We start from the raw sequence: 57,671 nt of genomic DNA on the forward strand, positions 1-57,671 counted from the left end.
CCTCTTTATAATTTATATCGCACCTGAATCCTTCAAAGTGCGACCGCGCAGCAGTTATATCAGGCCTGCCATGCCCTTACAACACCCGTTAATGATGGCAAGCCTAATTCAGCATCTAAGTTAGCGATACAAAAAAAGGCTGGCAAGCCCGAAATGGCCTGCCAGCCCTGTTTTTATTAGCGCTCTTTGCGCGAGGTCACTATTTTGCGGTTACAACTTGTATTCCAGAGGGTTCATTTTGCAGCGCAAGCGCCAGAACTTCCTCAATACGTTTCACCGGGTGAATATCAAGATCGGCAATAACGTTGTCCGGAATCTCTTCCAGGTCACGTTTATTTTCGTCAGGAATTAACACGGTTTTGATCCCGCCACGGTGTGCAGCCAGCAGTTTTTCTTTCAAACCACCGATAGGCAGCACCTGACCACGCAGGGTGATCTCACCGGTCATTGCCACATCAGCGCGAACCGGGTTACCGGTCAGACAGGACACCAGGGCTGTACACATCGCAATACCAGCACTCGGACCGTCTTTCGGCGTCGCGCCTTCTGGTACGTGAACGTGGATATCGCGTTTCTCGTAAAAGTCCGGATTAATACCCAGTTTTTCCGCACGCGCACGCACCACAGTCAACGCAGCCTGAATGGACTCCTGCATGACTTCGCCCAGAGAACCCGTATAGGTGAGTTTCCCTTTACCCGGTACACAGGCCGTTTCGATGGTCAGCAGATCACCGCCCACTTCAGTCCACGCCAGACCCGTCACCTGACCCACGCGATTTTCGCTGTCCGCGCGACCATAGTCGAAGCGCTGTACGCCGAGGTAATCGTGCAGATTATCGCCATTGATCTCAATATGTTTCAGTAACTTATCCAGCAGTAACTGCTTAACGGCTTTACGGCACAATTTGGAGATTTCACGCTCCAGGCTACGCACGCCTGCTTCACGGGTGTAATAACGAATAATGCCAATAATGGCGCTATCGTCGACCGTCAGCTCGCCTTTTTTCAGTGCGTTACGTTCAATTTGCTTCGGCAGCAGGTGACGCTTCGCAATGTTCAGCTTCTCGTCTTCGGTATAACCGGACAGACGGATCACTTCCATACGATCCAGCAGAGGTGCCGGAATGTTCATGGAGTTAGAGGTCGCGACAAACATCACGTCACTGAGATCGTAGTCCACTTCCAGGTAGTGATCGCTGAACGCCACGTTCTGCTCAGGATCCAGCACCTCAAGCAGTGCGGAAGCAGGATCGCCACGCATGTCAGACGACATTTTGTCGATCTCATCAAGCAGGAACAGCGGGTTTTTAACCCCCACTTTCGCCATTTTCTGGATCAGTTTACCCGGCATAGAACCGATGTACGTACGACGGTGACCACGAATTTCAGCTTCATCACGCACGCCGCCCAGCGCCATACGGATGTATTTGCGACCGGTCGCTTTCGCAATAGACTGACCCAGAGAGGTTTTACCTACCCCCGGCGGTCCAACCAGACACAGGATTGGCCCCTTGATTTTGTTCACACGGCTCTGTACCGCGAGGTATTCAAGGATGCGGTCTTTCACTCGCTCCAGACCGTAATGATCGGTGTCGAGGATTTCTTGCGCCTGACGCAGATCTTTTTTGACCTTGCTACGCGCATTCCACGGTACCTGCACCATCCAGTCGATGTAACCGCGCACCACGGTCGCTTCTGCCGACATCGGAGACATCATTTTCAGCTTCTGCAATTCTGCTTCCGCTTTCTCTTTTGCCTCTTTCGGCATTTTCGCCGCGTCGATTTTGCGTTTCAGCGCTTCGTTTTCATCCGGCGCGTCGTCCATTTCGCCGAGTTCTTTCTGAATGGCTTTCATTTGCTCGTTCAGATAGTACTCGCGCTGGGATTTCTCCATCTGCTTTTTCACACGGTTGCGAATACGCTTCTCAACCTGCAGCAGATCGATTTCGGACTCCATCATCGCCATCAGATATTCCAGACGTTCGTTGACGTCGGACATTTCCAGCACAGATTGCTTGTCTGCCAGTTTAAGCGGCATGTGCGCAGCGATGGTGTCGGCCAGGCGGGCAGGATCGTCAATGCTATTGAGCGATGTCAGCACTTCTGGCGGAATTTTTTTGTTCAGCTTGATGTAGCCTTCGAACTGGCTAATCGCGGTGCGTACCAGCACTTCCTGCTCGCGCTCGTCAATGGCTGGCGACTCGAGGTACTCTGCCTTCGCAGAGAAATGCTCGCCATTGTCCGACAGGGCAGAAATACGCGCACGCTGTAACCCCTCGACCAGAACCTTTACGGTACCGTCAGGGAGTTTCAACATTTGCAAAATAGAGGCCACGGTCCCGACGGTGAAAAGATCGTTTACACCCGGCTCATCCGTTGATGCTTCTTTCTGGGCGACCAGCATGATTTTTTTATCATGGTCCATGGCCGCTTCCAGACAACGGATAGATTTTTCCCGCCCTACAAATAAGGGTATGACCATGTGCGGATAAACCACCACATCGCGCAACGGCAATACGGGGATTTCAATGCGTTCAGAACGCTCAGGATTCATAGAGCTCTCTCTTAGTTTAGTGTCCGCCAGGTAATCTGGTTATGTGACTGTGTTTCACACGACCATTAACATGTAAGCAGTATATGGGGATGTTTCCCACACATTCAACGGCGTGTTTACAGGAAAAATAAAAGGGGGGATAAAATCCCCCCTTTTTGATTAACTGATTGTATGAAATGGCTAATTATTCGCCAGATGCTTGCTGCGCTTCTGGCTTACCATAAATCAGCAACGGCTTGCTCTGGCCGCCGATGACGGACTCATCGATCACCACTTTTTCAACATCTTCCATTGAAGGCAGATCGTACATTGTGTCGAGCAGAGCGGCTTCTACGATAGAACGCAGACCACGCGCCCCCGTTTTACGCGCCATCGCTTTACGGGCAATAGCGTCCAGCGCTTCATCACGGAACTCTAAATCCACGCCTTCGAGATTAAACAGCGCCTGATACTGCTTGGTCAGCGCGTTTTTCGGCTCTTTCAGAATTTGGATCAGCGCTTCTTCGCTCAGTTCGTTCAGCGTTGCGACCACCGGCAAACGACCAATGAACTCAGGGATCAGACCGAATTTGATCAGATCTTCTGGCTCAACCTGCGACAGCAGTTCACCTTCGCTGGCTTTATCAGACTTCGCTTTCACCGTCGCGCCAAAACCAATGCCCGACCCGGTTTCTACGCGATGGGAGATAACTTTATCCAGCCCCGCAAACGCACCACCGCAGATAAACAGAATCTTAGAGGTATCAACCTGCAAGAATTCCTGCTGCGGATGTTTACGACCGCCCTGCGGCGGAACTGCGGCAACCGTCCCTTCGATCAGTTTCAACAGTGCCTGCTGTACGCCTTCACCGGAAACATCACGGGTAATAGACGGGTTGTCTGATTTACGGGAAATCTTGTCGATTTCATCGATGTAGACAATACCGCGCTGTGCTTTCTGCACGTCGTAGTCGCATTTCTGCAACAGCTTCTGAATGATGTTCTCAACATCCTCACCCACATAACCCGCTTCGGTCAGGGTGGTGGCGTCGGCCATGGTGAACGGTACGTCCAACAGGCGCGCCAGCGTTTCGGCCAGCAACGTTTTCCCGGAACCCGTTGGACCAATCAGCAGAATGTTACTTTTGCCCAACTCGATGCCATTGCTGGTATCGCCGTTGCGCAGACGTTTGTAATGGTTGTATACCGCGACCGCCAACACTTTTTTCGCCTGCTCCTGGCCGATAACATAATCGTCCAGGTGATTGCGAATTTCATGCGGCGTCGGCAGCGCACTACGCTCACGGTGCGGTGCCACTTCCTTAATCTCTTCGCGAATGATGTCATTACATAAATCAACACATTCGTCGCAGATATACACGGATGGACCGGCGATCAGCTTACGCACTTCATGCTGGCTTTTGCCGCAAAAAGAGCAGTACAACAATTTGCCCGAGCCATCTTTGCGTTTATCTGTCATGAGTCAAAACCTCTTCTTTGTTCTTTGTGCCGCACACGACGACGCAAATGCCATTCTCAGGCGCAAGTCGCTTGTCTGCGTTGTGCCGCCCTTAGATATTATAGCGGCACACTTGCGCCCTGGGCATCAATTACGATGGGTCAAAATCGAGTCGACTAATCCATACTCCACCGCTTCAGAAGCGGAGAGGAAGCGATCACGCTCAGTATCACGTTCAATCTGCTCAAGAGATTGACCCGTATGGTGCGCCATAAGTTCATTCATGCGCCCTTTCACTTTCAGAATTTCACGGGCATGAATTTCAATATCCGTCGCCTGGCCCTGGTAACCGCCCAGAGGCTGGTGGATCATGACGCGAGAATTCGGCAGGCAGAAACGTTTACCTTTTGCGCCTGCAGTCAGCAAGAATGCCCCCATTGAGGCCGCCTGGCCCATACAAATGGTGCTGACGTCCGGCTTGATGAACTGCATGGTGTCATAGATAGACATCCCTGCGGTAATCACCCCGCCAGGGGAGTTGATGTACAGATAGATATCTTTTTCCGGGTTTTCTGCTTCCAGGAACAGCATCTGCGCCACAATCAGGTTAGCCATGTGGTCTTCAACCTGGCCGGTCAGAAAAATGACACGTTCCTTGAGTAGACGAGAATAGATATCAAAAGAGCGCTCACCACGTGAAGTCTGTTCAATGACCATCGGCACCAGCGCCATATGGGGTGCAAAGTTATCTCGTTCGCCGCTGTATGACATTTCCGTCTCCTGGATAAAAAATGAAAAAACCTGCTGTACCGATTGTAACCTTATGGACGGATTATCAGCTAGTCCCTCTGTTATGGGTACGGCATCGCCATAATTCAAGCATAACAATCTTTTGTTGTAACGCTAACACTGAAACGCTGTTTTCGCACTCTTCCCATGCAAAATGCGTGACAAAAAAAAACCCGCCACCGGGCGGTGACGGGCTTTTGTGCGAATTTCGTGCTACTTAAGCAACGAATTACGCCTGCTGGTTCATCAGCTCGTTGAAGGAAGTGGCTTTTTCAGTCACTTTCGCTTTCGCCAGAACGGCTTCAACAGCTTGTTCTTCCAGAGCGACGTTACGCATGTTGTCCATCAGCTCTTTGTTTTTGCTGTAGAACTCAACAACTTCTGTCGGATCTTCGTAAGCAGAAGCCATCTCTTCGATCAGGCCTTTAACACGCTCTTCGTCAGCTTTCAGCTCGTTGGTACGAATCACTTCGCCCAGCAGCAGGCCAACAACAACGCGGCGCTTAGCCTGTTCTTCGAACAGTTCACGCGGCAGTTCCAGAGCTTGTTTCTCGTTGCCACCGAAACGCTGAGCAGCCTGACGACGCAGAACGTCGATTTCGCTGTCGATCAGTGCAGCAGGAACGTCGATGTCATTCGCTTTTACCAGACCTTCGATAGCCTGAGATTTAACACGGTTACGTACCGCTCCTTTCAGCTCGCGATCCATGTTTTTACGAACTTCAGCACGCAGACCTTCTACGGAACCATCTTCAACGCCGAAACGTTTGATGAATTCTGCAGTCAGTTCCGGCAGCTCACGCTCTTCAACTTTTTTCAGGTTGATAACGAATTTAGCCGCTTTACCTTTCAGGTTTTCAGCGTGGTATTCTTCCGGGAAGGTCACGTCGATGGTGAACTCTTCGCCCGCTTTGTGACCTTTGATACCGTCTTCGAAGCCCGGGATCATACGACCCTGGCCCATTGCCAGTACGAAGTCAGTCGCTTTGCCGCCTTCGAATTCTTCACCGTCTACAGAACCGGTGAAATCGACAGTAACACGGTCTTCTGCATCAACAGCGCCGTCTTTATCTTTCCAGGTCGCTTGCTGCTTACGCAGAGTATCCAGCATCACGTCAACGTCAGCGTCAGTCACTTCAACAACCGGTTTTTCAACTTCGATTGCGTCCAGACCTGTCAGCTCAACTTCCGGATAGACTTCAAATTCTACCGCGTAGGTGAAGTCTTCACCCAGCTTGTATTCGCCCGGAACATAGTTCGGAGCACCAGCCGGGTTGATTTTTTCTTTGATGATCGCGTCAACGAAGTGACGGCTCATCAGATCACCCAGAACGTCCTGGCGAACAGAAGCGCCATAACGCTGAGCAACAACATTCATCGGTACTTTGCCCTTACGGAAGCCGTCAATACGTACTTTCTTCGCAACGTTGACCAGCTCGCTTTTCACAGCGGTCTCGATGCTGTCAGCAGCGATTGTAATCGTTACACGGCGGCCAAGGCCTTGAGTGGTTTCAACTGAAACTTGCATCTTGTTACCTCAAAAAATCACAGTGCTCGGTCAACTCTACTCCGCAAGCACAGGTTGTTAGCTTAGCGGAACTGGGATGTTCTCTTAATCAATCACATTCCCTGTCGTCAGAATCATCCCGAAGACATTCCGAAAAATAAGACGCCGCATTATAGCGGCATCACTTTTATGAGTCGAGAACGGTTATCGCGCGTTGCTGCGGCTTTTTTCACAATTCCCGGCTAATTTTTGTCTGAATACTGTACTGCCCGTTCAAAATTCAGACAAAACAAAACGGCCCGCAGGCCGTTTTCACATAATCTGTAGCAACATACTGGAAAAGCGTCAGTTGTTGCAAATGCGTTTTTCTACGCGATGCTTCCCGCTCCACGACAAGGAGGCGACGCGAATATCGTATCCTGCAATCCTTCCCACTCCTTAATGGTGTAGGTATGCAGAGCCAGCGCATGTACGGTTGTGGAGAGTTCCGCCGTTAACGTACCGTAAATCATCCGATGACGATTAAGAAAACGTTCGCCAATGAAGCGATCGCTGACCAGCACAACTTTAAAATGGCTTTCAGAGCCTGCCGGAACATTGTGACGATAGCTTTCATCCACAACTTCAAGGAACACGGGTTGGAACGTTGTCCTTAATTTTTCTTCTATTTGCTCACGTATCATCATGAAATATCTCCTCCGACAACGCTGAGATGTCACCCATCCCTTTAAATACTAGCCGCTTTTACCGCTTCCATTACACTCTTACAACAAAAATTTAGCGTTCGTCTGATTTTCTCATTCAAACGTATGAAGTTTACTGACTTATCTGCCCAATCGAGGGCCAAAAACCGGGGTATTGTGCCCCGAGGGTCAGAAAACCGACAACGCAATGAATTTACATGCGTTGAGCTCTTCCCCTCGCCGTTGGCGATGTTATGATGGCGTGAATTTTTTCTATCACGCTTAATTTCTATTACGCTTAAGAGTCACTGAGAGTTCGAACATGTTAAAAAAAATCCTCTTTCCGTTAGTTGCTCTGGTTATGCTGGCAGGATGCGCAACACCGCCAACAACGATTGATGTCTCTCCCAAAATTTCCCTGCCACAGCAGGACCCGAGTCTGATGGGAGTTACCGTCAGCATTAACGGTGCCGATCAGCGTCCGGATCAGGCGCTGGCAAAAGTGACCCGCGACAACCAAATGGTTACCCTGACCGCGTCTCGCGATCTGCGTTTCTTGCTGCAAGAAGTTCTGGAAAAACAGATGACTGCGCGTGGCTACATGGTGGGACCGAACGGTCCGGTTAACCTGCAAATCATTGTTAGCCAACTGTACGCCGATGTGTCTCAGGGCAGCGTCCGCTACAACATCGCGACCAAAGCTGACATCGCTATCATCGCGACCGCAGCAAACGGGAACAAGATGACCAAAAACTACCGTGCCAGCTACTCTGTCGAAGGCGCACTGCAGGCCTCTAACAAAAATATCGCTGACGCGGTTAACAGCGTGCTGACCGACACCATCGCTGATATGTCTCAGGACACCAGCGTTCACGATTTCATTAAGCAGAACGCACGTTAATTTCTGCCCTCAGGCCCGGCATACGCCGGGCCCGTAGAAGCCCATGTCCAGTCACTATTTACGTATATTTCAGCAACCGCGTTCCGCTATCCTGTTGATTCTGGGGTTCGCTTCCGGTTTACCTCTCGCGCTGACGTCAGGCACACTTCAGGCCTGGATGACCGTTGAGAACATCGATCTTAAAACCATTGGTTTCTTTTCCTTAGTGGGACAGGCCTACGTTTTTAAGTTTCTCTGGTCGCCCATCATGGACCGCTACACGCCGCCTTTTTTAGGTCGTCGTCGCGGCTGGCTGCTAACCACACAGTTTCTGTTGCTGATTTCAATTGCGGCAATGGGTTTCCTGGAACCCGGAACGCAATTGCGCTGGATGGCCGCACTGGCGGTCGTTATCGCCTTCTGCTCGGCGTCGCAGGATATTGTTTTTGATGCCTGGAAGACCGATGTGTTACCCGCCGAGGAGCGTGGGACTGGCGCAGCGATCAGCGTGTTAGGTTATCGCCTGGGAATGTTGGTTTCCGGTGGACTGGCCCTCTGGATGGCAGACCGCTGGCTCGGCTGGCAAGGCATGTACTGGCTGATGGCGGCCTTACTGCTCCCCTGCATTATTGCCACACTGCTCGCCCCTGAACCCGCCGATAGCATCCCGGTACCCAAAACGCTGGAACAGGCGGTCGCTGCGCCATTGCGCGACTTTTTTGGTCGCAACAACGCCTGGCTGATTTTGCTGCTCATCGTGCTGTATAAACTGGGTGACGCCTTCGCCATGAGCCTGACCACCACCTTTTTGATTCGCGGCGTCGGTTTTGACGCCGGTGAAGTTGGCGTGGTAAATAAAACGCTGGGATTGCTGGCTACCATTGTCGGTGCGCTTTACGGCGGAGTTCTGATGCAGCGTCTTTCGCTGTTCCGCGCGTTATTGATCTTCGGCATGCTTCAGGGCGCTTCAAACGCCGGGTATTGGTTACTGTCTGTCACCGATAAGCACATGTTCAGCATGGGCGCGGCCGTGTTTTTCGAAAACCTGTGCGGCGGTATGGGGACGGCGGCATTTGTCGCGCTGCTCATGACCCTGTGCAACAAATCATTTTCCGCTACTCAATTTGCCCTTCTCTCCGCGCTCTCTGCGGTAGGCCGCGTCTATGTCGGCCCCGTCGCGGGCTGGTTTGTAGAGGCCCACGGCTGGCCAACGTTCTATCTCTTTTCCGTCGTCGCCGCCGTTCCGGGGCTTCTGCTGCTTCTGGTTTGTCGTCAAACGCTGGAACACAGTTGGGAAAGCGAAGGCTTTATTCCACGAACGGAATTTCGCAGAGCCTATAGTCTGGCCTTGCTCACGCTGACAACAGGCTGTTGCTTGCTGGTTGTGTGGCTGCTGTTGCTGACAATGAATGCTGCAGATTACACCAATTTCTCGTTCCTGCCTGCGATGCTGGAAACAGGCGTTGTGATCGCCGTGTGCGGCATTGTGTTCGGCGGATTGCTCGATTATCTGGCGCTACGGAAAACACGCTTGCTGTAAAGAAAATGTTATTTGCCGTTGTAATAACATGCCGTAATTATAACGGTCAAATAACCACCAGTTGATAAAAATTATATTTGTTCTTTTGTGCTCAATAGAATTTGGAAATTATTGACAATTTCACCGCCCCCTATTTTCCTTACACGATTCAGCCGATGAGTATTTAATTTTCCGTTTTTTAATTGTCCAGTTATTGATAATAGATTGTTAATTAATTGTTTTATTTTCACATTGGTTATACCAATTGCCCTCCCTGACTCATCGGATCACCCACTTTCGTTATAACGTCATGTTGCAACAGGTTCTTAAAGTCAATTCAACACCCCGTGCAACATATGTGACACGTGCGGCAGAACCCGGTAACACAGATCCATTGATGTTTACAGTAATGTAACCTTCCCGTAAAATGCCCACACACTTTAAACGCCACCCGGTCCCGTGGAATTGAGGTCGTTAAATGAGACTCAGGAAATACAATAAAAGTTTGGGATGGTTGTCATTAATTGCAGGCACTGCATTACTCAGTGGCTGTAATTCTGCGCTGCTTGACCCTAAAGGACAGATTGGACTGGAACAACGTTCATTGATACTGACGGCATTTGGCCTGATGTTGATTGTCGTTATTCCCGCCATCTTGATGGCTGTTGGTTTCGCCTGGAAGTACCGTGCGAGCAATAAAGATGCGAAGTACAGCCCGAACTGGTCACACTCCAATAAAGTGGAAGCTGTGGTCTGGACGGTGCCTATCTTAATCATCATCTTCCTTGCCGTACTGACCTGGAAAACCACTCACGCTCTTGAGCCAAGCAAACCGCTGGCGCATGACGAGAAGCCGATTACCATTGAAGTGGTTTCCATGGACTGGAAATGGTTCTTCATCTACCCGGAACAGGGCATTGCAACCGTAAATGAAATCGCCTTCCCGGCGAACACTCCGGTTGAGTTCAAAGTGACCTCCAACTCCGTGATGAACTCCTTCTTTATCCCGCGTCTGGGTAGCCAGATCTATGCCATGGCCGGTATGCAAACGCGTTTGCATCTGATCGCCAACGAAGTCGGTACTTATGATGGTATCTCCGCAAGCTACAGCGGACCAGGCTTCTCCGGCATGAAGTTCAAGGCTATCGCAACAAAGGACCGCGCCGAATTCGATCAATGGGTTGCTAAAGCGAAACAGTCTTCGAACACCATGAATGACATGGCAGCGTTCGATAAAGTGGCTGCACCAAGCGAATACAACCAGGTGGAATATTTCTCCACTGTGAAACCGGATTTGTTTAAAGACGTTATTAACAAATTCATGGCTCACGGTAAGAGTATGGACATGACCCACCCTTCAGCCGAGCACAGCTCACATGAAGGAATGGAAGGCATGGACATGAGCCACGCGGAATCCGCCCATTCAGGGGGGTGAGGAAGATACGATGTTAGGAAAATTAACACTGGATGCAGTCCCGTTCCATGAACCTATCGTCATGGTTACGATCGCTGCCATTATCATCGGTGGGGCGGCCTTACTGGGCCTCATTACTTACTTCGGTAAGTGGACCTATCTGTGGAAAGAGTGGCTAACTTCGGTTGACCACAAACGCCTTGGCATCATGTATGTCATCGTCGCAATCGTCATGCTGCTGCGTGGCTTTGCGGATGCGGTCATGATGCGTAGTCAGCAGGCGCTGGCCTCGGCCGGGGAAGCAGGCTTCCTGCCACCTCACCACTACGACCAGATCTTCACGGCGCACGGCGTGATTATGATCTTCTTCGTGGCAATGCCATTTGTTATCGGTCTGATGAACCTGGTGGTTCCGCTGCAGATCGGCGCACGTGACGTTGCCTTCCCGTTCCTGAACAACCTGAGCTTCTGGTTCACCGTTGTCGGTGTCATTCTGGTTAACCTGTCTCTGGGCGTCGGTGAGTTCGCACAGACCGGTTGGCTGGCGTATCCGCCGCTTTCGGGAATAGAGTACAGTCCAAGTGTCGGGGTAGATTACTGGATCTGGAGTCTCCAGCTCTCCGGTATCGGTACGACGCTGACCGGTATCAACTTCTTCGTGACGATTCTGAAGATGCGTGCGCCGGGCATGACCATGTTCAAGATGCCGGTATTTACTTGGGCATCGCTGTGTGCGAACGTACTGATCATCGCCTCGTTCCCTATTCTGACAGTCACCATCGCGCTGCTGACCCTGGATCGCTATCTGGGCACCCATTTCTTTACCAACGATATGGGCGGCAACATGATGATGTACATCAACCTGATTTGGGCCTGGGGCCATCCGGAAGTGTACATTCTGATTCTGCCAGTGTTTGGGGTGTTCTCTGAAGTCGCAGCAACCTTCTCGCGTAAGCGCCTGTTTGGTTACACCTCACTGGTGTGGGCAACCGTGTGTATTACCGTGCTGTCGTTCATCGTCTGGCTGCACCACTTCTTCACCATGGGTGCGGGTGCGAACGTAAACGCCTTCTTCGGTATCACCACGATGATTATCGCCATCCCGACCGGGGTGAAGATTTTCAACTGGCTGTTCACCATGTACCAGGGACGTATCGTATTCCACTCCGCGATGCTGTGGACCATTGGTTTTATCGTCACCTTCTCTGTGGGTGGTATGACCGGTGTTCTGCTGGCGGTTCCGGGTGCCGACTTCGTTCTGCATAACAGCCTGTTCCTGATTGCCCACTTCCACAACGTTATCATCGGTGGTGTGGTCTTCGGTTGCTTCGCAGGTATGACTTACTGGTGGCCAAAAGCGTTTGGCTACACGTTGAACGAAACCTGGGGTAAACGCGCATTCTGGTGTTGGATCATCGGCTTCTTCGTCGCATTTATGCCGCTGTACGTGCTGGGCTTCATGGGGATGACCCGTCGCCTCAGCCAGCAGATTGATCCACAGTTCCACACCATGCTGATGATTGCCGCCTGCGGCGCCGCGCTGATTGCGCTGGGTATTCTGTGTCTGGTCATCCAGATCTACGTTTCTATTCGCGACCGCGACCAGAACCGTGACCTGACAGGCGATCCATGGGGTGGCCGTACGCTGGAGTGGGCAACCTCTTCCCCGCCTCCGTTCTATAACTTTGCCGTTGTGCCGCACGTTCACGAGCGTGATGCATTCTGGGAAATGAAAGAAAAAGGCGAAGCGTACAAACAGCCTACGCACTATGAAGAAATTCATATGCCGAAAAACAGCGGTGCGGGCATTGTCATTGCCGCCTTCGCGACCCTCTTCGGTTTCGCCATGATCTGGCATATCTGGTGGCTGGCGATTGCAAGCTTCGCAGGCATGATCATCAGCTGGATTGTGAAAAGCTTTGATGAGGACGTGGACTACTACGTACCAGTCCCGGAAGTCGAAAAACTGGAAAATCAGCATTTCGATGAGATTTCTAAGGCAGGGCTGAAAAATGGCAACTGATACTTTAGCGCACGCGACTGCCCACGCGCACGAACACGGGCACCACGACGCAGGCCAGACCAAAATCTTCGGATTTTGGATCTACCTGATGAGCGACTGCATTCTGTTCTCTATTCTGTTTGCAACCTATGCCGTTCTGGTGAACGGCACTGCAGGTGGCCCAACAGGTAAGGACATTTTTGAACTGCCGTTCGTTCTGGTAGAAACGTTCCTGCTGTTATTCAGCTCCATCACCTACGGCATGGCGGCGATCGCCATGTACAAAAACAACAAGAGCCAGGTCATCTCCTGGCTGATGCTGACCTGGTTGTTTGGCGCAGGCTTCATCGGGATGGAAATCTATGAATTCCATCACCTGGTTGTTGAAGGTATGGGTCCGGATCGCAGCGGCTTCCTGTCTGCGTTCTTCGCGCTGGTCGGTACGCACGGTCTGCACGTCACTTCCGGTCTTATCTGGATGGCGGTGCTGATGGTGCAAATCGCCCGTCGCGGCCTGACCAGCACTAACCGTACCCGCATCATGTGCCTGAGCCTGTTCTGGCACTTCCTGGATGTGGTGTGGATCTGTGTGTTCACTGTTGTTTATCTGATGGGGGCGATGTAATGAGTCATTCTACCGAACACAGCGGCGCGTCCCATGGCAGCGTAAAAACCTACATGACAGGGTTTATCCTGTCGATCATCCTGACGGTCATTCCGTTCTGGATGGTGATGACGGGTTCTGCCTCTCCAGCCGTAATTCTGGGGACGATTCTTGCGATGGCAGTGGTACAGATTCTGGTGCATCTGGTGTGCTTCCTGCACATGAACACCAAATCTGATGAAGGCTGGAACATGACGGCTTTCGTCTTTACCGTGTTGATCATCGCCATCCTGGTTGTGGGCTCCATCTGGATTATGTGGAACCTCAACTACAACATGATGATGCACTAAGAGCGGCGAGTATGATGTTTAAGCAATACCTGCAAGTAACGAAACCAGGCATCATCTTTGGCAACCTGATCTCGGTGATTGGGGGGTTCCTGCTGGCCTCAAAAGGCAGCATCGATTACCCCCTGTTTATCTACACGCTGATCGGTGTGTCACTGGTTGTGGCGTCGGGTTGTGTATTTAACAACTACATCGACAGGGATATCGACAGGAAGATGGAAAGGACCAAGAATCGGGTGCTGGTAAAAGGCCTGATCTCTCCTAACGTCTCGCTGGTGTACGCCACCCTGCTGGGTATTGCTGGCTTCATGCTGCTGTGGTTTGGCGCTAACCCTCTGGCCTGCTGGCTGGGGGTGATGGGCTTCGTGGTGTATGTTGGCGTCTATAGCCTGTACATGAAACGCCACTCCGTTTACGGCACGCTGATTGGCTCTCTCTCCGGCGCTGCGCCGCCGGTGATTGGCTACTGCGCCGTAACGGGTGAGTTCGACAGCGGCGCATTGATTCTGCTGGCGATCTTTAGCCTGTGGCAAATGCCGCACTCCTATGCCATCGCGATTTTCCGCTTTAAGGATTATCAGGCAGCCAATATCCCGGTTCTGCCGGTGGTCAAAGGTATTTCGGTCGCGAAAAACCACATCACGCTGTACATCGTGGCGTTTGCTATCGCCACCCTGATGCTGACCCTTGGCGGCTACGCAGGTTACAAATACCTGATCGTCGCAGCGGCAGTAAGCGTCTGGTGGCTCGGCATGGCGTTGCGCGGTTACAAAGTGGAAGATGATAAAGTCTGGGCGCGTAAGCTCTTCGGCTTCTCCATCATCGCCATTACCGCACTCTCCGTGATGATGTCCGTTGACTTTATGGTGCCGAATTCGCAAAGCCTGCTGACCTACGTCTGGTAAGTCAAACATCGCTTAAAAAGGGCGCTCCGGCGCCCTTTTTTATTCACATCACAAATTAATTAGGCACGTAATATTTTCTCATTAACCGCGTATTTACCCCGCCGGCGTACCGCTTTACACTAGTCGCGAATTGTATACAGAGGTGGGAATGAACGATTACAAAATGACGCCAGGCGAGTTGCGCGCCACCTGGGGTTTAGGGACCGTATTTTCATTGCGCATGCTCGGCATGTTTATGGTTCTGCCTGTTCTGACCACTTACGGTATGGCGCTACAAGGTGCCAGCGAAGCCTTGATTGGACTTGCCATCGGCATTTACGGGCTGGCGCAAGCCGTTTTCCAGATCCCCTTCGGATTGCTCTCCGACCGTATTGGTCGCAAGCCGCTTATTGTCGGCGGCCTGGCGGTGTTTGTCGCTGGTAGCGTGATCGCCGCCCTCTCCCACTCTATTTGGGGGATCATTCTGGGGCGTGCGCTGCAGGGGTCTGGCGCCATCGCCGCCGCCGTCATGGCGCTGTTATCGGATTTGACCCGCGAGCAAAATCGCACCAAAGCGATGGCGTTTATCGGCGTCAGTTTTGGTATTACCTTCGCCATTGCGATGGTGCTCGGGCCGGTGATCACCCACGCCCTCGGGCTGAATGCCCTGTTCTGGATGATCGCGATACTGGCCACCCTCGGTATTATCTTGACTATCTGGGTGGTACCTAACAGCACTAACCATGTGCTGAACCGCGAATCCGGGATGGTAAAAGGCAGTTTCAGCAAGGTACTGGCCGAACCCAAACTGCTAAAGCTCAACTTCGGCATTATGTGCCTGCACATCCTGTTGATGTCTACCTTCGTTGCCCTCCCTGGTCAGCTCACCGCCGCAGGTTTTCCTGCTGCCGAGCACTGGAAGATTTACCTGGTCACCATGTTGATCTCTTTTGGTTCCGTGGTGCCCTTCATTATTTATGCCGAAGTAAAACGCAAGATGAAGCGGGTATTTCTGTGGTGCGTGGCGCTGATCCTGATAGCGGAAATTGTGCTGTGGGGAGCGGATGTCCATTTCTGGGGACTGATTGCCGGGGTTCAGCTTTTCTTCCTCGCCTTCAACCTGATGGAAGCCCTCCTTCCTTCGCTTATCAGCAAAGAGTCCCCCGCCGGTTATAAAGGAACCGCAATGGGCGTCTACTCCACCAGCCAGTTCCTGGGCGTGGCGATTGGTGGTTCGTTGGGCGGCTGGGTCGATGGGATGTTTGACGGTCAGGCAGTGTTTCTGGCAGGGGTCGTGCTGACGGCCGTGTGGCTGGCGGTTGCCAGTACCATGAAAGAACCGCCGTATGTCAGCAGCTTACGTGTCGAAATTCCAGCGGATGTTGCCGCTGATGACGCCCTCAAACAGCGCCTGATGGCAAAAGATGGGGTGAGTGAAGTGCTGATTGTGGCGAGCGAACATTCCGCCTACGTGAAGATCGACAGCAAAATCACCAATCGGTTTGAGGTTGAGCAAACCATCAAACCCGCGTAATTCTTCATTACGCCGGATGGCGGCTATCAGCCTAACCGGGCCTACACATTACGTTGATATTGTAGGCCTTAACGCTGTGCGCCATCCAGCATGACCACTTAGTCGCGGAAGTTTTTAAACTGGAACGGCTGCCCCAGATCGCCGCCGCGCACCAGCGCCATCACGGACTGCAGATCGTCACGCGCCTTACCGGTCACACGAATTTCCTCGCCCTGAATCTGCGCCTGCACTTTCAGCTTGCTGTCTTTAATCAGCTTGACGATTTTCTTCTGCACGGCGCTTTCAATGCCCTGTTTCAGCTTCGCTTCAACAAACCAGGTTTTACCGCTGTGGATGAACGTTTCCGGCACGTCCAGAGACGTCCCTTCAATGCCGCGTTTCAGCAGCTTGGCACGCAGAATATCCAGCAACTGATTGACCTGAAAATCAGATTCGCTCAGAACTTTGATTGTCTTATTCGCCTCATTCAGCTCAAAAGTGGCCTCAACGCCCCGAAAATCAAAGCGTGACTCAACTTCGCGGCTCGCATTATCGACTGCGTTACGCGCTTCCTGAAGATCAACTTCAGACACAATATCGAAAGATGGCATCTTTTCCTCTCCCTCTGTTTTTGATGCGAAGCATAATACCTGCAAAGTTCCTCGACAGACAGCGCTATACTATGTGGAAGAACGCCCGGTGCTGTTGCGGGTGAGGAGGATGAATGAAAATAACCGTATTGGGATGCGGAGCCTTAGGGCAACTTTGGCTTACAGCGCTGTGCAAACATGGACATGAAGTACAAGGCTGGCTGCGGGTACCGCAACCTTATTGCAGCGTGAACCTTATCGAGACCGATGGTTCGATTTTTAATGAATCCCTGACGGCGAACGACCCCGATTTTCTCGCGAATAGCGATCTGTTGCTGGTGACACTCAAAGCCTGGCAAGTCTCGGACGCCGTGAAAGGGCTTGCGGCAATTCTGCCGGTGACCACACCGATTCTGTTGATTCACAATGGAATGGGTACGATTGAAGAACTGCAAAGCATTTCTCAACCGCTGCTGATGGGCACCACCACCCACGCAGCAAGGCGCGATGGCAACATTATTATCCACGTAGCCAATGGGACAACGCGCATTGGTCCAGCGCGTGAACAGGATGGTGATTACAGTTACCTCGCCGATCTGCTGCAGAACGTGCTGCCCGATGTTGCCTGGCACAACAATATTCGTACCGAAATGTGGCGCAAACTGGCCGTGAACTGCGTGATAAATCCGCTCACCGCCCTGTGGAACTGCCCAAATGGCGAGCTACGGCAACATCCTGAACAAATCATGCTGATCTGTCAGGAGGTGGCGGCGGTTATCGAGCGTGAAGGGCACCATACCTCGGTGGATGATTTACGCTATTATGTTGAGCAAGTGATTGACAGTACGTCACAAAACATCTCATCCATGCTGCAGGATATTCGTGCTCTGCGCCATACCGAGATCGATTACATTACCGGCTACTTATTAAAACGCGCCCGCGCGCATGGTATTGCCGTTACGGAAAACGCCCGTCTGTTTGAAATGATAAAGCGAAAGGAAAGTGAGTATGAGCGCTCAAGCACTGGTATGTCTCGCCCCTGGTAGTGAAGAGACCGAAGCGGTTACCACTATCGATCTCCTGGTTCGTGGCGGTATTCAGGTCACTACGGCGAGCGTGGCCAGCGACGGCTCCCTGACCATCGTCTGTTCGCGTGGTGTGAAGCTGCTCGCGGACGCGCCTCTGGTGGAAGTGGCTGACGGCGATTTCGACATTATTGTGTTACCGGGCGGTATAAAAGGCGCCGAATGTTTTCGCGACAGCCCGTTGCTGGTTGAAACGGTCAAACAGTTCCATCGCTCCGGACGTATCGTCGCGGCAATCTGCGCGGCGGCGGCAACGGTACTGGTTCCGCACAATATCTTCCCGCTCGGTAATATGACCGGATTCCCCGCGCTGAAAGATAAAATCCCGGCTGAACAGTGGCAGGACAAACGTGTAGTTTGGGACCCGCGCGTTAACCTGTTGACCAGTCAGGGGCCAGGGACATCCATCGACTTTGGCCTGAAAATCATTGACCTGCTGGTCGGGCGCGAAAAGGCCCATCAGGTCGCGTCACAGTTAGTTATGGCGGCAGGCATTTATAACTACTACGAGTAATTTCAAGGCCACTCCAGCGGCCTGCTTAATCTTAATAAAGGAATAACAGATGAAGGGATGTCTGACCGGAGTGGCTTTATGGTTGTTTTCTGGCTGCGTGATAGCGACGCAGTTAGACATTAAGAACCTCAGCTTCAACTATCCTGAGAGCACGGAGATTCAGTATCGTCTCCCCTGGTTCACCTCAGCGGATAACCCACAAGCTGCAAAGCGCATCAACGATTTTATCTTCTCCCGTTTTCTGAACCAGTTGCCGGGTAACGATCCGCAGGCCACGTTGAATAAACTGGCAAAAAGCGGCATTGATGCCACCGCCAATCTGGACTACACCGTCGAATATCGTGACAACAAAATACTGACATTAAACCTTTTTGTGGAAGGCTGCGGCGCCTATTGCGAATCTTATAATGTTCCACTGAGCTTCGATTTAGCGAGTGGCGCGAATATCACCCTCGACGATCTGTTTTCCCCGGCCACCATTGCCCAGTTAAACACCCGCGTCAGAAAAGATATTCGCTCCCAGATAACCACCTTTGTTGATAAGCATAAGTCCGAGTCGGCAGAGCAAATCAAAGCGGAAAAAGGAGAGGATTTTAATTACGAAGAGTTCTATGCCTCATGCGCGACGTATGAGGGCGGGCTGTACTATGTTGATAATTTCTCGCTTCAGAAAGGCGATCTCGTCTTCATTAATGGACGTTGCAGCAACCATGCAAGCCGCGCGATGGATGAGCTCGGTGATTTCACGACGAAAATCGCCGCCGCAACGTTACACGACCAACTGACCCCCTACGGGAAGTCACTGACTTCCGGTAACAGTGAAAAACCCCTCTCCCCTGCCCCCTCGCTTAACGGCAAGTTAGTCTACGGCACGTTGGGAAAAAGTATGCGCATCGTGATGAATATCACCTGTAATGAAGCATCGGCCAGCGGAGCCTATTTTTATGAAAAATACGGCTCACCTATCGAACTTACCGGTAAATGCGGTACGGAGAATGCTCAGCACTATGAGCTGAGAACGAGTATTTCTGCTGAAACCGAAGAGAAGATCACTCTGGATTTAAACAATGGCGTCTATCTGGGCGTCTGGGAATCGAACGGGAAAACGCTCCCCATTCGCTTTGAATAACAGTGTCAGATTGCCGGATGACGGCGTAGTACTTCGTCATCCGGCCTGCAAAAATACTGGGTTCGAAGAGGGAGAAACATACCCGCTTAGAACCATGGCGCTCCGCTCATGACATTACTGTAAAACAGCATTCTTCCCGCCAGTTCGCCCGTCACAATAATGGCCCCCCACGCGTAAGCGCTTACCCCAACATTCAGGCGAGAAATGCCCCATACGGCAACACCGATACTGGCGAATAGCTGCCACCAGAACAGAGGACTTGCAGCATCAGCGCCCGGAACCTGGAAACGGATCCACAGCGCGCCTGCGCTTAACAGAATTCCGATGAAGATTCCCGCTCTGCATAAGATCGGCGTTGGGTTATGCCAACAGCCAAACGCCACCGCCACACTCATAAACCCGAGCAGAATAGCCGTTGCCAAAAAACTGACAGGTGTAGCAACCGAAGACCAAAGCGGATGCAGCACCATCTGATGGTAAACCTGCGACGTCACCAGAATAGATATCAGCCCCACAAGCGCAGTGATTCCCCCCAGAAGGACAACGGCATGATGTTCAGGTTTAAGCCAGCACAGCACTAGCCAGCAGAACATCACGCCATTCAACGCAATAAACATCACCACTTCCCGACTGAGCCAGGAATTCCCTAACCCGAAAAGCGAGCGATAAGCGCCTTCAGGCGATCCCAGGTGCGCCAGCGAGGCAAACGATCCCAGCACCGTGATAACCCAGAACCATGATGCCAGCGTGCAGTATTGCATCGCGCTGAATTTTTTTGCGCCGAAATGCTGACACAGCGTTAACGCCAGTACGCCGCCAATTCCCCACTGCGCGAAGACGGTGAAGAAAACCAATGGCAATTCATAATGTTCCATTTCGTTCTCCTCAATCCCTGGGGGGAATAATGACAATGTTGGGTTGACTGATCGTGTGATCGGGGAGGTTGTAGCGTTTTTCCAGTATCGCCCACTGCGTCGTATGTTCCTTACGCAATTCCGTTATCTCACCAAAACGTAATACACCTGCCGGACAGGACTCCACGCAACGTGGCTGTAAACCCTCATCAAGGCGTTCGGCGCACAGGTTGCATTTACTGGTTTTGCCTTCTTCAGGATCGTAAACCGGCGCGCTCCACGGTCAGGCCATAATGCACATCCGACAGCCAATGCAGCGCTCGTGATCCTGTATCACGATGCCATCAGCCCGCTTCGTATACGTTCCCGCAGGGCACACCTTCATACACTGCGGGTCATCGCAGTGGTTACACGACATGCTAATAAACGCCTGGGTGTTGGGTTCATCCGTATGACGTTCGCGAACCCGACGCCATAACACCCCAAGAGGGGTCATATTTTCCGATTTGCAGGCCATGCTACAGGTTTTGCAGCCATAGCAATTCTGCATATCAATAAGAAATCCATATTGTTTCATCGCGATTATGCCTCCCTTCTCACATCCACCAGCGTACTGTTGCAACAGTGTCCATTCCCCAACACTTCCACCTGATCGTTAGTGACATGACTGCTGCTTCCGCCCTGTTGCTCCCACCAACCGTTATCCAGACTCACCACCCCGCGTTTGATATGTGTGGTCACGTCGGCAATCGCCCGATGTTGTCCGCGATGATTGAACACCACGACCCACTCTCCTGCCTGGATCTGACGCTGGCGGGCGTCTTCAGGGTGAATCATCACGTTCGGTCGGTTACGCTGAACTTCGAGGATCCATTCGTTCATGCCGTGACTGGAGTGCACACTACGTGCCAGTTTGCGCTGCACCGCCATTAACGGATACTGACTTGCCAGTTCAGGCGAACCTTTTACCGACTCTTTCACCTGCTTCCAGGTCACCACCGGAAGAAAATCCTTTTTGGCCCACTCCTCTATGTAGAGGTGCGCTTTGCCGGTCGACGTGCGGAACTGCCCGTCTTTAAACGGGATCCACTCTTCCTCAACAGGACATACCGGCCCTTTTTTCAGCATGTCACGGGTAATGCCCGAGCCTTTAAGGCAGGTATCGATGTAGTGTTCAATGGGCTGGTTAAAGACCTCACCAAAGCCAAAGCGCTCGGCCAGGCGAGCAAAAATCCAGTAATCAGGTTTTGCTTCTCCCGGTGGTTCCACCGCTTTTTCCATCAGTTGCACATAGTGGCTGCGTACCCCCGCCATTAAGCTGACATCTTCAAAAATGGTCGTAACGGGGAGCACCAGATCGGCGTACAGCGCAGACGAACTCATGAGATTGTCGGCTACCACCACAAACGGCACTTTTTTAAAGGCTTCTCTGACCTGATTGGTATTCGGCAGTTGTGTCATGGCCCCCAGCGTCATGTTCCACCAGAACTTAATCGCGTGCGGTTTTTCGTTAACGACCCAGTCACCGATTTTGGGAATAGGAATGGAGGGGATTTTGGCGGCATTGGGTGCCGGAGGGACGATGGGCGAAAATTTTGCCATCTGTCTGACGCCACCGGCATCGCAAACCCCCGCCCCGGCTTTGCCGATATTGCCGGTGATCAGCGCGAGGTAAAACTGGCTGGCCGCAACGTAAGTGCCAAACTCGGTTCTTTGCGCGCCGGACATGTTCTGGACAATCATCGCCGGTTGCGTTGACGCGTAATCCCGCGCCAGGCGTAATACCGTCTGCGCGGGTACATCAGTTTCTTCCTCTACCTTCTGCGCCGTCCAGGGCTTCGCCTGTGCCCATACGTTATCAAGCACAGTAGTAAAATCACTGCTGGCGGGCAATTCATCAGTCAGCAATGCAGGCATGACGCCGGGCGCATCGTGGCGTTTCAGGGTCTGGGTCAGCGTATCAAACACCAGATAGCTGTCTGCGTCCTTAGGGTCGGCACGCATCAATTGCTGCTGTTTATCGACCAGGTAAACCGCCCCGGTATGCGCACGCAGGAAGCCAGCGTCATAGCGTTTCTCCTGCATGATGATGTTGATCATCCCTAATGCCAGCGCGATATCTGTACCAGGCACAATCGGCACCCACTCGTCAGCTTTCGCCGCCGTTTCGTTAAATCGCGGATCGATCACCACCAGTCGCGCACCGTTGCGTTGCGCCTGTGAGTAATGTTTAAAATAGGCGTGCATGGTGACTGCCGGATTGTTTCCCCAGCACAAGATGTAACGGCTGTCCGCTATCGTGTCGCGGGTATCGGCATAACGCAGACCCACCATCGGCATCATCGCGGCGGTGACCGCTGCGCAACATAACGAGCCGGCCGTTTTTGTACTGCCGCCGAGATAATCGAAGAAGGCTTTGCCCATATCATTCTTGATAGAGTCCATGTTCCCGGAGGCGGCTGTGAGCAGTAAACCTTTATTACCATCGGTGGCAATTGTCTCCCTGATTTTCTTTTCAATCAGATCCAGCGCGGCGTCCCAGCTGATCGGCTTAAATTTACCCTCGCCTTTTTCCCCCGTACGCAGCAGCGGTTGCGTTAAGCGTAACGGGTGGTAGACCCATTTCGTCCGGCTAATTCCCCGCAAACAGCACTTCACATTGAAGCCTTTCGTCGCTTCAATTTTCATTAAGCGGTCTTTCCAGACATACGCCGTCAGGTTGCAGTGCAAACATTCCATCGCACAGGTCGACCGGTACGTCTGGTAATCCGTTTGCTTAAGGCGAACCCGGGCCAACGGTGAACCGTTGGCCTGGCGCAGCGTCAGAAACGTTGGCACCAGTGACGATAACCCCACTACGCCAAACCCTTTTAGCAGGGTTCTTCTTTTTAATCGGGTATTGCTCAATGCATCCATGTCCTTGCCTCCACAAAAGTTCACCATTAGTTAATCCAGGTACACCATTGATTAACTTGATACAGGTCAACGTCTCACCATTTAGGCGTAGCGCGCTTTTTAAATTGCGAAGGCAGTAAGGATTTCAGCCGCGATGGTATACTCGCGATGGATAAAAAAAGAGAACGCATATGGCTGAAACATCGCAAGGGGTAAATTCGGTTGATATCGCCGTCAACATTCTGACGTTTGTTGCCAGTCAAAACGGCCAGGCGCGGGCAATCGATATCGCCACCGGATGCAATCTGTCCAAGAGTCGTTTACATAAGTATCTGGTTTCGCTCTGTCGAACGGGCATGCTGGGGCAAAACGAAAAAGGGCTCTATTGCCTGGGGTCAACCCTTCTTCAGATGGCGGGAGATCCGGCGGCAGCACGCGATCCGGTGAGTGAGCTTAATACGCTGCTGATCGCTTTTCGCGATACCTTCAACCATTCAACCGGTGTCGTCATCCCGACCGACACAGGATTAGTGCTTAAGCACTACAATCGTAGTTTCCGTAACGTGGATATCGATTTTCTGCCCAATACGCCCGTTCCGCTTGATGCCAGTTCAGCAGGCCAAGTGTTCATGAGTTATTCCCACTATCAGGCGCAGAATCAGGCGCAAGCGCAACTCATTGAACAGATACGGTCTCAGGGCTATGCGGTGCGCCACAATCCGACGCAAGGGATCCCTGGCGCACAGTCGATTGCCTGTCCGCTACGGAATAAAAATGGAGAGCTGGTTGCGATTGCGGTGACGATGGGATTTTTCAGTACAGAAACCATCCCGCAAATTGCCGACCAGTTGGTGAGAAGCGTCGCGACGCTTTATTCGCAGGATTAAACTTACCCCGGCGCAGATGGCCGGGGTAAACAACAACTACGGGCGATAGACCTTCACGTTCTCGAAGCCTTGCTCGCGCAGATACAACGCCTGCAAACGGCTCATCACACCGCGTTCGCACCACAGCAGCCAGGTTTTACTCTGGTCGAGATCGCCGAATTTGGTGCTCAGTTTGTAGAATGGCAGAGACACCACATCCACACCTTCAACTTTCAGCGGCTTGTCATCCTGCTCATCAATGGAGCGAATATCCAGAATCACATCGTTAGGGCTAAAACCGCTGACGGTCTCAACTTCCACCACGTCTTGCTGGGTCTGCTGCGCAATGTCGCGAATATCGACATTGTTCGCTTCTTCGACCACTTTATCGAGGATGCTAAAGTCGAAATTCTCTTCTTCCGCTTCAATCTTCGCCTTGATCGCTTTCACCGTCGGGCTTTTCGAGATCACGCCGCAATATTCCGGCATGGTCCGCGCAAAGTCTTCCGTACCAATCTGGCGCGCCAGGTTGATGATGTGCTCTTTATCGTAAGAGATCAGCGGGCGCAGGATCAGCGTGTCGGAGACGTTATCAATCAAACGCAGGTTGGTCAGGGTCTGGCTGGACACCTGGCCCAGCGCTTCGCCAGTTACCAGCGCCTGTACGCCATAACGTTCCGCCACTTTCGACGCTGCACGCACCATCATGCGTTTCAGTACCACGCCCATCTGGCCATCATCCACTTTTTCGAGGATTTCGCCGACCACCGGTTCAAAGTTGATTGCGACAAAACGCACGCGGTGCGAACTGCCGAAGCGGTTCCACAGATAGTGCGCAACCTGACGCACGCCGATTTCATGTGCCGCGCCGCCGAGGTTAAAGAAGCAGTAATGCACGCGGCAGCCGCGACGCATCAGCATGTAGCTGGAAACGCCGGAGTCAAACCCGCCAGAAATCAGCGACAGAACATCTTCCTGGGTACCGATCGGGTAGCCGCCGATACCCTCGTAACGCCCTTTGATCAACAGCAGGCGATCGTCTTCCACCTCCAGATGTACGGTCACATCCGGGTGGGTCAGCTTCACACGCGCGGACTCAATGTGCTGATTCAAACCGCCGCCGACATAACGTTCGACTTCAATAGAGCTGAAGGGGTGCTTACCACGACGCTTGACGCGGACGCAGAAGGTTTTACCTTCCAGTTGGTCGCGATACTGGACCAGCGCCTTCTCGAAGATATCGTGCATGTCGGTGAACGGCACGTCTTCTACTTCAAGAATATGGTGGATACCCGGAATGCGGGTCAGCGCGTCGCGAATCGCCAGACGCTGGTTTTCATCTTTGGCGCGAACCTCAATATTGTCCCAGTGGCGGACAACGGCGAGCGTCTCGTCATAGTGCTTTAAAACGTTACGGATGTTTCCGGTCAAAATTTTTATAAAGCGCAAACGCACAGATTGGCTTTTGATGGTGATTTCCGGGAACAATTTAATGATAAACTTCATGGCGGCAATGGTTCGTTGGCAAGTCTAAAGGACTTGTTATGGGAAAAATACAGCAGCCCACACCTGCGGCTGCATCCAGGGGCGCAAGTATACCACCATCGCGCGCCTCCTGTGCACATTGCACGTTATTTGATAATTGCCCTGAGTCCGTTACCATGGTGGGGCTGAAAATATTGAGAGTCAGACATTCATTATGCCGAAGAAAAACGAGGCGCCCGCCAGCTTTGAAACAGCGCTGAGCGAGCTGGAACAGATTGTTACCCGTCTGGAAAGTGGCGACCTGCCGCTGGAAGAGGCGCTGAACGAATTCGAACGTGGCGTGCAACTGGCACGTCAGGGGCAGGCCAAGCTGCAACAAGCTGAACAGCGTGTGCAGATCCTGCTGACTGATAATGAAGACGCCTCACCCACGCCTTTTACACCGGACAATGAGTAAGTAAATGGATTTTACGCAGCAGTTACAGGCTTGCGTTGAGCAAGCAAACCAGGCGTTGAGTCGTTTTATCGCACCACTGCCCTTTCAGAACACTCCCGTGGTTGAAACCATGCAGTATGGCGCACTATTAGGTGGTAAGCGCCTGCGCCCGTTCCTGGTTTACGCCACCGGTCAGATGTTTGGCGTCAGCATCACTACGCTTGATGCCCCGGCAGCCGCCGTTGAGTGCATACATGCATATTCATTGATCCATGATGATTTACCGGCGATGGACGACGATGATCTGCGTCGCGGTCTGCCGACCTGTCATGTAAAATTTGGTGAAGCCAACGCGATCCTTGCAGGCGATGCCCTGCAAACCCTGGCGTTCTCCATCATCAGCGACGCGCCGATGCCGGAAGTCGCCGATCGCGACCGTATCGCCATGATCTCAGAACTGGCGAACGCGAGCGGTATCGCGGGCATGTGCGGCGGCCAGGCATTGGATCTTGATGCCGAAGGAAAACAGGTTCCGCTGGAAGCGCTGGAACGAATCCATCGCCATAAAACTGGCGCTCTCATTCGCGCCGCGGTTCGTCTCGGCGCTCTAAGTGCCGGAGAAAACGGACGAAATGCCCTGCCGATACTCGATAAATACGCAGAAAGTATCGGCTTAGCCTTCCAGGTTCAGGATGACATTCTGGATGTGGTGGGCGATACTGCAACGTTGGGTAAACGTCAGGGGGCTGATCAGCAACTTGGCAAAAGTACCTATCCTGCACTTTTGGGCCTTGAGCAAGCCCGGAATAAAGCCCAGGATCTGATTGATGACGCGCGCCAGTCTTTACGTCAACTGGCCGCATTATCACTCGATACTTCGGCACTGGAAGCGCTAGCGGACTACATAATCCAGCGTGATAAATAATTGACTACCCTGAGCAATGAATTGCCGTGGACACACGGCAATTTGGGTAAACAAACGATGAGTCTCTGATGAGTTTTGATATAGCCAAATACCCTACCCTGGCACTGGTCGATTCCACCCAGGAGTTACGTCTACTCCCGAAAGAGAGCCTGCCGAAACTCTGCGACGAGCTGCGCCGCTATTTACTCGACAGCGTAAGCCGTTCGAGTGGACACTTCGCCTCCGGGCTGGGCACGGTGGAACTGACCGTGGCATTGCACTATGTCTACCATACCCCGTTTGACCAGTTGATCTGGGACGTGGGGCATCAGGCTTATCCGCACAAAATTCTCACCGGCCGCCGCGATAAAATCGGCACCATTCGCCAGAAAGGCGGTTTACACCCCTTCCCGTGGCGTGAAGAGAGCGAGTACGACGTATTGAGCGTCGGCCACTCTTCTACCTCCATCAGCGCCGGAATTGGTATTGCCGTTGCCGCTGAAAAAGAAGGTAAAGACCGCCGTACCGTCTGTGTGATTGGCGACGGTGCCATCACCGCAGGGATGGCGTTTGAAGCAATGAACCATGCGGGCGATATCAAGCCGGACATGCTGGTCATTTTGAACGACAACGAAATGTCGATCTCCGAGAATGTCGGCGCGCTGAACAATCATCTGGCGCAGCTGCTTTCCGGCAAGTTGTACTCTTCGCTGCGTGAAGGCGGGAAGAAAGTCTTCTCCGGCGTACCGCCGATTAAAGAGTTACTCAAGCGCACCGAAGAACATATCAAAGGCATGGTCGTCCCCGGCACGCTGTTTGAAGAGCTGGGCTTTAACTACATCGGGCCGGTCGATGGTCACGACGTCGTCGGACTCATCACCACGCTGAAGAACATGCGCGACCTGAAAGGACCGCAGTTCCTGCACATCATGACCAAGAAAGGTCGTGGTTACGAACCCGCAGAAAAAGACCCGATTACCTTCCACGCCGTTCCTAAATTTGATCCCTCCAGCGGTTGTCTGCCCAAAAGCAGCGGCGGCCTGCCGAGTTACTCGAAAATCTTCGGTGACTGGTTATGTGAAACGGCGGCCAAAGACAACAAACTGATGGCCATCACGCCGGCGATGCGTGAAGGTTCCGGGATGGTGGAGTTCTCGCGTAAATTCCCTGATCGCTATTTCGACGTGGCGATTGCTGAACAACACGCGGTGACCTTTGCAGCCGGTCTGGCGATTGGCGGTTATAAGCCGGTGGTGGCGATTTACTCTACCTTCCTGCAACGCGCCTACGATCAGGTGCTGCACGATGTCGCGATTCAAAAACTGCCGGTCCTGTTTGCTATCGACCGGGCGGGGATTGTGGGTGCTGACGGACAAACACATCAGGGGGCGTTCGATCTCTCCTTCCTGCGCTGCATTCCGGAAATGGTCATCATGACGCCGAGCGACGAAAACGAATGTCGCCAGATGCTCTTCACCGGCTATCACTACAGCGAGGGTCCTGCCGCCGTACGCTACCCACGCGGCAATGCGGTAGGCGTTGAACTGACGCCGCTGGAAAAATTGCCGATCGGCAAAGGCATCGTCAGACGCCACGGTGAAAAACTGGCAATTCTGAATTTCGGTACGCTGATGCCAGAAGCGGCCAAAGTGGCGCAGTCGCTCAATGCGACCTTAGTCGATATGCGTTTTGTGAAACCACTGGATGAAACGTTGATTCTGGAAATGGCGGCTCGTCACGAGGCGATGGTCACCCTTGAAGAGAACGCCATCATGGGCGGCGCAGGCAGCGGTGTCAACGAAGTGCTGATGGCGCATCGTAAACCCGTGCCGGTGCTTAACCTCGGTTTACCAGACCATTTCATCCCACAAGGGACCCAGGACGAAGCCCGCGCAGAACTGGGACTCAACGCTGAAGGTATTGAAGCCAGAATCAAGGCCTGGCTGGCGTAACTCCCCTCCTCACTCCTGCTATGCTTGAACGATGAACAGCAAAGCAGGAGTGGTATCATGCAATACAATACGTTAGGAAAAACGGACCTCCGGGTCTCTCGCCTCTGCCTGGGCTGCATGACGTTCGGTGAACCGGATCGCGGCAATCACGCCTGGACGCTGCCGGAAGAAAGCAGTCGCCCCATCATTCAACGCGCACTGGCTGGCGGCATTAATTTCTTCGATACCGCCAACAGTTATTCCGACGGGAGCAGCGAAGAAATTGTCGGGCGCGCCCTGCGGGATTTTGCCCGTCGCGAAGACGTTGTGGTCGCGACCAAAGTCTTTTATCCCGTCGGCGACCTGCCGGAAGGATTATCCCGGGCGCAAATCCTGCGTTCAATTGATGACAGCCTCACCCGCCTTGGCATGGACTATGTCGATATTCTGCAAATTCACCGCTGGGACTACAACACGCCCATTGAAGAGACGCTGGAAGCCCTGAACGACGTGGTAAAGTCCGGCAAGGCACGCTACATCGGCGCCTCTTCCATGTACGCGGCGCAATTTGCTCAGGCACTGGCGCTGCAAAAACAGCACGGCTGGGCGCAGTTCGTCAGCATGCAGGATCACTACAACCTTATCTATCGTGAAGAAGAGCGCGAAATGCTGCCGCTGTGTTACCAGGAAGGCGTGGCGGTGATCCCCTGGAGTCCGTTGGCGCGCGGACGCCTGACGCGGCCCTGGGGTGAAACCACCGCCCGTCTGGTCTCCGATGAAGTGGGGAAAAATCTGTATAGCGAAAGTGACGAAAACGATGCGCAGATTGCCGCACGACTGGCAGGCGTCAGTGAAGAGCTTGGCGCGACGCGTGCCCAGGTCGCACTGGCCTGGCTGCTGAGTAAACGCGGCGTCGCTGCGCCGATTATTGGCACATCGCGCGAAGAACAGCTCGATGAACTGCTAAATGCCGTGGACTTAACGCTGCAACCAGAACAGATTGCCGAACTGGAAACACCGTACAAACCGCATCCGGTGGTGGGATTTAAGTAATGTGATAATGCCCGGTGGCGCTACGCTTACCGGGCCTACACTGGCGTCGCGCAAATCCGTAGGCCGGATAAGGCATTTATGCCGCCATCCGGCAAAATTTCGCCCGGTGGCGCTACGCTTACCGGGCCTACGCTGGCACCGTGCAAACCCGTAGGTCGGATCGGACATTCATGCCGCCATCCGGCAAAATCTCGCCCGGTGGCGCTACGCTTACCGGGCCTACACTGGCGTCGTGCAAATCCGTGGGCCGGGCCATCCGGCAATATGCGCGTTTAAATCAACCCAATCGGCCAGTGATGTCCGATGAAATACAGTATCCCGGCGGAAATCACGCCCGCGACGATATCATCGACCATAATCCCCATTCCGCCATGAACGTTGCGGTCAAACCAGCGGATCGGCCAGGGCTTCCACATATCAAGAATACGGAAAATCACAAACCCGGCGGCCACCCACTGCCAGGCCGTGGTGGGCAATGCCATCAGGGTTATCCACATCCCGATAAACTCGTCCCACACAATGCTGCCATGATCGTGCACGCCCATATCTTTCGCCGTCTGATGGCAAAGATAAACACCGATGCAGATCCCCAGCATTACCACCAGAGAATAGAGCTGCCAGGGTAAAAATGTCATCAGATACCAAAAAGGGATCGCCGCCAGCGACCCCATTGTACCTGGCACGACAGGGCTAAGCCCGCTGCCAAATCCTGTCGCCAATAAATGCCACGGATTACATAGTGTTAACCGACTTTTCGCGACATCTTTATGGCGTGGCAAAATGGTCATATCCTTTCCAGTCAAAGGTGACAGGATTCCCGTCACGCACAAAATTCATGCCTTCCACATCTGCGCTCATTTGCCCAATGCAGGTAAACGGAACGCCAAGCTGACCAATAGCCACATCCAGTGCGCCGCGGTTAATTTCCGGGACGGTAAAGCATAACTCATAGTCTTCACCGCCGGAGAGCGCCCAACGCAGAGCCTGATCTGGCGCCACATGGCGGGAGAGCGCATCGGAGTACGGTAACGCGTCCACTTCAATGCGAGCGCCACAACCACTGGCCGTGACGATATGCCCTAAATCCGAGATCAGTCCATCGGAGAGATCGATAGCCGCGCTCGCCAGATCGCGCAGCGCCTGGCCAATCAAAATACGCGGCGTGGGGCGTAAATGACGCTTCAACAGATACTCTGCATCTTTCGTCTCTGCGACCTGTAATCGATTCTGTAAAATCGCCAGCCCTGCGGCGCTGTCGCCTGGCGTTCCGGTAACGTAGATCCAGTCGCCCGGCTTCGCACCCGAGCGTTTTAAGGCGCGCCCGACGGGGACATAGCCATGGATACCCAGCGTCATCGACAACGGTCCACGTGTGGTATCGCCGCCGATCAACTGCATACCGTAATAATTGAGTTGTTCAAACAGACTGTCACTGAACGCGGCAAGCCAGGCTTCATTCACCTCGGGGAGCGTCAATGCCAGCGTCAACCAGGCGGGGTCGGCCCCCATCGCAGCCAGATCGCTTAGGTTTACCGCCAGCGCCTTATAGGCCAGATCGGCAGGATCAATATCAGGAAGGAAGTGGTTACCCGCCACCAGCGTATCGGTGCTGATCGCCAGGGTCTGTTTTTCAGGGATATTCAGGAGAGCGCAATCGTCACCAATGCCGGTCTCGACATCGAGGCGAGAGCTTCTTACACGATCAAAATAACGGGCAATCAGGGAGAACTCGCCGCATGCCATACGTTATGCCTCAGCAGGAAAAAAGAAAAGGCCGCCAGGCAAGCGGAAACATCCCGCTCTTCTGACGGCCTGCAGATTACTTTTTGTTGGGGCGAATCACAGGTGCTGCTTTATCCAGTACGCCGTTGACGAACTTGTGGCTATCTTCGGCACCGAAGGTTTTCGCCAGTTCAATAGCTTCGTTAATGGCCACTTTGTATGGCACATCCTGACGTTTGGACAGTTCAAACAGCGCAATGCGCAGCACCGCTTTTTCTACCTGACCCAGCTCTTCCAGCAGACGGGACAGGTACGGCTTCATCAGACCGTCGAGATACGCGCTATTAGTCGCCACTCCCGACAGCAGTTCACGGAAGTACAGGACGTCAACGTCTTTGACGTCTTGTTCCGCCAGGAACTGGTATTCAACATCAGCGATGTCGTTCTGGGACAACTGCCAGGAGTAGAGCGCCTGGACGGCACACTCACGGGCGCGGCGACGAGCAGCAGGTTTCACGGATTTCCCCTTACAAAAATCAGGCCTTAATGGCTTTCAATACATTAATCATTTCAAGCGCGGTCAGTGCAGCTTCAGCGCCCTTATTACCGGCTTTAGTGCCAGCACGTTCAATAGCTTGTTCAATACTTTCAGTGGTGAGAACACCAAAGGCTACCGGGATTCCGCTTTCCTGAGCGACATGCGCCAGGCCATTGCTTGCCCCGCCAGCGACATATTCGAAGTGTGCAGTACCGCCACGGATAACCGTACCCAGCGCAATCACCGCGTCATATTTACCGGTTTTTGCCAGTGCGCCAGCCGCCAGCGGCAGCTCATACGCGCCCGGAACCCAAACGACAGTAATGTTTTCATCTTTTACCTGGCCAATACGTTTCAGGGCGTCAATCGCACCTTCGAGCAGGCTGTCATTGATAAAGTTGTTGAAACGCGCAATGGTGATGGCGACGCGAGCGTCCGGGGTAGCAACGTTAGCTTCAATAATGTTCATACTCTTCCTTCGGGTTCATTTGTGGCCCCGCAGGGGGGCGGATTTTATCATAATATTTTGTGCGCTGCTTCCCTTTCGAACCGGGAGATCATGCGCCCACTAAATGCAGGCAAATATCCGGACCTACATGGCGTATCTCATTGAATTTAAAATGGGGGGCCTGACTTAATTTCTCAAGCCCCGGCAGTACACATAATCCCCGGGCGTCGCTTCCTAACAGTTTAGGCGCAACATAGACGATAAGCTCATCCACTAATCCGGCTTGTAACAATGCCCCCGCCAGCGTCGGTCCCGCTTCAACCCAGAGGCTGTTAATCTGCTGTTTGCCAAGCTGCATCATCAGCAGGACAAGGTCAAGATGGCCGTTGTGCTCTGGGGTAATGATTGACTTCACGCCTTCCGGCCAGTGGCGATCGTCGCTGTGCGTACGGGCAAACCAGGTTTCACCCGGCTGCTGCACAATGCGATGTTCGGGTGTGACACGGTTTTGACTGTCGATAACAATGCGCACCGGCTGGCGCAGATTTTCCTGCGGATAAAGCGCCTGCGTATCCGCGTCCAGTTCATCCCAGCGCACCGTTAATGCCGGATCGTCAGCCAGTACCGTCGCACTGCTGGTCAGAATGGCATGGCTTTGCGCACGCAGACGCTGCACGTCACGCCGCGCCTGTGGCGAGGTGACCCACTGGCTTTCGCCGCTGGCCATCGCCGTGCGGCCATCGAGCGAGGCGCCAAGCTTCAGCTGAATATACGGAAATCCCGTACGCATCCGCTTGAGAAAGCCTTTATTCAACGCTTCCACGTCGCTCATCATCAGCCCGTGGCTTACGTCAATGCCTGCCTGTTGCAGACGATACAGTCCGCGCCCGGCCACCTGTGGGTTGGGATCCTGCATGGCCGCGACGACGCGGGTGACACCTGCCGCCACTAACGCATCACAGCACGGCGGCGTACGGCCATGATGGCTGCACGGTTCCAGCGTGACATACGCGGTGGCACCTTTGGCTTTATCACCCGCCATGCGCAGCGCATGGACTTCAGCATGAGGTTCACCGGCGCGATGATGATAGCCTTCGCCGACAATCTCGCCCTCTTTGACAATCACGCAACCGACGTTCGGGTTGGGATGCGTGGTGAACCGCCCGCGCGCAGCAAGTTTCAGCGCTCGCGCCATGTAAAACTCATCCAGCATGGCTTAGTCCTGTAGGCGAGCGATCTCTTCGCCGAATTCTTTGATATCTTCAAAACTGCGGTACACGGAGGCAAAACGGATATAGGCAACTTTATCGAGTTTTTTCAGTTGCTCCATCACCAGATTGCCGATCATCTTACTGGGAACTTCACGCTCCCCGGTGGCGCGCAGTTGCGATTTAATGTGATTTAACGCCATTTCTACATCGTCGGCGCTGACCGGGCGTTTTTCCAACGCTCTGAGCATACCGCTACGCAGCTTCTCTTCGTTGAAAGGTTCACGCACATCGTTACTTTTTATCACGCGCGGCATCACAAGCTCCGCGACTTCAAACGTCGTGAAACGTTCATTACAGACCAGACACTGCCGACGGCGGCGTACTGAAGAGCCCTCGCCGACCAGACGAGAGTCAATAACCTTAGTGTCTACGGCGAAACAGAATGGGCAATGCATACGGCGTCCTGTACCTCAGTGGTTAACGAAATCTATTTTACCCTGAACTGACGTGACAACAAAGGCAGAGCGCTTTTGAGACAAAGGATCTATGCCTTTGCTCACGTAGAGACCTACCATTAGGTTATCCCGACAATGAAGGAAATAATCTACATGACAAGACGTTACCTAAGAATTCTCCTGGTGGGAAGCCTCTTTAGTCTCAGCGCCTGTGTGCAACAGAGCGAAGTACGCCAGATGCATCACAGCGTCAGTACGTTGAGTGCAGAAATGACCCAGTTGAACCAGGAAACCATAAAAATAACGCAGCAAAACACGTTGAATGCGAAATCGTCCAGCGGCGTTTACCTGTTACCGGGCTCCAAAACGCCAGCCCGTCTGAACAGCCAGATTGGGACACTGCGCATGTCGCTTATCAATATTGCCCCTAATGCCGACGGTACGCGTCTGACGCTGCGTATTCAGGGTGAGTCCAACGATCCATTACCGGCATTCAGCGGTACGGTGGAATACGGACAACTCCAGGGAACGACGGAAAATTATCAGGAGGTGAATGTGCATAATCAATTGATTAACGCCCCTGCCAGTCTTCTGGCACCCAGCGACATTGATATTCCGTTACAGTTAAAGGGATTGACTCCGGACCAGCCAGGGTTCATTCGCATCCACGACATCCAGCCTGTGACGCAATAAACGCCCACGCGGAACGTTTTGTTCGTTCCGCAACATATCTCCGCTCAGTTTTGTTATTCCCCTTACATCCCCCTCACTTTTAGTGAAAATTGACTACATTCATTAGAGTCAGTACATTCTCATCGCTTAAAGTACGCAAACGTGAACGCAATCGATTACGTGAATGATAGAACTGTGAAACAAGACAGATTTTTGTGAGCAAGGGTTTTTATAATAGGTTCCGCAGAAACACGAAATATTTAGAAACGCAATTTGCGCCTTTTTCACTCCCGCAAGGGATTTTTAAACAGTGGCATACATATGAAAAAAACATTACTCGCAGCCGGTGCAGTGCTGGCGCTCTCGTCGTCTTTCACCGTTAATGCAGCTGAAAACGACAAACCGGAATATCTTTCTGACTGGTGGCACCAGAGCGTAAACGTGGTCGGTAGCTACCATACGCGTTTCGGACCGCAGATCCGTAACGATACCTATCTGGAATATGAAGCTTTCGCGAAAAAAGACTGGTTTGACTTCTACGGCTACGCGGATGCCCCGGTATTCTTCGGTGGTAACACCGATGCGAAAGGTATCTGGAACCACGGTTCCCCGCTGTTTATGGAAATCGAACCGCGTTTTTCTATCGACAAACTGACCAATACCGACCTGAGCTTTGGTCCGTTTAAAGAGTGGTACTTCGCGAACAACTACATCTACGACATGGGTCGTAACAAAGATGGCCGCCAGAGCACCTGGTACATGGGTCTGGGTACCGACATCGACACTGGTCTGCCAATGAGCCTGTCCATGAACGTCTATGCGAAATACCAGTGGCAGAACTACGGCGCAGCGAACGAAAACGAGTGGGACGGCTACCGTTTCAAAGTGAAATACTTTGTGCCGATTACCGATCTGTGGGGCGGTAACCTGAGCTATATCGGCTTCACTAACTTCGACTGGGGTTCAGATCTGGGCGACGACGATTTCTCCGATCTTAACGGCAACAAAGCGCGTACCAACAACTCTATCGCCTCCAGCCACATTCTGGCGCTGAACTACGATCACTGGCACTACTCAGTCGTAGCCCGTTACTGGCACAATGGGGGTCAGTGGAGCGATGACGCTGAGCTGAACTTCGGTAAAGGCGACTTTAACGTACGCTCTACCGGTTGGGGTGGATACCTGGTCGTAGGTTATAACTTCTAATCATGTAGGCCCGGTAAGCAAAGCGCCACCGGGCATAAAAGCACCGAACGAATATAGCGTCGGTGCTTTTTTTATTTCTTCTTATCCATCATCGCTTTTAGATCAGCGAACGGATTGTACTTTGCTTCCCCGACATCCTTCTGCGCATCTTCCCCGGCAATGACCGTGGAACCATACAGATCGGCCTCAGTGTATTTTGAATGCTCGTGATCGTGGCAGTAGAGGCAAAGCAGTTCCCAGTTGCTGCCATCTTCCGGATTATTGGTGTGATCGTGATCCATATGATGCACCGTCAATTCACGCAGGTTCGAGTAGACAAACTCGCGTGAGCAACGCCCACAGACCCAGGGGAAGAGTTTCAGCGCTTTTTCACGATAGCCGCTTTCCAGCCGCGCATAATTTTTAGGGATTATCGCCATGATGATGAAGTACCAGGGTTAACTATAAGGTCATGTGCAGTTTCCCGCGAAGCTGACTTTTTATCAATCCCGGAGAGAGGACTATTTACGGCCTTTCTTCACATTGCACTTTACGCAAGAAATCACTCAACGAGCGGTTAGCGTCTTCACGGAAACGTCGGTCAAGCGGGGTAATCTGCAGGCAACGGTCAACGCGAAAACAGCGGTAATCTTCACGCCGCTCACACCAGGCAATCAACAGCCAGTGTTCTGCCCAGAAGAACATCCCGAGCGGCTGCACGTCCCGCCAGCTGAGATGTCCGGCTTCATCGCGATAATGCAACGCCAGTACCTGCTGCGCCGAAACCGCCTGGTGAATGAGATCAAAGGCACTGCGGGAATGCGGCTGCGTACCAAAGTCTGGCGCAAATATCCTCGTCTGTTCTGCCCGACGGCGGCTCTCTTCCGGCAATATCGCCAGCACTTTCTCCTGCGCGGACTCCAGTTCCCGCGAAAGGGAATCCCCTCCCCATGTTTTCAGCAAACGAATGGCCACCATCAAGGCTTCTGATTCGCGGTGCGTTAACATAAGCGGAGGCAGATCAAAGCCCGCAATTAAGCGATACCCGATCCCCGCTTCGCCTTCCACTGGTACACCGGATAATGAAAGGTCGCGGATATCGCGATAGATTGTCCGCTCGGAAACCTCGAGCCGTTCGGCCAACAGCGCCGCCGTTGTCAGCCGCCTGCCACGCAGGATTTGCACAATCTGAAACAAGCGGTCGGCGCGTCGGGTCATTTTCACTCTCTGTGTTAGCGATGATTACACGGGTTGGTGCAGGCCAACACGATTGCCTTCACTGTCGGTAAACAGCGCAATAGTGCCGATATTCTGCCCCAGGTCGAGCGGCCCAAAGACGCACTCGCCGCCAGCGGTAGTGACGCGTTCAAGTGATGCCGCCAGATCTGCCGTATGCAGATAAATAATAGCGCCCTGCGTCGATGGCGTAATCCCATCAAATTTTGCCAGTGCGCCCCCGGTTGCCGGTTCGTCATAGGGGAAAACGGCCAGATCGGCACTGTCCATTTTTTCACGGCGTAGCGACATCTGCATCACCGGCTCATAGAACGCAATGGCGCGCTCCATATCCGCAACCGGAATTTCAAACCAATTAATAATGCTTTTCATGGTTCCTCCTGCCTGTTTGGGTGAGTTCAGGAGAGATCATAAAGCAGGGCTACTGACAGCATACTGTCAGTAGTGATCACCGTTTTTACATTCCGTCGTTCCCCTCAGCGACACCGCCGCCCCTGTCACATCACATCGTTGATTAAAGTTTTGTAAATGTGAATCAGTTGCATTTCCACATAATTGTCACTGCTACTGATTATCATTTATTGTATGCGCGCCTGAAGAACAGGCTCCTGTTCGGATCACGATTAGTTCCAATTACTCCGGGATAAAAACGATGAATGCTCTGCCCAGCATCAGACTGCACCGAATCACTCTTGCATCCGCTCTGGCTCTCTGTTTCAGCGCACCCGCGCTGGCCGAGGAGACGTTAACCCTCTACACCACGCGTGAGCCTGGCCTGATTCAGCCATTACTCGATAGCTGGACACAATCCAGCGGCGTCAAAGTGAGCACGGTTTATATTAAAGACGGCATGCTCGAGCGCGTGAAAGCGGAAGGTAAAAATTCCACTGCTGACCTGCTGATGACCGTCGATGCCGGTAATCTCATCGATTTAGTCGAAGCGGGCGTGACGCAGCCGGTACAGTCAGACGCGCTGAAGGCGGCTATTCCAGCCAATTTACGCGGTGAAGATAATCAGTGGTTCGCGCTGTCTATGCGCGCCCGTGTGCTCTATGCGGATAAATCCCTGCCCATTGATAACTGGCATTACGAACAGCTTTCCAGCCCGGAATACAAAGGCAAAGTGTGTATCCGTTCCGGGCAGCATCCTTATAACACGGCGCTGATTGCCGCCATGATTGCCCACCACGGTGAAGCGAAAACCGAAGAGTGGCTGCGTGGCGTGAAGGCGAACCTGGCGCGTAAAGCCACCGGCGGCGACCGTGACGTCGCCCGGGATATTCTCGGCGGCATTTGTGATATCGGCCTGGCGAACTCCTATTACGTTGGCCACATGAAAAATGCGAAAGAAGGCAGTGATGCCCGCCGTTGGGGTGACGCTATTAAAGTCGTTAAGCCGACCTTTGAGCAAGGCGGCACGCATGTGAATATCAGTGGCGCCGCAGTGGCCCGCTACGCGCCGAATAAAGCAGAAGCCATAAAACTGATGGAATACCTGGTGTCTGCGCCAGCCCAGCAGCTTTACGCCAAAGCAAACTTTGAATATCCGGTGTTGAAAGGCGTCACGCTTGATCCTGTTATCAGCGCGACCATTGGTGAGATTGACGTCGACAAAGTTCCGTTAACTGAAATTGTGAAATACCGTAAACAAGCAAGCCTCCTGGTTGATAAAGTTGGATTCGATCAATAAGTCACTTCATCTGACGACGTTACGCGGCCTGGTTTCCGGGCCGCAGTCGTTATTAACGCCGCTGCATCTTGGCGCGCTGTGTATTGCGCTGGGCGTACTCACCCCTATCGTGGCGCTCATCTGGCAGGCAACACAGGCTGACTTCTCCCATTGGGATAATCTCATTACCTTTGTGCTGCCCTCCGTTCTGAAAAATACCGTGCTGTTACTGGCGGGGGTAGCGGTGATGGTGGGCGTCATTGGCGTCGGCAGCGCATGGGCGGTCACGGCATGGGACTTCCCCGGGCGAAAAATCCTCAGTTGGGCGCTGCTGCTGCCGCTGGCAATGCCGACCTATATTGTGGCATTTGCCTGGCTCGATTTAATGCATCCCATCGGCCCGCTGCAAACATTCATCCGTTTTCTATTGGGGTTTGACAGCCCGAGACAGTTCCGTCTGCCTGATTTGCGCTCACTACCAGGCGCCATTATTCTGCTCGGTTTAGTGCTGTACCCTTACGTCTACCTGACGACGCGGGCAATGTTTATTAGCCAGCCTGCGCACCTGCTGGAGGCTGCCCGCACGTTGGGCTGCGGCGCTGCCGGTACCTTCTTCCGCGTTGCGCTGCCGCTGGCACGCCCGGCGTTGGCGGTCGGTATCAGTCTGGCGCTGCTGGAAACGCTGAACGACATTGGCGCGTCGGAATTTCTCGGCGTGCAAACCTTGACCGTCACCGTGTACACCACCTGGATTTCTCGCTCTGATTTGGCATCCGCTGCGCAAATCGCCTGCATGATGCTGATGTTTATTTTCTGCATTCTGACGCTGGAATTTTATGGCCGCAGGAAACAGGGGTTTAGCAGCCGCAGCCTGCGGGAAATTCAACCCACACGCGTACACGGCTGGCGCGGATGGCTTCTCGGCGCGATCATTGCGCTGCCGGTGATTCTCGGGTTTCTGGCTCCGGTCCTGTTTTTGGTCTGGGAAAGCCTAAAACGATTAGGTGAAGAGAATCCGCTTTCCGCCTCGTTACTTTCGGCATTGCAAAACACGCTGACGCTGGCGGCGGGAACCACCCTGGTGGTCGTGTGCGTCAGTTTGCTGGTGGCGTGGAGTGCGCGCCATAGTGCTGCTGACAACGCGATGCCGGGATTTCGTCGCGGCGTCATGCGCCTGGCCTCCCTGGGCTACGCGGTTCCGGGCACGATTCTGGCGATTGGTTTTCTGACGCCAGCGATGGCGGTCGACAAATGGCTGGCGGATTTACTGGAAATTCGCGGATTGCCGTTGATGTCTGCGGGCATATTACTGGTTATCTGCTGTGCCATGCGCTTTCAGGCGATTGCCATTGGCGCACTGGATTCCGGGCTCGGTCGGATCCCCCCTTCCCTTGAGCAAGCCTCGCGTTTGTTAGGGGAGAATGGCGCAGGAACGTTTGCCCGGGTTCACTTCCCGTTATTGCGCCCGGCGTTGGTGAGTAGCGCATTGTTAGTCTTTGCCGATGCGATGAAAGAGCTGCCAACGACGCTGCTTTTACGTCCGGTCAACTTCGAGACGCTGGCAACGTTGCTTTATGCAGAAGCCGCTCGCGGAACCTATGAGGAAGGGGCTATTGCCGCCTTAATGATTGTTCTTGCAGGCACACTGCCGGTTATTTTGCTGGTGCGTCATCAACTGACTCGCCGCCACTAAAGGAACGACAATGTCAGAAATTGCATTACGCCTGGAGGATGTGCATGTTGCCTACGGCAACAGCCAGCAATCGGTGCTGAACGGGTTTTCAATGTCCTTGCGTAAAGGTGAACTTGCCTGTTTGCTGGGAGCCTCCGGCTGCGGAAAAACCACCGTGCTACGCGCTGTTGCCGGGTTTGAACGGCTGCGAAGCGGAGAGATTTATGTTTCACAACGACGTGTCGCCGGACCGGGCATACATCTGCCACCAGAGAAACGTCATGTCGGCATGGTATTTCAGGAATATGCGTTATTCCCCCATCTGACGGCACAACAAAACGTGGCGTTTGGTTTACGCCGGATGCCGCGTGAGGCGCAACAGGACAGAGTGACGGAACTGCTAAGAATGGTGGAATTGCACAGCCATGCCGGTCGCTATCCTCATGAGCTTTCCGGCGGACAACAGCAACGTATCGCATTAGCCCGTGCGCTGGCGCCGCATCCGGACATCCTGCTGCTGGATGAACCCTTTTCCAGCCTGGATAAAAAAACACGCGAGCGCCTCGGCACAGAGGTTCGGGATATTTTGCGGGACGCGGGGCAAACTGCACTCCTGGTGACGCACAGTGAGCACGAAGCGCAGTTAATGGCTGACCATATTGGCTATGTCCAGATGGGTCAATATCAAAAGAACAGAGACGCACAGTTCAACTGACAGAAAATAGCCCTTTCCTCCTGATGGCATAAAAACGCCATCACGCGCATGCAGTAACATCGCCCCCGAGAGCAATGGGTTTTACTTCCGCAAACTCAAACAGATAAGCAAAAAAATCCCGGTCATTTGACCGGGATTTCTATGACAGACATGAATGTCTGCTTAAGGCAGAATTGACGGCTGATCCGCCCCTTCTTTCTCGACTTTCTGCTGCAGCATGTGCTCGCGTTTCATCCCCAGCTTCAGCGCCAGCGCTGATGCAACATAGATGGATGAAGCCGTACCGATGGACACACCAATCAGCATGGTCAGTGAGAAGCCTTCCAGTACCGGACCACCGAACAGGAACAGCATCAGGATAACCATCAAGGTTGTCCCGGAGGTGATCAACGTACGGTGCAGCGTTTGGGTCAACGACACGTTAAAGATTTCGTACGGCGTACCGCGACGGATCTTACGGAAGTTTTCACGAATACGGTCCGAGACCACGATGCTGTCGTTCAGCGAGTAGCCGATAACCGACATCAGCGACGCCACGATGGTCAAATCAATCTCAATATGGAAGAGAGAGAGAATGCCCATAGTGATCACCACGTCGTGCGCAAGAGCGATAACCACCCCCGCCGCCAGACGCCACTCGAAGCGGAAACCAACGTAGACCAGGATGGAGATCAGAGCCGCCAGCAGCGCCATCGCCCCGCTCTGCGCCAGGTCTGCCCCGACGCTCGGCCCAACAAACTCAATGCGCTTGATTGCCGCGCTCTGATCGGTGGACTGGTTAATGACCTCCAGCACTTTGCTGCCCAACACCTGGCTGCCGCTCTCGGTTTTCACCGGAGGCATGCGCACCATGATGTCGTGGCTGCTACCAAAGTTCTGCACCTGTGGTTCGACGAAGCCCGCTTTTTCAAGCGACGCTCGCATCTGATCCATATCCACTGGTTTTTCCAGCGTGATCTCAATAACCGTACCACCGGTGAAATCCAGCCCCCAGTTAAAGCCGCGCACGCCCATAATCACAATGGCCGCGATCAGCAAAATACCAGAGATGCCGAAAGCCCAGTAGTCCCAGCGCATAAAGTCCCAGACTTTACGGCCATGGTTCAATTGTTCAACAGTATATTCCTGTGCCACAACGCACTCCTCAGATTGACAGCTTGTTGATGCGTTTGCCGCCATACAACAGGTTTACGATGGCACGCGTACCGACAATTGCGGTAAACATCGACGTTGCTACACCAATACCGGTGGTGATAGCGAAGCCTTTGATTGCGCCAGTGCCGACTGCATACAGGATCAGGACTTTAATCAACGTAGTGATGTTCGCATCAAAGATGGAACTGAATGCACCCGCATAACCTTCGTTGATCGCCTGTTGCACTGAACGCCCGTTGCTCAACTCTTCTTTGATACGTTCGTTGATCAGTACGTTGGCGTCGACCGCCACCGCAAGGGTTAGCACGATACCTGCAATACCCGGCATACTCAGCGTGGCCCCTGGCAGCAGCGACATGACGCCGACGATCAGTACCAGGTTAGCAATCAGCGCGCTGGTCGCGATCAGACCAAATTTCTTGTAGAAGAAGATCATGAACAGAATAGAAACCGCCAGACCTGCCAGACACGCTTCCAGACCCTGTTCGATGTTCTGCATACCCAGCGTTGGGCCGATGGTACGTTCTTCAACAATCTGAATCGGCGCAATCAGCGCACCGGCACGCAGCAACAGAGAGAGCTGACGCGCTTCGTTCGGGTTGTCGATGCCGGTAATACGGAAGCTGTTGCCCAGGCGAGACTGGATGTTGGCGATGTTGATCACCTCTTCCTGCTTCACCAGTACTGAACGACCGTTAGCATCTTTCTTACCGCTGTCTTTGTACTCCACAAACAGGGTCGCCATCGGTTTACCGATATTGTCCTTGGTGAAGTTAGACATGATGTTGCCACCCGCGCTGTCCAGCGAGATGTTAACCTGCGGCTGGTTGTATTCGTCCTGGCTGGAAGTGGAGTCAGTGATATGGTCACCGGTCAGGATCACACGTTTGTACAGCACAATGGGCTGACCTTCGCGGGTCTGTTTCACTTCGGAATCGCCCGGTACACGCCCAGAAGCGGCAGCAGATTGATCCACATTAGAGTTGACCAGACGGAACTCCAGGGTCGCGGTGGCGCCCAGAATTTCTTTCGCACGCGCAGTATCCTGAATACCCGGCAGCTCAACGACGATGCGGTCTGCACCCTGACGTTGTACGACAGGCTCAGCAACACCCAGTTGGTTAACACGGTTACGCAGGATATTGATGTTCTGCTGCACCGCATATTCGCGGGCTTCGCTCAGGCGAGCATCGGTCATTACCGCACGCAGTACATTGCTACCCTGGCTTGTGATCACCAGATCGCGATGGCGGGGCGTCAGATAAGCGATCGCCTCATCGCGGGCCTTGTCATCACGGAACGTGATGCTCAGACCGTATTTGTCTTCTTTGCGTACAGTCGTATAAGGAATGCCTTTATCGCGCAGTTCGCTGCGCAGGCTATCGATATTTTGCTCCTGCAGCTTACCCAGTGCGGTGTCCATATCCACTTCCATCAGGAAGTGAACGCCGCCACGCAGGTCAAGACCGAGTTTCATCGGTTCTGCGTGAATAGCGGCCAGCCAACGCGGGGTCGCTGGAGCAAGGTTTAGCGCCACGACATATTTATCACCCAGCACGCCCACCAGCGCTTCACGTGCGCGCAGTTGGATGTCGGTGGAGTCGAAGCGCGCAAGAATAGCGCCCTCTTCCAGTGCCACAGACTTAGCAGTAATTTTTTCTTCTTGTAACGTTTTCTGGACCTGGATCAGCGTTTGCTCACTGGCGGCGACACCGCGCGCGCCAGTGATTTGAACAGCCGGATCCTCACCATACAGGTTGGGAAGTGCGTAAAGCAGGCCGACGACAATCACGACGACCAGCATAATGTACTTCCACAAAGGATAACGGTTTAACACGGCAGTTCCCTTTGGGAAAACAATAAATTACAGCGCCTTCATGGTGCCTTTCGGCAGAACGGCAGCTACGAAGTCACGTTTGATAACCACTTCAGTGGTGTCGTTCAGCGCGATAACAATGTAGCCAGACTCAGCTACTTTGGTCACACGACCCACCAGGCCACCATTAGTCAGTACTTCATCGCCTTTCGCAATGGAGCTCATCAGATTTTTGTGTTCTTTGGTACGCTTCTGCTGTGGGCGAAGGATCATGAAGTAGAAAATCAGACCAAACACCACCAGCATCAGAATCAGAGACATCGGGCTGCTCTGCGCCGGAGCACCTGTTGCCGCTACCGCATCAGAAATAAAAAAGCTCATTCAAATTCCCTCATTATTAAAATTAATCAACGTTCAAAGGTGGAACAGGTCGACCCTGGCGTTGGTAAAAATCGGTCACGAAGCTCTCTAATTTACCCTCTTCAATAGCCTTACGTAAACCCGCCATCAAACGCTGGTAGTAACGAAGGTTATGAATGGTATTGAGTCGCGCGCCCAATATTTCGTTGCAACGGTCAAGATGATGCAAGTAAGCGCGCGAATAATGGCGACAGGTATAGCAATCACACTCGGCATCGAGTGGGCTGGTGTCGCTTTTATGCTTCGCATTACGAATTTTCACCACGCCGTCAGTCACGAACAAGTGACCGTTACGGGCGTTTCGCGTTGGCATCACGCAGTCAAACATATCGATACCACGACGCACGCCTTCAACCAGATCTTCTGGTTTGCCGACGCCCATCAGGTAACGCGGTTTATCCGTAGGGATTTGCGGGCAAACATGCTCCAGAATACGGTGCATATCTTCCTTTGGCTCACCCACAGCCAGACCGCCGACAGCGTAGCCATCAAAGCCGATATCTACCAGACCTTTGACGGAGATATCACGTAAATCTTCGTAAACGCTACCCTGAATGATGCCAAAAAGCGCATTTTTATTTCCAAGGCCGTCAAAACGGTCACGGCTGCGCTTCGCCCAACGCAAAGACATCTCCATGGAGCGTTTAGCATAGTCCCAGTCCGCCGGATAGGGAGTACATTCGTCGAAAATCATCACGATATCGGAACCGAGATCGTATTGAATCTCCATGGACTTTTCAGGATCAAGGAAAATCGGATCGCCGTTGATCGGATTGCGGAAGTGAACGCCTTGTTCGGTTATCTTGCGAATATCCCCCAGACTGAACACCTGGAAACCGCCGGAATCGGTGAGAATCGGGCCTTTCCACTGCATGAAATCGTGCAGGTCGCCATGCAGTTTCATGATCTCCTGACCCGGGCGCAGCCACAGGTGGAAGGTGTTGCCGAGAATAATCTGCGCGCCAGTGGCTTCAACTTCTTCCGGCGTCATCCCTTTGACGGTGCCGTAAGTGCCAACAGGCATAAAAGCAGGCGTTTCCACTACGCCACGATCAAACACCAGGCGGCCACGGCGAGCGCGTCCGTCGGTGGTATCAAGTTCAAATTTCATTTTTTCTCCAGCGTCAGAAAAACAGTCCGACGTTTTCATACGGTGTCGTGGAGTCAGTCCCCGACACGCTCATTCAAAGCCTGCGGATTGTACGTGATAAACATGGCATCACCGTAACTAAAAAAACGATATTTTTGTTCTACTGCGGACTTGTATGCATTCATGGTGTGCTGATAACCGGCAAACGCCGACACCAGCATAATCAGTGTCGATTCAGGCAGATGGAAGTTAGTCACCAGCGCATCAATCACTTTATATTGATAACCTGGGTAAATAAAAATCTGCGTATCGCCGAAGAACGGTTCGATCAGGCCGTTTTTTGCGGCCTGCGCCGCGCTTTCCAGCGAACGCACGGAAGTCGTACCTACCGCAATCACCCGGTTGCCGCGCGCTTTCGCGGCCAGCACCGCATCCACAACGTCTTGCGGCACTTCGGCGTATTCGGAGTGCATGATGTGGTCTTCAATGGTGTCCACACGCACAGGCTGGAACGTCCCGGCGCCGACATGCAGCGTGACGAACGCCATCTCGATGCCTTTGTCACGCAGTTTGGCGAGCAAAGGATCGTCAAAATGCAGACCTGCGGTTGGCGCCGCAACGGCGCCAGGTTTTTCACCGTAAACCGTCTGATACAGCTCACGGTCGGCGTCTTCATCCGGACGGTCGATGTACGGCGGCAACGGCATATGGCCGATGGCATTGAGGATATCCAGAACCGGACGTTCGTCGTTAAATTCGACTTCAAACAGCGCGTCATGACGCGCGGTCATGGTGGCCTTGATGCTCTCATCATCGCCCAGCAGCAATTCAGCGCCTGGCTTCGGCGCTTTAGACGCGCGAATATGCGCCAGAATACGTTTGTCATCCAGCATACGCTCAACCAGCACTTCAATCTTGCCGCCGCTGGCCTTACGGCCGAACAGACGCGCCGGGATCACGCGAGTGTTGTTAAAGACCAGCAGATCGCCAGGGTTGAGCTTATCGAGTAAATCGGTGAAAGTACCGTGCGTCAGCGCGCCCGTCGGCCCGTCTAATGACAGTAAGCGGCAACTACTGCGCTCAGGCATCGGATAGTGGGCAATCAGGGACTCGGGTAATTCAAAGGAAAAATCGGCAACGCGCATGACACTGACTCTGACTAAAATAAGAGGCGGGTAGTCTAGTGCCGGGGCGTTCTCCCTGCAACCTTTACCCCTCTGGATAAACATTAAACCATGAATTTTCTTGCTCACTTACACCTGGCGTACCTCGCCGAAAGCTCACTTTCCGGCAATCTGCTGGCCGATTTTGTGCGGGGGAATCCGCAAGCGAACTATGCGCCCGATGTGGTGGACGGTATTTTTATGCATCGTCGCATCGACGTGCTCACCGATAATCTGACGGAAGTGAAAGAGGCAAAAGAGTGGTTTCGCCCCGAAACCCGTCGCGTCGCGCCCATTACGCTCGATGTGATGTGGGATCACTTCCTGTCGCGTCACTGGGCGCAACTCTCCCCGGACTTCCCATTACAGGCCTTTGTGCGTTACGCCCATGCTCAGGTTGAGATTATTCTGCCGGAATCGCCGCCACGCTTTGTGAATCTGAATAACTACCTGTGGTCAGAAAAGTGGCTGGAGCGCTACAGTGATATGGATTTCATACAGGATGTCCTGAACGGCATGGCCAGTCGTCGCCCTCGTCTTGATGCCCTTCGCGACTCCTGGTACGACCTGGATACCCACTACGATGCCCTGGAAGCGCGTTTCTGGCAGTTTTATCCGCGCATGATGGTGCTGGCGAAAAATAAACAACTTTAATTTACACGTCATCCTTCAAACTGCCTCTGCGTTGGCTGCGTCTGCTCACCCCAGTCACTTACTGGTGTAAGCTCCTGGGGGTTCTCAGACTTGCCACCTTGATTCAACTTGAATGATTTTGTGTATAGAAGCCAGATTGATAGGTAAAAGCTCACTGAACGATTGTCAGCGCCTCTTTGTCTTATTGCCGAACACTCTCTATACTGGCCCGCGTTGCGTTCCAAAAAAACCCTTAACTTTGCAGGAGAATTATATGGTACTGGTTACTCGTCAGGCTCCGGATTTCACAGCAGCTGCGGTACTGGGTAGCGGTGAGATTGTTGAAAACTTCAACTTCAAACAGCACACCAACGGTAAAACGACCGTTCTGTTCTTCTGGCCGATGGATTTCACCTTCGTTTGCCCGTCAGAACTGATCGCGTTCGACAAACGTTATGAAGAATTCCAGAAGCGCGGCGTTGAAGTGGTTGGCGTTTCTTTTGACTCTGAATTTGTCCACAACGCATGGCGTAACACCCCTGTCGACAAAGGCGGCATCGGTGCAGTGAAATACGCAATGGTTGCTGACATCAAACGCGAAATCCAGAAAGCCTACGGCATCGAGCACCCGGAAGCGGGCGTGGCGCTGCGTGGTTCTTTCCTGATCGACGCGAACGGCGTTGTTCGCCACCAGGTTGTTAACGACCTGCCGCTGGGTCGTAACATCGACGAAATGCTGCGTATGGTTGACGCGCTGCAGTTCCACGAAGAGCACGGTGATGTTTGCCCGGCTCAGTGGGAAAAAGGGAAAGAAGGTATGAACGCCTCTCCGGATGGCGTTGCAAAATACCTGACCGAAAACGTCTCCAGCCTGTAATTGGCATGAATTAAGAAAAGGCTCGCCACGGCGAGCCTTTTTTATTGTGTTACGCCGCGCCGCCCTTCTTCACCTCACGCCAGATTCGCCACGCCATTGTCAGCAGTACCGCCACGCCAAGAATTAACGCTCCCCAGACCAGCAATGTTTTCCACAAACGCTGTTGTTCAGCCACTGAGGTGGCCGTTAACCGTGCTTCTCCCCCCAGAACCACGCGGGTATGCGGGAAAACCCTCGGCAGAGCGTCAATCTTCTGCCTTTCACGCAATGCTTTCGGGATCAGCATATCCATGCTGACATCCGCCTTGACTGCCGCCCCGTTTCCCCACGCCAGCATGTAAGGACTCGTCCCCTGGGCATTGAAAATCACCTGATAACTGTCGCGAACGCCTCTCACCACCGGGAGTGTCTCCGGCAATTTGGCATTCAGGGTGGTCATGCGAACCGCCTCTACCAACGCACCAGAGAGGGGAATACTGTCAGAAAACTGCCCATCCAGCCAAAAGAGCACCGTCTTGCTCAACGGTCGCCATGCCTCTTTTTCGCTGCTGCGCCACTCCAGCTCGACAGGTAAGATCCCTTTATTGTCCAGAATGATGTCCAGCGCCGTCAGCGATTGGGGATGATCCCATCGCCAGATAGCCTCGGTAGGCGAAACTTTACTGCCACGGGCATTCAGCAAGACGCGCTCGGCGGCAGGCGGGTTTGTGTCGGTGAGTGCGCTCACGCCATTCAGAATCAACGTCGGGCTTTGCGGATCCAGGATAACCAGCAGATAAGCGATGCTATCCGTTGACAGCGTGATGTCTGCACGGAGGGTGTCGATTTTCAGTCGATCATCGCCACGTTTCAGATCCATAAGCTGCGAGGCATCCTGAATCTCATCCCAACGATGTAAGTCACGGCTGTAATACACCGAGGCTTTTCCCTGCCAGTTTTCTGCGGGATCGCGCCAGTCCAGGCGCAACCGGGAAACCTGCAGGGATTCCACCCCATTTTCCGGCAGCGTCAGCAGAAAACTTTGCCCAATCTCTTTGGCATCTTCGCTCTCAAAATGGATTTCCAGCCCGCTTTTCGAACGCAGCAGCACCGTCTGCGTACCGCTATCGTCATTCGGTTTCATCGGGACAGGTGAGGCATCAAACGCAAAGAGTCGAAGCGGAACGGCTTTTGGCTCCGTGGCCTGCGATTTCTGCACCTCAAGCACGAAAGGCACCACGTCGCCCTGGCGGTTAAACACGCGCACATCACGTAAATCCGGCCAGACGCTGGTGGCATAGACCTCCATTGGGAGCGAGACGCGATACCAGGGCGATTCCCCGTGTGTCTCCAGCGTCATCCCCACCGCGTAATCCTGCGGCGTCTCCGGTGCCTCGTCACGGCTGAACACCGGAAACGTCATCCCCAACAGGACACTCCATAACACACCTTTCATCCCGTTCATTTTTCGTCTCCTGCCCTGGGCGGTAACGGTGAGAAGTACCCCACGATTAAAACCAGAATCGCCACGCCAATAAAGGCGACGGCGCGCGCTAACCCGCCGCCGTTCGCACTGTCCACCAGCATCAGTTTAATGATAACGATGCCCAGAAAGGCCGCGCCACAAAACCATTCCCGTCGCGAACCACGTCGCGTAGCGCGGATCATGACAATTAACGCCGTGAGCATCCAAAACAGGGCAAAACAGGTCTGGATCAAGCGCGAATGCCATAACGCATCACTGCTCCACGCAACATCGCCATACCACGACAGCGCGCGCATCAGCGCCCCATTCAGCCACCAAAATGCCAGCGCTGCCAGCGCAACCCGCCCCCATGAACGGTGCGCCGCTAACGGCGCAGGTAATACGCGAAGAGAGAAACGAACAAGAATATACAGCCCCAACAACGCGAAGGCCGCCCCCTCTTCAAGCGGGTTAATCCCAGGAATGTAACGCTGATGGAGAACCACGCCATCTTCCAGATTCGCCAACAGCAGATACAACAGCAAAATAACGGCCAGCGGTGCTAGTGCGATAGCGCCATACAGAACAGGCCAGGTCGCGAACGGCCACAGTTTGCGGCGAAGCGCCGTATGTACCAGCAGAATGACGATCCCGCCTGCCGCCATCATCAGACCGCTGCGCCAGGCGTCCATTCCCCACGGCAATGCCTGCGTAAACCAGAATAACTCCATAGCGAACGCCAGTAAGATCATCCAGAACAGAGAAAGATGCAGCGCCTGCGAGAGGCGTGACAACAAACGTGGGCCATCGCGATACAGCATGAACACCGCGCAAGGCAATGCCACGCACCACACCAGATTTTGCCAGCCAGCGGCAAAAATCTGCTTTAAATCTATTTGATACATCAGCAGCAACAGCATGGCGGGCCACTGCAGCCACTGGCTGTACCCCAGCTCTCGCCATGCGAATCGCCCGCTCAGATAACGCCACAGCATGCCAGAAACAGTCATCAGCGCCAGCGCGCCAAACCATTCAGAACCTGAGTCTTCAAGCGCCAGTTGTGATGCGCCCACAATGGCGACGATCCAGAATGCCACGCCCCCCGCCAGCAGCGCCCAACTGATCTGCACCTTTTCACTGCGCCACAGCCACGCCCCTGCCAGCCAACACAGACTCAGCACAGAAAAGATCATCATCACCGACAGCGGCGCGGCATTTTCTGCCAGTGCCCAGCCCCCGCTGACCACCGCCAGCAGCATCAGTGCGGTACCGCTGTAGCTCATCCGTCGCTGCTGTTGCTGAATGCCCAGCCACAGCACGCCCAGTCCTTCAAGCGCCCATGCCATCGCCGTCCAGCGTGCGGAAAGCGCCAGCGGGATGGCCAGCGTGGCAAATGCCCCGCCAAGCGCCAGCGCCGCCAGGGCCAGTGGCCGTCCCATCGACGGAAAACGGCGTAATGCCAGCCACGCCAGCACCATGTAGAAACCGCCAAATCCCAGCGCACTGAGAGCCGGGCCATATTCCAGATGCTCAGTCATGGCGTACTGCATACCAAATCCAATCACCGGAGGCGCAAACACCAGCACGCCGTCAATAATACGCTTGCTCTTCTCCTGCGCCCGCAGCGAAAGCGCCACGCTCAACACGCCAAAAATGAGGATGTTGGCGATCAGGAAAAGCTGGCAATTGAGCCAGTACTCAGGCCGGTAATCACTCAGCCCCCACAGCCCACCGACTCCGAAGGTAAACAGCAGCCCCAACAGATTGAGCTCACGCCAGTGCTGCCAGATGCTGATGGCGAGAATGCCGAGCGAAAGCAGGAGGTAAAACGAGAACAACGCGACATAGTTGCCGCTCCCGGTGGAAAGCAGCAGCGGGGCAAGATAGCCGCCGATACTTGCCAGCATCGCCAGGCTCAGCGCTTTTTGCAAAATCGCGAGCCCCACGCTTGCCGCGCAGATGAGCACCAGCAGTGCAAACGCCAGCGTGAGCGGCAACATTTGCCACAGCCGGAATGCGCCAAAGACGGTCAAATAAAGCGCGCCGGTTGCCCCCCCTTGCAGAATTAAGGCATAGACGGGCTGTTTGTGCCGCAAGCGCCAGCCCACTGCGAGCAACACCACGGCAAACAGCGCCGCCGCCACAAGGCGCAGCTCAAGGGGAAATAGGGAATGTTCAACCGTATAGCGCAGCAGGAATGATAAACCGAAGAAGAGCAGCAAGATCCCCAGTTTGGCCAGCGGATTTCCCTGCATAAACCAGCGCGCCAGTGAAGAGAAAACGCCGCCAAACGCAGAGGGTTTCGCCGGTTTCACAGGCGGCGCGTCGACGTTTTCAGGCATGACGATGGAGAGTTGAGGACGTTCAACCCCTGACGCGGCGGCGGTCACCACGTCCTCCGATATCGGTTCTTCGGGGATAACAGGCTCAGGTGTCGCCTGTTGAACGGGCGCAGTGCCCGCGCCACGCTGTTCAAGTTCTTCAACCCGTCGGCGCAGAATGGAAAGTTCATATCGGAGCACGGACGTCCGATTCAGCGCGACAATCGCCAGTATCGGCACCACCAGTCCAAAAAAAAGAGCAATGCAGCCAAGGATTACAAAATCATCCATGTTTCCACCTTCACTGTGCAAGGAGCGCGTAGATTGGCACACAATGTTGCATTTGTGCCATCCCTGTAAGCTAAATGAAAACAATTCTAGAAAAGATCGGCGGGTTTTGCCGGATGAACGTGAGCGTCATCCGGCATGTCGAACATTAAAATGCGAAGCAGGAACAGCCGAGCGCACCCCAGAAGGCCTGGTCATCCGACACCGGGATCCCCGATTTGCGCGCCATATCGTGCTGATGCCCATGAACGCCACAGCTGCCACAACACTGGTGCATCTGGACAATGGCCCCCACTTTAGCTGCGGCGGGCGGCGCGGAACGGTAGTGGCCTGGGACGTTTACCACCGGCGACCAGTCGGGAACCACCGGGATCGCCGGTGGCGCCAGCGGCGTGAACTGTCCCGCGGCGTAGACCACTTTGCCATCGACAACCGTCATCACCGACTCAATCCCTTTGATCTCTTCTTCCGCCACGCTGAAGTAGTCTTTTGACAGCACCACCAGGTCGGCAAGCTGTCCTTGTTCAATCCGCCCTTTTTTCCCCTGCTCGCTGGAAAACCAGGCGCTGCCCGCCGTCCACAACTCCAGCGCCACCTCACGCGGCAGACGGTTGTTATCGTCATACATTGCCGTCCCCCCCACGGTACGCCCGGAGACCAGCCAGTACAGCGCCGTCCACGGGTTGTAGCTGGCAACACGCGTTGCGTCAGTACCGAGTCCGACAGGAACGTCCGCCGCCAGCATTTTTGCCACCGGTGGCGTGTGTTTCACCGCCTCTTTGCCGTAGCGATCGATAAAATACTCGCCCTGGAAAGCCATCCGGTGCTGTACGGCAATCCCACCACCGAGCGCTTTTACACGGTCGATGTTGCGTTCGGTGATGGTCTCCGCATGGTCGAAGAACCAGTGTAATCCGTTGAACGGGATATCACGATTGACCTTCTCAAAGGCATCCAGCATGCGGCTGATGGATTCGTCGTAGGTAGCATGCAGGCGGAATGGCCAGCGATGTTCGACAAGATGGCGCACCACGCGCTCCAGCTCATCTTCCATCCCTTCAGGCAGGTCCGGGCGCGGTTGCAAAAAGTCTTCGAAATCCGCCGCCGAAAAGACCAGCATTTCCCCTGCGCCGTTAGCGCGATAAAAATCGGTGCCTTGCCCCGGTTTGAGCATGTCAGTCCAGCGCTCAAAGTCCCCCAGCTCTTGCTTCGGCCGTTGGGTAAACAGGTTGTAGGCAATGCGTATCGTCATCTGATTGTTGGCGTGCAACTGCTCAATAATCTCGTAATCTTCCGGATAGTTCTGGAAGCCGCCGCCCGCGTCGATGGCGCTGGTCAATCCCAGACGGTTCAGCTCGCGCATAAACTGTCGGGTCGAGTTTACCTGCATCTCCAGCGGTAACTTTGGCCCTTTCGCCAGCGTCGAGTAGAGGATCATGGCGTTCGGTTTAGCAATCAGCATCCCGGTTGGGTTACCGTTGCTGTCGCGGACAATCTCACCACCGACCGGGTCTGGCGTCGCTTTGGTATAGCCAACCGCTTTCAAGGCCGCCCGGTTGAGCAGCGCGCGATCGTAAAGATGCAGCACAAACACCGGTGTATCCGGTGCCGCGTCGTTCAGCTCTTCCAGCGTCGGCATGCGGCGTTCCGCGAACTGAAACTCACTCCAGCCCCCCACCACGCGGACCCATTGCGGTGATGGCGTTCGATCCGCCTGATCTTTTAACATACGCAGCGCGTCCGCCAATGACGGCACGCCTTCCCAGCGTAATTCCAGATTGTAATTGAGGCCGCCGCGAATTAAATGCAGGTGGGAGTCGTTTAAACCGGGGATCACCGTGTGACCTTTTAGATCAACAATTTGTGTCCCGTCAGCGGCAAAGCTCATGATCCTGTCATGAGTACCGGTCGCCAGAATTTTTCCATCTTTGATCGCCACGGCTTCCGCCTTCGGGCATTGTCGGTCAAGGGTATGGATTTTTCCGTGCGTCAGAATAAGTGTGGCAGTTTGAGACATAACAATCTCCTGAAAAACCGATCAGGCTTTTTTCAGCCATCCGGCAAACAGACGGGTTACGATGGGCATCCAGAGCCAGACCACCAGCGCAACCACACAGGCATCATTAATCAGATGCAATAGCATTGACCCCTTCAGTGCGGGAAGGATCATGCCGGTTATCCACGGCACCAGATTGGTGCTGGGAAAAATAACCAGCAGGGTTATCAGAAACTGTTTCCAGCGCAGCGGCTGACGGACGTGGGGCGCTGGCGGCGTAAACCAGAACGCCGCTTCGGTGCGGACTTCCGTTTTATCACCTTCCGCCAGCAGCGGGACTATTTCTTCCACCAGTACCCGACGCGTATCCGACTGGGTCCAGTTGTAGAGATGCTCCAGGGTGTCGAAACGAATAATGATGTTCCACAGAGTTTGTCCGTCAGCGGGACGAATAACGTTCGCCCCCAGATGCCCGGGAAACTCCGCCGCCACCGGCATAATTTTCCCCAGCCATTGCTCATAGCGCTCCGCCTGGTTGGGCTGCAATGTATGCGTAATGACCAGCGTCACGTGTTTATTTTGTTGCGCCATGGAAGGTTCCTTGCACAAGGAGAATGGCGGGATTGCCCCGCCATTGGCATCACGCTTTGCGTTCAGGCGCGCCATGCACCAGGGTGTAGGCGTAATCCACCCCCATACCGTAGGCGCCGCTGTGTTCGCGCACCAGATCCATGACGGCGTCATAGGTTTCTTTACGGGACCAGTCGCGCTGGTATTCCAGTAACACCTGCTGCCAGGTTACGGGAACCGCGCCTGCCTGCACCATGCGGTCAATCGAACGTTCATGCGCGTCAACAGAAGTACCGCCGGAGGTGTCAGTGACCACATACACTTCGTAACCCGCTTCCAGCGCCATCAACGCCGGGAATGTCAGACACACTTCGGTCCACAACGCAGAGATAATCAATTTTTTACGACCGGTCGCTTCTACCGCTTTTACAAACGCCGCATCTTCCCATGAATTCATTGAGGTACGTTCAATGGGTTTCACATCAGGATGCACCGCCAGTAATTCCGGCCAGATATAACCACTAAAACTTTTCGTTTCAACAGAAGTATAAATGACCGGAACTTTAAATATTTTCCCGGCTTTCGCTAACGCAACGGTATTATTTTTCAGGGTTTGACGATCAATATTTGCCACGCCAAATGACATTTGCGGCTGATGGTCAATAAAAATAAGCGTAGAATTGTCAGGATTAATGAGTTCCCGAATAGACATATCACACCTTCTTAATCAATGAGTTAAAAGGTGACGGTCTGTATCTTCCGTCAGTAGTAAGATCCTGAATCAGAAAGCTTGTTGAGTATAGCGGGAAATTTCTAATGAGTTATTAAAGAAAACTTACCATTCGGTGACGATAATAATTTTGTATTAAGTAAAGTCGCAGTCATCATCAAAAAATTTACAGATTCCACTCTAAAATATTCACTGGCTTTGTTTTTCTCTATTCGGTACAACTGAGTTGTTTAATTTTCAGGATATTTTCAGCCCATGCGAATCAATCTGGATGTTTTGCTTATCCTCGACGCTCTCGACAAGCACGGCTCATTTGCCGCCGCAGCCGAGTCACTTTTTAAAACCCCGGCAGCACTCAGCTACATGATTCAGAAGCTGGAAAATGATCTGAATATTGAGCTACTCGACCGTTCCGGTCACCGGGCAAAATTTACCGACACCGGACGGATGATGCTGGAAAAGGGACGGTTACTGCTCAGTGCGGCAAAAGATCTGGAAAAGCAGGCTGTTCAGTTAAGTTCTGGCTGGGAAAAAGAGCTGGCTATCGCGCTCGACGATTCGTTTCCTTTTGAGGCGTTACTCCCGCTCATCGAGGCGTTCGACGCGCTCAACAAGCAAACGCGCCTCAATTTTACCCATCACACGCTGGCAGGTTCCTGGGAGGAGCTAACGCATAATGGCGCGGATATTATTCTCGGTGCCATCAATGAGCCGCCCACCTCCGCCGCATGGTCGTACAAAATGCTTGGCACGCTGGATAATGTGTTTGTCGTCGCCCCTTCGCACCCACTGGCAAGCGCGTCGGATGCGTTGACCAACGAGCAACTTTGCCTGCATCGGGCGGCGGTGATCAGCGACAGCGCCCGCTATTGTCAGCCGCTACAATCCAATTTGATGGATGAACAGGCGCAAATTCGTGTCGACAGTTTTAGCAGTAAAGTCACGCTGTTACGTGCGGGCATCGGCTGCGGATTCCTCCCCCGGCATATCGCCAGACCGTGGCTTGCCTCCGGCGAGCTGGTCGAAAAATCCGTGATCTCATTTCGCGAGAAGGACGTGGCCTATATGGCATGGCGTAATCACAGCGATGGTCTTGCGCAGCGCTGGTGGCGTGAAGCGTTACTCACCAGCACTGAAATCGCAAATCTGTATCAGTGACTGACCCACACAGAAGCAGAAATGGCCGGCAGGCTGAGAATATCCTCCGCAAGCTGACCTTTCCCTTCATGGCATTGCCACTGCGTCACATTGAGCAGCGGCGAATTGGCTAACACCACTTCGCAGGCCTCGCCCCGGTTGATCGCCACCAACACCCGCTGCTGATGTAAGACCCGGACAAAGACCACCACATTCTCTTCGGCATAAATGACCTGGCAGCCGCCATGACGTAGCGCCTGGCTGCGGTGACGCAGTTTCGCCAGCCGTTGGTACAATGCCAGTAATTCGCCATCCTGTTTTTCTGCCTGCCACGGGAAGGGCTTGCGACAGAACGGATCGTTATTGCCATCCAGCCCCACTTCATCCCCGTAATAGATACAGGGGACGCCAGGCCAGGTAAATAACCAGACCACCGCCAACGGCAAGCGCGCCACGTCTTTACCTAACAGGGACTTAAAGCGGGCAGTATCGTGACTGTCCAGCTGATTAAACATGCGCAGCTGCTGTTGGTGCGACAGGCTGGCGCGATAGTTGTCCATCCATGCCATACAGGTCTGGGCATCAATATGCTGCGGATCGTAAGAGATGTCGGTATTGGCGAGGAATCCCCA

The 57,671-nt window shown here is 53.4% G+C and carries 54 protein-coding genes and 1 pseudogene (2 of these 55 running past the window's edge); 24 read left to right on the forward strand and 31 right to left on the reverse strand.

Going from position 1 to position 57,671, the window contains the following annotated elements:
* The 6 genes from hupB to bolA form a co-directional block, all read right to left on the reverse strand.
* Window positions 1-9 carry the beginning of a nucleoid-associated protein HU-beta gene (gene hupB / locus AC07UY_RS03730; RefSeq protein WP_219352570.1) on the reverse strand. 282 nt of this gene lie to the left of the window's left edge, so the window shows 9 of its 291 coding nt (coding positions 1-9); its start codon is at window positions 7-9; the stop codon falls past the left edge of the window.
* A gap of 190 nt (window positions 10-199) precedes the next feature.
* Window positions 200-2,554, reverse strand: coding sequence for an endopeptidase La (gene lon, locus AC07UY_RS03735; protein ID WP_494700720.1), 2,355 nt, complete (start codon window positions 2,552-2,554; stop codon window positions 200-202).
* Window positions 2,555-2,738: 184 nt separating this feature from the next.
* A complete protein-coding gene (gene clpX, locus AC07UY_RS03740; protein ID WP_203358665.1) occupies window positions 2,739-4,013 on the reverse strand; it encodes an ATP-dependent protease ATP-binding subunit ClpX in 1,275 nt (424 codons plus the stop codon).
* Between the two features lie 126 nt (window positions 4,014-4,139).
* Window positions 4,140-4,763 carry an ATP-dependent Clp endopeptidase proteolytic subunit ClpP gene (gene clpP / locus AC07UY_RS03745; RefSeq protein ID WP_003021624.1) on the reverse strand — a complete coding sequence of 208 codons (624 nt, stop codon included), beginning with the start codon at window positions 4,761-4,763 and terminating at the stop codon, window positions 4,140-4,142.
* Between the two features lie 247 nt (window positions 4,764-5,010).
* Window positions 5,011-6,309: a trigger factor gene (gene tig, locus AC07UY_RS03750; RefSeq protein WP_192611382.1), complete on the reverse strand. Its 1,299-nt coding sequence runs from the start codon at window positions 6,307-6,309 to the stop codon at window positions 5,011-5,013.
* Between the two features lie 347 nt (window positions 6,310-6,656).
* Entirely contained in the window at window positions 6,657-6,974 is a 318-nt protein-coding gene (bolA, locus tag AC07UY_RS03755; RefSeq protein ID WP_192611381.1) for a transcriptional regulator BolA, read from the reverse strand.
* A 319-nt stretch (window positions 6,975-7,293) separates the two neighbouring features.
* On the opposite strand from bolA, the gene AC07UY_RS03760 reads away from it, so the two are divergent.
* From AC07UY_RS03760 to AC07UY_RS03795, 8 genes are all read left to right on the forward strand, one after another.
* Window positions 7,294-7,872, forward strand: a complete 579-nt coding sequence (locus AC07UY_RS03760) for a lipoprotein (protein ID WP_162378947.1) — start codon at window positions 7,294-7,296, stop codon at window positions 7,870-7,872.
* Window positions 7,873-7,915: 43 nt separating this feature from the next.
* The gene (gene ampG, locus AC07UY_RS03765) at window positions 7,916-9,391 is read left to right on the forward strand and encodes a muropeptide MFS transporter AmpG (protein WP_494700719.1); all 1,476 of its coding nucleotides are present in this window, start codon (window positions 7,916-7,918) and stop codon (window positions 9,389-9,391) included.
* A gap of 457 nt (window positions 9,392-9,848) precedes the next feature.
* Complete coding sequence (gene cyoA / locus AC07UY_RS03770) at window positions 9,849-10,805, forward strand: cytochrome o ubiquinol oxidase subunit II (protein ID WP_203358667.1); 957 nt, start codon at window positions 9,849-9,851, stop codon at window positions 10,803-10,805.
* A gap of 10 nt (window positions 10,806-10,815) precedes the next feature.
* The gene (gene cyoB / locus AC07UY_RS03775; protein WP_203358668.1) at window positions 10,816-12,807 is read left to right on the forward strand and encodes a cytochrome o ubiquinol oxidase subunit I; all 1,992 of its coding nucleotides are present in this window, start codon (window positions 10,816-10,818) and stop codon (window positions 12,805-12,807) included.
* Complete coding sequence (locus AC07UY_RS03780; RefSeq protein WP_203358669.1) at window positions 12,797-13,411, forward strand: cytochrome o ubiquinol oxidase subunit III; 615 nt, start codon at window positions 12,797-12,799, stop codon at window positions 13,409-13,411. The genes cyoB and AC07UY_RS03780 overlap by 11 nt, the downstream gene beginning before the upstream one ends.
* Window positions 13,411-13,740 carry a cytochrome o ubiquinol oxidase subunit IV gene (locus tag AC07UY_RS03785; RefSeq protein ID WP_162378952.1) on the forward strand — a complete coding sequence of 110 codons (330 nt, stop codon included), beginning with the start codon at window positions 13,411-13,413 and terminating at the stop codon, window positions 13,738-13,740. Before AC07UY_RS03780 ends, AC07UY_RS03785 begins: the two co-directional genes overlap by 1 nt.
* A gap of 11 nt (window positions 13,741-13,751) precedes the next feature.
* Window positions 13,752-14,642: a heme o synthase gene (cyoE, locus tag AC07UY_RS03790; RefSeq protein WP_494659230.1), complete on the forward strand. Its 891-nt coding sequence runs from the start codon at window positions 13,752-13,754 to the stop codon at window positions 14,640-14,642.
* Window positions 14,643-14,790: 148 nt separating this feature from the next.
* Window positions 14,791-16,155: an MFS transporter gene (locus tag AC07UY_RS03795; RefSeq protein ID WP_494659229.1), complete on the forward strand. Its 1,365-nt coding sequence runs from the start codon at window positions 14,791-14,793 to the stop codon at window positions 16,153-16,155.
* 98 nt (window positions 16,156-16,253) lie between these two features.
* Here AC07UY_RS03795 and AC07UY_RS03800 read toward each other — a convergent pair whose 3' ends face one another.
* Entirely contained in the window at window positions 16,254-16,745 is a 492-nt protein-coding gene (locus tag AC07UY_RS03800; RefSeq protein ID WP_182270309.1) for a YajQ family cyclic di-GMP-binding protein, read from the reverse strand.
* A 113-nt stretch (window positions 16,746-16,858) separates the two neighbouring features.
* On the opposite strand from AC07UY_RS03800, the gene panE reads away from it, so the two are divergent.
* From panE to AC07UY_RS03815, 3 genes are read left to right on the forward strand one after another with little or no spacing between them, the layout of a single operon-like run.
* Complete coding sequence (gene panE, locus AC07UY_RS03805) at window positions 16,859-17,770, forward strand: 2-dehydropantoate 2-reductase (protein ID WP_494700718.1); 912 nt, start codon at window positions 16,859-16,861, stop codon at window positions 17,768-17,770.
* On the forward strand, window positions 17,733-18,323 hold the full coding sequence (yajL, locus tag AC07UY_RS03810; protein WP_203358673.1) for a protein deglycase YajL: 591 nt from the start codon (window positions 17,733-17,735) through the stop codon (window positions 18,321-18,323). Before panE ends, yajL begins: the two co-directional genes overlap by 38 nt.
* Window positions 18,324-18,372: 49 nt before the next feature.
* On the forward strand, window positions 18,373-19,452 hold the full coding sequence (locus AC07UY_RS03815; protein WP_494700717.1) for a hypothetical protein: 1,080 nt from the start codon (window positions 18,373-18,375) through the stop codon (window positions 19,450-19,452).
* Between the two features lie 86 nt (window positions 19,453-19,538).
* Here AC07UY_RS03815 and AC07UY_RS03820 read toward each other — a convergent pair whose 3' ends face one another.
* The 3 genes and pseudogenes from AC07UY_RS03820 to AC07UY_RS03830 form a co-directional block, all read right to left on the reverse strand.
* Window positions 19,539-20,327 (reverse strand): dimethyl sulfoxide reductase anchor subunit family protein, encoded by a 789-nt coding sequence (locus AC07UY_RS03820; protein WP_494700716.1) that lies wholly within the window; start codon window positions 20,325-20,327, stop codon window positions 19,539-19,541.
* Window positions 20,328-20,337: 10 nt separating this feature from the next.
* Window positions 20,338-20,883: pseudogene (locus AC07UY_RS03825) on the reverse strand (4Fe-4S dicluster domain-containing protein).
* Window positions 20,884-20,888: 5 nt separating this feature from the next.
* Window positions 20,889-23,222, reverse strand: a complete 2,334-nt coding sequence (locus tag AC07UY_RS03830; RefSeq protein WP_494700715.1) for a molybdopterin-containing oxidoreductase family protein — start codon at window positions 23,220-23,222, stop codon at window positions 20,889-20,891.
* 170 nt (window positions 23,223-23,392) lie between these two features.
* Between AC07UY_RS03830 and AC07UY_RS03835 the strand changes: the two genes are divergently transcribed.
* Window positions 23,393-24,088 (forward strand): IclR family transcriptional regulator, encoded by a 696-nt coding sequence (locus tag AC07UY_RS03835; RefSeq protein ID WP_494700714.1) that lies wholly within the window; start codon window positions 23,393-23,395, stop codon window positions 24,086-24,088.
* Between the two features lie 36 nt (window positions 24,089-24,124).
* On the opposite strand, the gene thiI is transcribed toward AC07UY_RS03835, so the two are convergent.
* The gene (gene thiI, locus AC07UY_RS03840) at window positions 24,125-25,573 is read right to left on the reverse strand and encodes a tRNA uracil 4-sulfurtransferase ThiI (protein WP_276292591.1); all 1,449 of its coding nucleotides are present in this window, start codon (window positions 25,571-25,573) and stop codon (window positions 24,125-24,127) included.
* A 193-nt stretch (window positions 25,574-25,766) separates the two neighbouring features.
* On the opposite strand from thiI, the gene xseB reads away from it, so the two are divergent.
* From xseB to yajO, 4 genes are all read left to right on the forward strand, one after another.
* Window positions 25,767-26,009, forward strand: coding sequence for an exodeoxyribonuclease VII small subunit (xseB, locus tag AC07UY_RS03845; protein ID WP_192611365.1), 243 nt, complete (start codon window positions 25,767-25,769; stop codon window positions 26,007-26,009).
* A 4-nt stretch (window positions 26,010-26,013) separates the two neighbouring features.
* On the forward strand, window positions 26,014-26,913 hold the full coding sequence (ispA, locus tag AC07UY_RS03850; RefSeq protein ID WP_162378961.1) for a (2E,6E)-farnesyl diphosphate synthase: 900 nt from the start codon (window positions 26,014-26,016) through the stop codon (window positions 26,911-26,913).
* A 68-nt stretch (window positions 26,914-26,981) separates the two neighbouring features.
* Window positions 26,982-28,844, forward strand: coding sequence for a 1-deoxy-D-xylulose-5-phosphate synthase (dxs, locus tag AC07UY_RS03855; protein WP_276292592.1), 1,863 nt, complete (start codon window positions 26,982-26,984; stop codon window positions 28,842-28,844).
* 57 nt (window positions 28,845-28,901) lie between these two features.
* Window positions 28,902-29,876 carry a 1-deoxyxylulose-5-phosphate synthase YajO gene (yajO, locus tag AC07UY_RS03860; protein ID WP_494700713.1) on the forward strand — a complete coding sequence of 325 codons (975 nt, stop codon included), beginning with the start codon at window positions 28,902-28,904 and terminating at the stop codon, window positions 29,874-29,876.
* A gap of 272 nt (window positions 29,877-30,148) precedes the next feature.
* Here yajO and pgpA read toward each other — a convergent pair whose 3' ends face one another.
* The 6 genes from pgpA to nrdR all read right to left on the reverse strand — a co-directional run bounded on the left by pgpA (window position 30,149) and on the right by nrdR (window position 34,250).
* Entirely contained in the window at window positions 30,149-30,664 is a 516-nt protein-coding gene (gene pgpA / locus AC07UY_RS03865) for a phosphatidylglycerophosphatase A (RefSeq protein WP_192611362.1), read from the reverse strand.
* Window positions 30,642-31,619, reverse strand: coding sequence for a thiamine-phosphate kinase (gene thiL / locus AC07UY_RS03870; RefSeq protein ID WP_494700712.1), 978 nt, complete (start codon window positions 31,617-31,619; stop codon window positions 30,642-30,644). Before thiL ends, pgpA begins: the two co-directional genes overlap by 23 nt.
* 76 nt (window positions 31,620-31,695) lie before the next feature.
* On the reverse strand, window positions 31,696-32,115 hold the full coding sequence (nusB, locus tag AC07UY_RS03875; RefSeq protein WP_192611360.1) for a transcription antitermination factor NusB: 420 nt from the start codon (window positions 32,113-32,115) through the stop codon (window positions 31,696-31,698).
* Between the two features lie 19 nt (window positions 32,116-32,134).
* Window positions 32,135-32,605, reverse strand: coding sequence for a 6,7-dimethyl-8-ribityllumazine synthase (gene ribH / locus AC07UY_RS03880; protein ID WP_203358681.1), 471 nt, complete (start codon window positions 32,603-32,605; stop codon window positions 32,135-32,137).
* A gap of 88 nt (window positions 32,606-32,693) precedes the next feature.
* Window positions 32,694-33,797: a bifunctional diaminohydroxyphosphoribosylaminopyrimidine deaminase/5-amino-6-(5-phosphoribosylamino)uracil reductase RibD gene (ribD, locus tag AC07UY_RS03885; protein ID WP_494700711.1), complete on the reverse strand. Its 1,104-nt coding sequence runs from the start codon at window positions 33,795-33,797 to the stop codon at window positions 32,694-32,696.
* Between the two features lie 3 nt (window positions 33,798-33,800).
* Window positions 33,801-34,250: a transcriptional regulator NrdR gene (gene nrdR / locus AC07UY_RS03890; protein ID WP_162378968.1), complete on the reverse strand. Its 450-nt coding sequence runs from the start codon at window positions 34,248-34,250 to the stop codon at window positions 33,801-33,803.
* Between the two features lie 153 nt (window positions 34,251-34,403).
* Here nrdR and AC07UY_RS03895 point away from each other — a divergent pair, with 153 nt between their 5' ends.
* Window positions 34,404-34,943: a SadB/YajI family lipoprotein gene (locus AC07UY_RS03895; protein ID WP_192611358.1), complete on the forward strand. Its 540-nt coding sequence runs from the start codon at window positions 34,404-34,406 to the stop codon at window positions 34,941-34,943.
* Window positions 34,944-35,243: 300 nt separating this feature from the next.
* Window positions 35,244-36,128, forward strand: a complete 885-nt coding sequence (tsx, locus tag AC07UY_RS03900) for a nucleoside-specific channel-forming protein Tsx (protein ID WP_301696652.1) — start codon at window positions 35,244-35,246, stop codon at window positions 36,126-36,128.
* A gap of 71 nt (window positions 36,129-36,199) precedes the next feature.
* On the opposite strand, the gene yajD is transcribed toward tsx, so the two are convergent.
* From yajD to AC07UY_RS03915, 3 genes are all read right to left on the reverse strand, one after another.
* Window positions 36,200-36,547: an HNH nuclease YajD gene (gene yajD / locus AC07UY_RS03905; protein ID WP_192611356.1), complete on the reverse strand. Its 348-nt coding sequence runs from the start codon at window positions 36,545-36,547 to the stop codon at window positions 36,200-36,202.
* Window positions 36,548-36,632: 85 nt separating this feature from the next.
* Window positions 36,633-37,325: a helix-turn-helix transcriptional regulator gene (locus tag AC07UY_RS03910; RefSeq protein WP_494659219.1), complete on the reverse strand. Its 693-nt coding sequence runs from the start codon at window positions 37,323-37,325 to the stop codon at window positions 36,633-36,635.
* Between the two features lie 24 nt (window positions 37,326-37,349).
* A complete protein-coding gene (locus AC07UY_RS03915) occupies window positions 37,350-37,715 on the reverse strand; it encodes a VOC family protein (RefSeq protein ID WP_494659218.1) in 366 nt (121 codons plus the stop codon).
* Between the two features lie 280 nt (window positions 37,716-37,995).
* Here AC07UY_RS03915 and AC07UY_RS03920 point away from each other — a divergent pair, with 280 nt between their 5' ends.
* Genes AC07UY_RS03920 through AC07UY_RS03930 form a run of 3 tightly spaced genes read left to right on the forward strand, consistent with a single transcriptional unit; the run spans window position 37,996 to window position 41,399 of the window.
* A complete protein-coding gene (locus AC07UY_RS03920; protein WP_494700710.1) occupies window positions 37,996-39,033 on the forward strand; it encodes an extracellular solute-binding protein in 1,038 nt (345 codons plus the stop codon).
* Window positions 39,017-40,705 (forward strand): ABC transporter permease, encoded by a 1,689-nt coding sequence (locus AC07UY_RS03925; RefSeq protein ID WP_203358686.1) that lies wholly within the window; start codon window positions 39,017-39,019, stop codon window positions 40,703-40,705. The genes AC07UY_RS03920 and AC07UY_RS03925 overlap by 17 nt, the downstream gene beginning before the upstream one ends.
* Window positions 40,706-40,715: 10 nt before the next feature.
* The gene (locus AC07UY_RS03930) at window positions 40,716-41,399 is read left to right on the forward strand and encodes an ABC transporter ATP-binding protein (protein WP_494659217.1); all 684 of its coding nucleotides are present in this window, start codon (window positions 40,716-40,718) and stop codon (window positions 41,397-41,399) included.
* A gap of 162 nt (window positions 41,400-41,561) precedes the next feature.
* Here AC07UY_RS03930 and secF read toward each other — a convergent pair whose 3' ends face one another.
* The 5 genes from secF to queA are packed head-to-tail and all read right to left on the reverse strand — an operon-like array spanning window position 41,562 to window position 47,025.
* A complete protein-coding gene (gene secF / locus AC07UY_RS03935; protein ID WP_494659216.1) occupies window positions 41,562-42,533 on the reverse strand; it encodes a protein translocase subunit SecF in 972 nt (323 codons plus the stop codon).
* A gap of 10 nt (window positions 42,534-42,543) precedes the next feature.
* The gene (gene secD, locus AC07UY_RS03940; RefSeq protein ID WP_494659215.1) at window positions 42,544-44,391 is read right to left on the reverse strand and encodes a protein translocase subunit SecD; all 1,848 of its coding nucleotides are present in this window, start codon (window positions 44,389-44,391) and stop codon (window positions 42,544-42,546) included.
* 27 nt (window positions 44,392-44,418) lie between these two features.
* Window positions 44,419-44,751, reverse strand: a complete 333-nt coding sequence (yajC, locus tag AC07UY_RS03945) for a preprotein translocase subunit YajC (RefSeq protein ID WP_203358689.1) — start codon at window positions 44,749-44,751, stop codon at window positions 44,419-44,421.
* A 22-nt stretch (window positions 44,752-44,773) separates the two neighbouring features.
* On the reverse strand, window positions 44,774-45,901 hold the full coding sequence (tgt, locus tag AC07UY_RS03950) for a tRNA guanosine(34) transglycosylase Tgt (protein WP_192611348.1): 1,128 nt from the start codon (window positions 45,899-45,901) through the stop codon (window positions 44,774-44,776).
* Window positions 45,902-45,954: 53 nt separating this feature from the next.
* Complete coding sequence (gene queA, locus AC07UY_RS03955) at window positions 45,955-47,025, reverse strand: tRNA preQ1(34) S-adenosylmethionine ribosyltransferase-isomerase QueA (RefSeq protein WP_494659214.1); 1,071 nt, start codon at window positions 47,023-47,025, stop codon at window positions 45,955-45,957.
* A gap of 90 nt (window positions 47,026-47,115) precedes the next feature.
* Between queA and acpH the strand changes: the two genes are divergently transcribed.
* Together acpH and AC07UY_RS03965 are read left to right on the forward strand one after the other, a co-directional pair.
* A complete protein-coding gene (gene acpH, locus AC07UY_RS03960; RefSeq protein WP_494659213.1) occupies window positions 47,116-47,697 on the forward strand; it encodes an ACP phosphodiesterase in 582 nt (193 codons plus the stop codon).
* Between the two features lie 253 nt (window positions 47,698-47,950).
* Window positions 47,951-48,553, forward strand: coding sequence for a peroxiredoxin (locus tag AC07UY_RS03965; protein WP_003021524.1), 603 nt, complete (start codon window positions 47,951-47,953; stop codon window positions 48,551-48,553).
* Window positions 48,554-48,602: 49 nt separating this feature from the next.
* On the opposite strand, the gene AC07UY_RS03970 is transcribed toward AC07UY_RS03965, so the two are convergent.
* The 5 genes from AC07UY_RS03970 to AC07UY_RS03990 all read right to left on the reverse strand — a co-directional run bounded on the left by AC07UY_RS03970 (window position 48,603) and on the right by AC07UY_RS03990 (window position 55,884).
* Window positions 48,603-49,997: a DUF3999 domain-containing protein gene (locus tag AC07UY_RS03970; protein ID WP_494700709.1), complete on the reverse strand. Its 1,395-nt coding sequence runs from the start codon at window positions 49,995-49,997 to the stop codon at window positions 48,603-48,605.
* Window positions 49,994-52,609: a DUF2339 domain-containing protein gene (locus AC07UY_RS03975; protein ID WP_494659211.1), complete on the reverse strand. Its 2,616-nt coding sequence runs from the start codon at window positions 52,607-52,609 to the stop codon at window positions 49,994-49,996. The genes AC07UY_RS03970 and AC07UY_RS03975 overlap by 4 nt, the downstream gene beginning before the upstream one ends.
* Before the next feature lie 145 nt (window positions 52,610-52,754).
* Entirely contained in the window at window positions 52,755-54,623 is a 1,869-nt protein-coding gene (locus tag AC07UY_RS03980) for an amidohydrolase (RefSeq protein ID WP_494700708.1), read from the reverse strand.
* Window positions 54,624-54,644: 21 nt separating this feature from the next.
* Window positions 54,645-55,193 carry an antibiotic biosynthesis monooxygenase gene (locus AC07UY_RS03985; RefSeq protein WP_494659210.1) on the reverse strand — a complete coding sequence of 183 codons (549 nt, stop codon included), beginning with the start codon at window positions 55,191-55,193 and terminating at the stop codon, window positions 54,645-54,647.
* A gap of 49 nt (window positions 55,194-55,242) precedes the next feature.
* On the reverse strand, window positions 55,243-55,884 hold the full coding sequence (locus tag AC07UY_RS03990; RefSeq protein ID WP_203358697.1) for a hydrolase: 642 nt from the start codon (window positions 55,882-55,884) through the stop codon (window positions 55,243-55,245).
* A gap of 273 nt (window positions 55,885-56,157) precedes the next feature.
* Between AC07UY_RS03990 and AC07UY_RS03995 the strand changes: the two genes are divergently transcribed.
* Window positions 56,158-57,060, forward strand: coding sequence for a LysR family transcriptional regulator (locus tag AC07UY_RS03995; protein WP_494700707.1), 903 nt, complete (start codon window positions 56,158-56,160; stop codon window positions 57,058-57,060).
* Here AC07UY_RS03995 and malZ read toward each other — a convergent pair.
* Window positions 57,054-57,671: the 3' portion of a maltodextrin glucosidase gene (gene malZ, locus AC07UY_RS04000; protein WP_494700706.1), read on the reverse strand. The gene runs 1,200 nt beyond the window's last position; only the last 618 of its 1,818 coding nucleotides appear in the window; its start codon lies beyond the right edge, outside the window — the gene reads right to left on this strand; its stop codon occupies window positions 57,054-57,056. The two genes, AC07UY_RS03995 and malZ, sit on opposite strands and share 7 nt — an antisense overlap.

Source organism: Citrobacter sp. GW821-FHT02E08, from assembly GCF_059421685.1.

Coding starts and splice junctions, on each gene's coding strand:
- lon (WP_494700720.1), bottom strand. CDS start 2,554: ATGAATCCTGAGCGTTCTGAACGCATTGAAATCCCCGTATTGCCGTTG.
- clpX (WP_203358665.1), bottom strand. CDS start 4,013: ATGACAGATAAACGCAAAGATGGCTCGGGCAAATTGTTGTACTGCTCT.
- clpP (WP_003021624.1), bottom strand. CDS start 4,763: ATGTCATACAGCGGCGAACGAGATAACTTTGCACCCCATATGGCGCTG.
- tig (WP_192611382.1), bottom strand. CDS start 6,309: ATGCAAGTTTCAGTTGAAACCACTCAAGGCCTTGGCCGCCGTGTAACG.
- bolA (WP_192611381.1), bottom strand. CDS start 6,974: ATGATGATACGTGAGCAAATAGAAGAAAAATTAAGGACAACGTTCCAA.
- AC07UY_RS03760 (WP_162378947.1), top strand. CDS start 7,294: ATGTTAAAAAAAATCCTCTTTCCGTTAGTTGCTCTGGTTATGCTGGCA.
- ampG (WP_494700719.1), top strand. CDS start 7,916: ATGTCCAGTCACTATTTACGTATATTTCAGCAACCGCGTTCCGCTATC.
- cyoA (WP_203358667.1), top strand. CDS start 9,849: ATGAGACTCAGGAAATACAATAAAAGTTTGGGATGGTTGTCATTAATT.
- cyoB (WP_203358668.1), top strand. CDS start 10,816: ATGTTAGGAAAATTAACACTGGATGCAGTCCCGTTCCATGAACCTATC.
- AC07UY_RS03780 (WP_203358669.1), top strand. CDS start 12,797: ATGGCAACTGATACTTTAGCGCACGCGACTGCCCACGCGCACGAACAC.
- AC07UY_RS03785 (WP_162378952.1), top strand. CDS start 13,411: ATGAGTCATTCTACCGAACACAGCGGCGCGTCCCATGGCAGCGTAAAA.
- cyoE (WP_494659230.1), top strand. CDS start 13,752: ATGATGTTTAAGCAATACCTGCAAGTAACGAAACCAGGCATCATCTTT.
- AC07UY_RS03795 (WP_494659229.1), top strand. CDS start 14,791: ATGAACGATTACAAAATGACGCCAGGCGAGTTGCGCGCCACCTGGGGT.
- AC07UY_RS03800 (WP_182270309.1), bottom strand. CDS start 16,745: ATGCCATCTTTCGATATTGTGTCTGAAGTTGATCTTCAGGAAGCGCGT.
- panE (WP_494700718.1), top strand. CDS start 16,859: ATGAAAATAACCGTATTGGGATGCGGAGCCTTAGGGCAACTTTGGCTT.
- yajL (WP_203358673.1), top strand. CDS start 17,733: ATGAGCGCTCAAGCACTGGTATGTCTCGCCCCTGGTAGTGAAGAGACC.
- AC07UY_RS03815 (WP_494700717.1), top strand. CDS start 18,373: ATGAAGGGATGTCTGACCGGAGTGGCTTTATGGTTGTTTTCTGGCTGC.
- AC07UY_RS03820 (WP_494700716.1), bottom strand. CDS start 20,327: ATGGAACATTATGAATTGCCATTGGTTTTCTTCACCGTCTTCGCGCAG.
- AC07UY_RS03830 (WP_494700715.1), bottom strand. CDS start 23,222: ATGGATGCATTGAGCAATACCCGATTAAAAAGAAGAACCCTGCTAAAA.
- AC07UY_RS03835 (WP_494700714.1), top strand. CDS start 23,393: ATGGCTGAAACATCGCAAGGGGTAAATTCGGTTGATATCGCCGTCAAC.
- thiI (WP_276292591.1), bottom strand. CDS start 25,573: ATGAAGTTTATCATTAAATTGTTCCCGGAAATCACCATCAAAAGCCAA.
- xseB (WP_192611365.1), top strand. CDS start 25,767: ATGCCGAAGAAAAACGAGGCGCCCGCCAGCTTTGAAACAGCGCTGAGC.
- ispA (WP_162378961.1), top strand. CDS start 26,014: ATGGATTTTACGCAGCAGTTACAGGCTTGCGTTGAGCAAGCAAACCAG.
- dxs (WP_276292592.1), top strand. CDS start 26,982: ATGAGTTTTGATATAGCCAAATACCCTACCCTGGCACTGGTCGATTCC.
- yajO (WP_494700713.1), top strand. CDS start 28,902: ATGCAATACAATACGTTAGGAAAAACGGACCTCCGGGTCTCTCGCCTC.
- pgpA (WP_192611362.1), bottom strand. CDS start 30,664: ATGACCATTTTGCCACGCCATAAAGATGTCGCGAAAAGTCGGTTAACA.
- thiL (WP_494700712.1), bottom strand. CDS start 31,619: ATGGCATGCGGCGAGTTCTCCCTGATTGCCCGTTATTTTGATCGTGTA.
- ribH (WP_203358681.1), bottom strand. CDS start 32,605: ATGAACATTATTGAAGCTAACGTTGCTACCCCGGACGCTCGCGTCGCC.
- ribD (WP_494700711.1), bottom strand. CDS start 33,797: ATGCTGGATGAGTTTTACATGGCGCGAGCGCTGAAACTTGCTGCGCGC.
- nrdR (WP_162378968.1), bottom strand. CDS start 34,250: ATGCATTGCCCATTCTGTTTCGCCGTAGACACTAAGGTTATTGACTCT.
- AC07UY_RS03895 (WP_192611358.1), top strand. CDS start 34,404: ATGACAAGACGTTACCTAAGAATTCTCCTGGTGGGAAGCCTCTTTAGT.
- tsx (WP_301696652.1), top strand. CDS start 35,244: ATGAAAAAAACATTACTCGCAGCCGGTGCAGTGCTGGCGCTCTCGTCG.
- yajD (WP_192611356.1), bottom strand. CDS start 36,547: ATGGCGATAATCCCTAAAAATTATGCGCGGCTGGAAAGCGGCTATCGT.
- AC07UY_RS03910 (WP_494659219.1), bottom strand. CDS start 37,325: ATGACCCGACGCGCCGACCGCTTGTTTCAGATTGTGCAAATCCTGCGT.
- AC07UY_RS03915 (WP_494659218.1), bottom strand. CDS start 37,715: ATGAAAAGCATTATTAATTGGTTTGAAATTCCGGTTGCGGATATGGAG.
- AC07UY_RS03920 (WP_494700710.1), top strand. CDS start 37,996: ATGAATGCTCTGCCCAGCATCAGACTGCACCGAATCACTCTTGCATCC.
- AC07UY_RS03930 (WP_494659217.1), top strand. CDS start 40,716: ATGTCAGAAATTGCATTACGCCTGGAGGATGTGCATGTTGCCTACGGC.
- yajC (WP_203358689.1), bottom strand. CDS start 44,751: ATGAGCTTTTTTATTTCTGATGCGGTAGCGGCAACAGGTGCTCCGGCG.
- tgt (WP_192611348.1), bottom strand. CDS start 45,901: ATGAAATTTGAACTTGATACCACCGACGGACGCGCTCGCCGTGGCCGC.
- queA (WP_494659214.1), bottom strand. CDS start 47,025: ATGCGCGTTGCCGATTTTTCCTTTGAATTACCCGAGTCCCTGATTGCC.
- acpH (WP_494659213.1), top strand. CDS start 47,116: ATGAATTTTCTTGCTCACTTACACCTGGCGTACCTCGCCGAAAGCTCA.
- AC07UY_RS03965 (WP_003021524.1), top strand. CDS start 47,951: ATGGTACTGGTTACTCGTCAGGCTCCGGATTTCACAGCAGCTGCGGTA.
- AC07UY_RS03970 (WP_494700709.1), bottom strand. CDS start 49,997: ATGAACGGGATGAAAGGTGTGTTATGGAGTGTCCTGTTGGGGATGACG.
- AC07UY_RS03975 (WP_494659211.1), bottom strand. CDS start 52,609: ATGGATGATTTTGTAATCCTTGGCTGCATTGCTCTTTTTTTTGGACTG.
- AC07UY_RS03980 (WP_494700708.1), bottom strand. CDS start 54,623: ATGTCTCAAACTGCCACACTTATTCTGACGCACGGAAAAATCCATACC.
- AC07UY_RS03985 (WP_494659210.1), bottom strand. CDS start 55,193: ATGGCGCAACAAAATAAACACGTGACGCTGGTCATTACGCATACATTG.
- AC07UY_RS03990 (WP_203358697.1), bottom strand. CDS start 55,884: ATGTCTATTCGGGAACTCATTAATCCTGACAATTCTACGCTTATTTTT.
- AC07UY_RS03995 (WP_494700707.1), top strand. CDS start 56,158: ATGCGAATCAATCTGGATGTTTTGCTTATCCTCGACGCTCTCGACAAG.